The sequence below is a fragment of the Colwellia aquaemaris genome (genome assembly GCF_057548755.1).
Window position 1 is genome coordinate 1 of the sequence record NZ_BAAJLV010000002.1, and the last position, 57,671, is coordinate 57,671.

Consider the following 57,671-nt stretch of genomic DNA (forward strand, 5'->3'; position numbering starts at 1 on the left):
AAAGCCCGTTACAAAAGTGACGGGCTTTTTGCTATTTAAAATTCAAAATATTAGTAAAATTGACCCGCCTTCTTTTTCTATATTCTATTTTTGAATAAAAAAGCCATTTCTATTCTTTTTCATTAGACTACATTCAGTCTATTCTTGCCTCATTAATTAGTAATGGGCGTTTAGTCAACATGTTGCCGGAACAGAAAAATTTAAATCAAACAATGCTAGATACCAATCAATTGGCGTCTTTCAAGCAAAGCATTAACGACCTTTCACCACTTCAACTAGCTTGGGCTAGTGGTTATTTAGCTGCTAAAGCTGAAGGCAGTAGTACCGCAGTATTGCCTGCAGCTGTTCAAGGTGCAACTGCTTCAACTCTGACTATTTTATACGGCTCCCAAACAGGTAATGCAAAAGGTGTTGCGAAGAATTTAGCGGCTCAAGCTAAAGCAGAAGGTTTAAATGTTGAGCTTAAGAACATGAGCGAAATTAAGCCTAAGGCTATAAAGAATATCAGCCATTTATTGATAGTAGCAAGTACCAATGGTGAAGGTGAAGCGCCAGATGATGCCATTGCATTGCATGAGTTCTTAGCGTCAAAGAAAGCACCTAAACTTGAGCAATTACATTATAGTGTTTTATCGCTTGGCGATAGTAGCTATGAATTCTTCTGTCAAACAGGTAAAGACTTTGACCTTTATCTTGAAAAGCTAGGCGCTAAAAGAATTGCTGAACGTGTTGATTGTGACGTTGATTATGATGCGCAGGCAAATTCTTGGTCAACAAATGTTATTACTAAGGCTAAAACGCTACTCGATGTGGAGAAGCCAGCTAATAATGTTGTTTCACTCACTAGTGCTGGTCAAAGTGAAGAACAATACACTAAGCAAGAGCCCTACGCCGCTGAGCTTTTATTGAGTCAGAAAATCACTGGCCGAGATTCCGCAAAAGACGTTCGCCATATTGAAATCGATCTAGGTGAATCTGGCATTACCTATCAAGCAGGTGATGCCTTAGGCGTTTGGTTTGAAAACTCTTCAGAACTAGTTGAAGAGCTTATTAGTGTTGCTGGTTTTAAGCGTGAGAGTGAAGTTAATATTGGTGATAAAAGCCTTGTTCTTAAAGATGCATTAACGTCTAAGTTTGAGATCACCCAAACTTCTATTAATTTTGTCGAGTTTTGGGCGCATAAAAGCGCAAACAAGGAGCTGCTGGCATTGTTAGACGATAAAGCTGCATTAAGAGAATATGCCGCTAAGCATCAAGTGGTGGATGTGGTTAAATCAGCACCATTAGGCTCAGAAGCAACATTAACAGCACAAGAGTTTACTGATGCATTACGTAAAATTACTCCAAGACTATATTCGATAGCTTCATCGCAAAGTGAAGTTGAAGAAGAGGTGCACCTAACGGTTGGACTCGTTGAATATCAAAAAGACGGTATAACTCGTCAAGGCGGAGCGTCAGGATTTTTAGCTAATGGCCTTGAAGAAGGTGGTGAAGTTAAGGTTTTTATTGAACACAATGATAACTTTAGGTTGCCAAGCAATACTGATACGCCAGTTATTATGATAGGCCCAGGTACAGGTGTTGCACCTTTTAGAGCCTTTATGCAAGAGCGAGAGGCAACTGATGCTAGCGGCGAGAATTGGTTGTTTTTCGGTGATCAAACTTTTACACAAGATTTCTTATATCAAGTCGAATGGCAGAATTACTTAAAGTCTGGCTTGTTAACAAAAATTGATTTGGCTTTCTCTAGAGACCAAGCAGAAAAAATATATGTTCAAGACCGCTTACGTGAAAATGCACAAGAACTATATGCATGGTTAGAACGAGGCGCGCACCTATATATTTGCGGTGATATGAGTCGGATGGCTAAAGATGTGGAGCTCGCACTTGTTGACATTATTAGTGAGCAAGGTGGTAAGACAACCGAACAAGCACAGCAATATTTAAAAGATTTACGTAGCGCTAAGCGTTATCAGAAGGACGTATACTAATGACTGATTCAACTCAAAAAATGCAAGCAACAGGTCCGATAATTGTTGAAGGAAAGCATGCTGATAACGAAAGGCTAAAAGCGGAAAGTAACTACTTACGTGGCACCATAGTTGACGATTTAAAAGATAATGTAACAGGTGGCTTTACCGCGGACAATTTCCAGCTCATTAGAACACATGGTATGTATCAGCAAGACGACCGTGATATTCGTAATGAGCGTGCCAAACAAAAGCTAGAACCGCTTCACAATGTGATGTTGCGTGCACGTATGCCTGGCGGCATTATCACGCCAACACAGTGGTTAGCCATTGATAAGTTTTCTCGTGAAAAAACCAGTTATGGCAGTATTCGAATCACTACTCGTCAAACGTTTCAATTTCATGGTGTGCTAAAGCCTAATATTAAGTTAATGCACCAAACATTAAATGAGTATGGCATTGACTCTATTGCAACCGCTGGTGATGTAAATCGTAATGTACTTTGTACAACTAATCCGGTTGAGTCTGAATTGCACCAAGAATCCTATGAATGGGCTAAGAAAATAAGTGAACACTTATTACCCAAAACTAGAGCTTATGCAGAAATTTGGTTAGATGGTGAAAAAATTGAAGGTGGTACTGAAGTAGAAGAGGTTGAACCTATTTTAGGTCGTACTTACTTACCGCGTAAATTTAAAACAACGGTTGTCATTCCGCCGCAAAATGACGTTGACGTTCACGCTAATGACTTAAACTTTGTCGCTATTGCTGACAACGGCAAGCTTGTTGGCTTTAACGTACTTGTTGGCGGTGGTTTAGCCATGACTCATGGTGATAAGTCTACCTACCCGCGTAAAGCAGATGACTTTGGTTTTGTATCATTAGAAAAGACCTTAGATGTTGCAGCTGCAGTTGTTACTACCCAGCGTGATTGGGGTAACCGAGTTAATCGTAAAAATGCCAAAACAAAATATACGCTAGATCGTGTGGGTGTTGATACATTCAAAGCGGAAGTTGAAAAGCGCGCAGGTATTACCTTTGAAGAAAGTCGAGCTTATGAGTTTACAGGCCGAGGTGATCGTATTGGCTGGACTGAAGGTTTTGATGGTAAGCACCACTTAGCGCTATTTATTGAAAACGGACGTCTACTTGATAAACCAAACTTACCACTAAAAACAGGTGTTGCAGAAATAGCGAAAATCCACAAAGGTGATTTTCGAATGACAGCAAACCAAAACTTGATCATTGCTGGTATTGCAACTGAAGATAAAGCTGAAATTGAGCGTATTGCACGTGCACATGGATTAATTTCTGATGACGTTAGTGTACAACGTAAGAATTCAATGGCTTGTGTTGCATTTCCTACATGTCCTTTGGCAATGGCTGAAGCGGAAAGATACCTACCCGGCTTAGTGACTGATGTTGAGTCCATATTAGCAAAACATGGTGTTAGTGAAGAGAGCATTATTTTACGAGTAACCGGTTGTCCGAATGGTTGCGGTCGCGCCATGCTTGCTGAAATTGGCTTGGTCGGTAAAGGACCTGGCAAATACAATATGCATTTAGGTGGCAATATTTCGGGTACTCGAGTGCCAAAAATGTATAAAGAGAATCTTAATGAGCAAGATATATTACAAGAGATAGACAGCTTGGTTGCTCGATGGGTTAGTGAACGAAATAAGGCTGAAGCGTTTGGTGACTTTGTGATTCGTGCCGGCATTATTCGTGAAGTGATAATCAGTAAGCGAGACTTTCATGACTAACATTATAAAAGCGACAACTGCGCCAGTTATTAACAATAAATTTCCTGCTTCTTTACCTGAGCCTTGGCTCAAACAATGGAATGAATTGTTGGAAAAACAGTCGGCGACTAAACGAGTAGAATGGGCGATGGAAAACCTGCCATCGCAATTTGTTCTATCTTCAAGTTTTGGTATTCAGTCGGCGGTTATGTTGCATATGTTGACGAAAATAGACCCTAATATACCGGTATTGCTTACCGATACAGGGCATTTATTTCCAGAGACCTATCAGTTTATTGAGCAACTTACTGAGCGATTAAAGTTAAATTTGCAAGTTTTTAGTGCCAAGGAAAGTGCTGCATGGCAACAAGCAAAATACGGAGAAGAGTGGGCAGCAGATGAAGCGTCTTTAAAAGCATATAACAGGCGCAATAAGGTTGAACCACTTGAACGTGGTTTGACTGAACTACAAGCGGGTACTTGGTTTTCTGGCGTTAGACGTCAACAGTCAAGTCACAGAGAAGGGCTGTCTGTTGTTAGTATTTTAAGAGGGCGCTTTAAAGTTCATCCGATTATTGACTGGTCAAATAAGGATGTTCACCAATACTTAACCGAAAATAATTTACCATATCACCCTTTATGGGATGAAGGCTATGTGTCCGTTGGTGATGTTCATAGCACTAGGCCATTAACGGCAGGTATGGATGAAAGCGATACTCGCTTTTCAGGTATGCAGCGAGAATGTGGCTTACATACTGATGGGGATGGTATTTAACAAATGTTAATTGGAGCACATTAGTGTTCCAATTTATTATTGACCGTTATTGAAACCTTTATTCCTCAATTAAGAAATTTTCTGATAACTGCGCTTTAAGTGTCGTTAAATAACTAAGATCAGCGTTATCAGAAATTAACAGCGCAAGTTCAGTGCCTATCGGCGTAAACTTATAGAAAGTTAGAATACAGTCAGACTTTTTAGCAATAAAATTAATAACTTTAGAGTGGTAGCTAAATTGTATTTGGTCGCTTTTTCCAAGGATATGGCTTTCTGTCTCTTGCTCAAAGAGTAAATGATTTTCAGCTAAGGTTAATATGTCAGCATAGCTTAATCCTACCTGATTTAAGTCAACCCGTTGTTGGCGTTGCTTATTGAAGAAGTTAAACAACTTAGGAATTTGATAAGCACCACTGATAATACGAATATTTTTTTTACGAGCATCACTCATTGAGACACTACAAGCTTTCGCTAAAAGTTTAGCTTCTGCAATACTCATATTCCTAAACGCTTTTAGTGTTTTTAAAGAAAAAGATCCCGGTTGCGTCACTTCACCAGCTAAAATTTTTGCCCATAAGTCTTGCATGGTTTTATTGCTAATGCCTTCAGCAAGATAGATGAAACGGCTAAACCAATCTTGATCCGCACGGCTAGCCACTGTGCTATCAGAGCAATACTGTATAGCGCGTAAAATAATAGCTTCAATATTTTGTTGTTGACGTAGTTCTGCTAATTTAATGCGGCGAAATGACCTATCTTCAATGGGAGCTTGCTTATCTTCAGGTAATAATGCTCCATCTAAAGAGAACTTTTTTGCTAAACCGAGTAGTTGCTTTTGCGACGAAATATGAGGTGTTTTACTGGTGTTTGTTTGTTCGGAGCTAGTACGTTTATTGGTATCAACAACTACCGTGGTATTTTCGCTTATAGTGTCAGTATTGGGATTTATTTGTTTTTCGTTCTGCGAAGCCACGTTGTCTCCTTAAAATCCAATGTTGTCGAGTTATTAAAGATAGCATTGATAAGCTGATTATTATAGCTATTAATGATGCGCTTTAGTATTTGCATATATTTCTTATAAGGCTTTACAAAAAGCTATTTCTTACCTTTAATTTATAAGTATACCGAGGCAATGTTTTCTCATTTTAATTGTACATATAGATGAAATTTATTTTCATAATCTTGAATGGGAAAATATTATTACAACGAAATGTTGAATATTCCTTATCTGACTTTTATTATGTACTTATATCTGGTGGCTTTTTCTATAAAATTGTTCACCAAAAAAAACTGCTAGTTGCTGTTTACTAGTGCATTGAGGATGATATGCAAGTTTCCGAAAATACAAATGATGATTTTTTGTTTATCGATGATAGTGATGAAGATGAAATATTAGACTCCGCTGTTGGTGATACATGGAAAGTATTGATTGTTGATGATGATCCGGAAATTCATTCTGTTACCCAACTGGCCTTATCAGACTTAGTTGTTTTAGGGCGACATTTAGAATACCTTCACGCCTATTCAGGCCAAGATGCTTGTAAACTAATTGAAGAGCATGATGATATTGTTTTAGTGTTACTTGACGTTGTGATGGAAAGTGATGACGCAGGGTTAGCCGTAGTTAAGCATATTCGTGAACAATTAAAACGTGATGACATACGTATTGTGTTAAGAACTGGCCAACCAGGTTATGCACCCGAAGAGAGTGTTATCAAAGATTACGACATCAATGACTATAAAACTAAAACCGAGTTAACCCGTCGAAAATTAGTTACTACAGTTTACGCGGCTATTCGCTCTTATCAACAAATTGATTCCGTAACAAAAAACCGTGAGGGCTTAGAGCGCATTATTGGTGCTGCGGCTAATTTGCTTGAGCAGCATAGCGTTCACGATTATGCCAATGGCGTATTATCTGAATTTAAAAATATTGCCGATTCAAATACCAGTGTGTTTTGCGCTCGAGGGCAAGGCATTGTTGATGGTGCCGATGACTTAAGTTTATATATTTTAGGTCAGGAAGGTGTACCAAATAATAAAATTAATCAAAAATTGGCAAGCCTAGACAATCCTGATGCGGTGAGGCAAATCACTAGTTGCTTCCAGCAAAAACAACATTTCTTTACCAGCACGTCTACCTCACTATATTTTGGTAGCGGTGGATTTAGAGCGGTAGTGCATTTAGAGCTTGAGCAAGAGCTCAATAGTATTGAAAAGCAATTAATCGAAGTCTTTTTAACTAATATTGCCACCGGTTATGAAAATGTTCATCTGTTCCAAAAGTTGCGTAATGCTGCCTATAAAGATTGGTTAACGGAATTACCTAATCGATTAGACTTTGTTAACTTGTTAGATGACTTTTGCCAAAGCGATGACGAAGAGCTTGTTGCTGCATTAATTGATATTAACCACTTTAGCGATATTAACGATGGCTTAGGTCAAGATGTTGGTAATCAGTTATTAATGGCTGTTTCTTCTCGTATTCGCAGTGTCGGGGATAAATGTCACCTCGCCCGCATTGGCGCCGATGTTTTTGGTATTATCGGCTCAAAAAAAGTTGTTAACCCAGAAACGTTAATGGCTTTGTTTAGTCGACCATTCGCTGCTGGAGAACAAAACTTACCTATTAGCGCTTGTTTTGGTTTTTGTGCGAAAGCGTCTGCCGGTGCGCGTGGCGTTAAGGTATTAAATCAAATTAATATTGCCTTGAACCTAGCAAAAAAATCACAGCAAGATCCATTTGTTTATTATCAACAAGAAATGGAAGACAAAACCTTGTGGCGCTTAGGCATGATCCGTCAATTACGAACTGACTTTGCTGAGAATCGACTTGAACTTTGGTATCAGCCACAATTAAGTTTAGCTACAGGTAAAATTATTGGTGCTGAAGCATTACTGCGCTGGAAAACAGCGGAAGGAAAGTTTATTTCGCCTGCGGTATTTATTCCACTTGCAGAATATTCAGGCTTGATTATTGATATTGGTAATTGGGTGGTTGACCAAGCGTGTTCAACGCTAAACAAGCTGGCTGAGAGCCAGTTTGAAGATGTCAGTATTTCTGTCAATGTCTCAATTCCACAATTTAAGCGTGATAATTTCGTTGATACGATTATTGAAACAACGCAAGTAAATAAGGTCGATCCAAGTAAATTAGAACTAGAAATTACTGAAAATGTATTAATGGATGAACCTCAGGTTATCATTGATGCGCTAGTACAATTGAAAGCCCAAGGTATCAGTATCGCTTTAGACGACTTCGGAACGGGTTTTTCATCGCTAAGCTATTTACAAAAACTGCCTTTAGATCGCCTTAAAGTCGACCGTTCATTTGTTAACGATATTGCGGAACCTGGCGGTTCAGTTATTGCTGAAACCATCATTAATTTAGGCAAGCAAATGGGCTTAAAAGTGATTGCAGAAGGCATTGAAAATGTTGAGCAAGAAATGCAATTAAAAACACTTGCTTGTGATGAAGTGCAAGGGTTTTATTACGCAAAACCTATGCCGGTGGATGAATTCTTTTCCTGTCTAGAAAAAAGAAATCGATAACTAATCTCACAACATATATACCGATAGCAAAAATGCTATCGGTACTACTATTAAGTACTTTCTTTTACTTGTAACTTTTCTTTATAGCTAAATTCATTGTCTATTGCTGGAGCATGCGGCATAACAAAAGTGAGGGCTAGAGAACAGCAAGCAAAACCAGCCCCAACGTAAAATACCCATGAAGCATTTATGATCCATACCATGCCAAGTAGGGCAGGAATGACTACTGCGGCAATATGGTTTATTGAAAAGCTAACACCCGCGCTAGCTGCAATATCTTCAGGTAAAGCAATTTTTTGGAAATAGGTTTTAATTGCGATGGCTAAGGCAAAAAATAAGTGATCTATTACATAGAGTGCTGCCGCTATTGTGGCATTCTCAACTAGGCCATACAAAATAAATAATAGTACTAAACCAATGTACTCAAATCTTAAAACATAGCGTTCACTTACCTTACCTATGAACTTGCCAATTTTAGCGGCAAATAGCCAATTAAAAACATAGTTAATTAAAAATAAGGCACTAACGTCGGCAACACTATAATGGAATTTTTCGACCATTAAAAAGCCCGCAAAAACGACAAATATTTGCCGACGAGCACCACTAAAAAAGGTTAATGCATAAAATAGCCAATAGCGCTTGCGCAGCAATAACTTCTTCGATTGCTCTGCAGGTTGTGGAAAGTGTGGGTATGAAAAAGCTAAAAACAGTGTAAATAGCAGTGCAACCCCGCCAAATAATAAATAGGTTGCTTGGTAGCTCCAACTAAAATATTCCATCAGTAACCAGATACTGCTGAACGCAAGCAATGATGCAATAGACTTTACCGACAACGCGCGACCTAGAAAATGTGCTGTTTTGTCTTTATCAACCCATTGTAATGCTAAAGATTGGTTGACAGTTTCAAAATAATGAAAGCCTATCGACATAATGATGGTTGTTAAATATAGGCCTACAACGGAAGGGAATAGCCCTGTTATTGCCACGCCAATACTGGTTAATGCTAAAGAAATGTAGGCCAGCTTTTGTTCACGAATAAATAACAAGGCGTAAATAACGGTAAAAGCGAGAAAGCCTGGCACTTCTCGTAAACTCTGTAATATACCAATTTCCACACCGGTAAAGCTTGCCTTCTCAACAACAAAGTTGTTTAGCAGTGCCATCCAAACAGAGAAAACCAATGGCATAATAAAGGCCATAGCAAGTAAGAGGTTCTCTGGTGTTCGAAACTTTGTCAGGGAAGGCATTTTCAGTCCTGTTTAATGGTATAGAAGAGCAAGCTATTGTATGTTAATTGAGTGTAAAATACACGATGAACTCAGCAGCTTGGTTTGTGACAAATATAAATCTACATCAAACCTTGCACATTTTTGGCATTTTAAAATTAGACGATAAAAGCACTATGAATATAAATAAACTGGCAGAGCAAAACTATAATTGGGTTGAACGTATGGGTTGGCATAATAAAACAACCTTAGAGGCGCTAGCCTTGGTGGCCTCAGAAGTAGGTGAAGCCATTAATGAGTGTCGAGGTGAAAAGCCAACAGCTGAATTTCCTGAAGAGCTGGCTGATATCGTACTTAGAGTTTTAGACATCGCACACTGGCACAACATTGACATGGAAAAAGCCCTGAAAGCTAAAATGCACAAGAATGAGCAGCGTGGTAGTCGAGGCCGAATAAAGTAAACTATATTAGTTTTTAGTTGAGAAGTGTACCGTTGCTGTGCAGCCTGAATACTCATTGTTGGTAATTGAAAAACCGCAATGATATTGTTGGCAAATATCTCTTACCAGTAATAAACCAAGGCCATAACCCTGTGTTGTGCTGTCTTTTTTTAGTCCCATACCGGTATCAATTATTCGAATTTTATCTTGCTCTGCTTCAAGTGTAATATGACCATTTTCTGTGTAAGAAAAAGCATTTTTAATTAAATTGCCAAGCAATATATGAAACGCTGCACTGGGCATCTTAATTTCGGGCTCAGCTTTTATATCAATACACCAGTTAATTTCTTTTCCGATAATTTTTTGTTGGTGGTCTTCTACAATGCGAGTAATTTCTTCAAGAGTTACCCGTCGCTTATTACATTCTAATTCTTCAACAGGTTTGGTTAAATTCAGTAAGGTTTCGATGAATTCATTCATTTCGCTGTTTGCTTTCATCAGTCTTTTGCGCTGCTTTTCAACAAAAGCTTTTTCGTTGGACTCTCCCAGTAGGGTAATTGCACCACTCATGACGGTAAGCGGGGTTCTTAGCTCATGGCTAGCATACCTGTTAAAAGCTCTTTCTCGTTCAATTAAGTTTTGAATACGTGCTTGAAAAGCATTAAATGTTTCTACCATGGCAACTAATTCGCTTGTTTTAGTGCCAGAAGGTAATGGCAGTGGTGTTAAATCGCTGGTATTTTTATTGGCTAGTGCATGCGCGAATGTTGAAATTGGCTTGGTTAACTTTCCTGCTATTGTTAGTACCGCAGATAAACTGACAATTAACAGTAAAAGAGAGGTTAAAAATTGTTTTGATAAACTACTAAATAATTGCTCTTCACTTAGTTCATATAATGAGTTGTCTAATACTAACAATGTATCAACATATTCACCGTTTATCATAAGTTTCTTTTTCATAATGAAGTGTGCGTGAACATCTGCAGGCATGGGAATTTCAATGGCTTGATCATATTCAATAGACGTAGGATCAGGAAATGCTTTTGGCAGCGCACTAAAGTCAAAGTAAACTCTTGGGCTAGGATCAAAATCGGCTTTGCCTTGAGTAGTAACTTCTTTAAACACTAATGTTGTCACTTCACTGTTTTGTAATGATTTTTCTGAAAATTCCGCTAGATTTAGCAATTTATTTTCGGCATAAATATGTTCTAAATCTTCGGTAGTAAACTCAAACACAGAAGCATGAATAACAATAATGGCAATGGCAACAATTGAAAAATAAAGAAAGGTTAAGCGTTTTGCCGAATGAAATATTTTCATAGCTTTTTTTAAGTCGTTATTTTAAATCTTCTTCAAGCTGTAGTTGATAACCTACTTTTGGAATTGTGCGAATGTAGGCATGCTTAAATGGTTTGTCTATTTGGCTACGCAGTTGATAAATGTGATGGCGTAGTACGTCATCTTCAGGCATATCGTCTTGCCATACTTGGCTAAGTACTTCTTCTCGTGTTGCAATATCTGGTGCCCGTAACATTAGTGTTTTCATAATGGTAAATAAGGTCTGGTTTAATTGAAACTGGCATTCGTTTCGCGACAACACTCTATTGCCAAGATCTAAGGAAAGAGTTGAAAAATTTAATGTTTTCCTAGCTACGTTGCCAGAATTTCGTTGGTACAATGCGTTCACTCTTGCTGCCAGAATATTTAAATCAAAAGGTTTTACCAGATAATCGTCAGCGCCATGCTCAAAACCATCTAATATATCTTTATTACTATCACGTGCGGTTAGCATTAATATTGGCGTATCAATACCGTGTTTTCTAAGCTTTTCACAGACACTAAAACCGTCGAGAAAAGGCAGCATTACATCTAGAATAATTACGTCGTAATGATTTTTACTTGCTAATTCAAATCCTTGTTGCCCATCGCGAGCATAATCTAGTTGATAATTTTTAATTTCAAAAAAATCGAAAATCACACCAGCAATCTCTTGATGATCTTCTACTAATAATATTTTCATTATTAACCTTACGTCCAAATATCTTGCAACACTGACGTTTAGACATGTAAATGATAAATAGTTCGATGTAGAAAAAATGTTAGTGACCTTTTTACGACATAGGTTTTTATACACTCCTGCAAAATCTGGCTGATATAGCCGAGAAGACTTAACTCTGCAGAGGTGTGCATTGAATAAATTAGAAACTAAAAAGCTTCGACTCCCTTCCATCAGGGTTACCGCTAATCAACTCATTCTATTGGTAAGTTTATATTTTACACTGGTATTGAATCAGCCGTTCTTGTCAGGGTTTATGGGCGCGATTGTGGCGTTAGAAGAATATAAAATTTTATTTTTACTGTCGGTACCTTTGTTGCTATTTAGTTTATTAAACCTGCTGTTATCGTTATTCTCAGTACGTTACTTGCTAAAGCCAGCCTTTATTGTGCTGACATTAGTGTCTACATTGGTATTTTATGGCACCTTGAATTACGGAGTGGTTTTTGACTATGGCATGATAGAAAATTCTGTAGAAACCAATAGTGCCGAAGCGCTCTCTTACCTTAATATCGAACTTATAATATTTTTTCTTGCACTTGGAGTGATGCCCGCAATCGCAATATTTTTGGTTAATATTAACTATCAAACGCTAATTAAAGAAACGGCACAACGGTTTAAACTAGTGGTGTGCTCAGCCATTTCTGTTTGCATTATTGCTTATGCTTTTTATCCAAGTTACTCGGCAGTTGCTAGAAACAATAATTATCTGAAAAAATACCTTGTGCCTTCTCAGTACCTGAGCAGCGGCTATAAGTATGCGCGAGACTCGCTGTTTTATCGTGATGTGAAATTTACTATTCTAGATGCTGAGCCCAAATTAATACCGTCTTTACAAGAAAAAAAGCGTGTAACTGTAATGGTTATTGGAGAAACAGCACGAGCAAAAAACTTCTCTCATAACGGTTACAACAAAGCAACAAATCAGTTTACTCAGCCCTACAATTTAATTTCATTTCAGGACATGCAATCATGTGGTACAGCTACGGCGGTATCGGTACCTTGCATGTTTTCGGCATTGACCCGAGAAGAATTTGATCGCCGCACCGCTGATAATCAACAGAACTTACTCGATTTAGCTGCACTTGCTGGCGTTGATGTGCTTTGGGTTGATAATAATGGCTGTAAAGGTGTATGTGCGCGAGTTCCTACGATTAAAATAGATGTTAACCAGCAGCATGCTTTATGTGATGGTGAATATTGCCAAGACGGTATTTTGTTAGAGCCATTGCGCGAGAAGCTTAATAAGCTGAGTGCGCCATCAACACTGATAGTTTTACATATGATGGGCTCGCATGGCCCCACTTACTTTAAACGTTACCCGAAAGAAAATACCGTTTTTACACCGGAGTGCGCCCGTAGCGATATTCAAAATTGCAGCCATGAAGAATTGCAAAATACCTACGATAATACCATTGCCTATACCGACTTTGTGCTATCAAAAGTTATTGAAAATTTAACCCAATTGCCTGACAGCATAGAAACGGCCATGTTGTATGTTTCTGACCACGGAGAATCATTGGGTGAATCAGGTGCCTACTTGCATGGCTTTCCGTATGCCCTATCACCTAATGAACAACGAGAAATACCTATGCTAGTTTGGTTACCTGAGCTGGGTGCAACAAAAGTTTCACAGCAACAAAATAAGCAACAGTGTTTAGAGAATATTGCTGATAGTAAAGCACTTAATCACGATTATATTTTTCACAGTATGTTAGGTTTACTAGACGTAGAAAGTAGTAGTTATCAGCAAGAGCTCGATTTTTTCTCTCACTGCAGCTCACCTATATATGACGAGACACTACAATTAGCACAAACAGACGAGGCAGAATAATGTTTGCACCAGAAAATAAAAAACAAGGCCTAACTAGAATACTCTCAGCATTTAACAATACCTGTAAAGGCCTTAGTTGGATGATGAAAAATGAGGCAGCGTTTAAACAAGAGTTGCTGTTATGCTTAATATTAATTCCAGTAACTTTTGTGGTGGACATTTCTTTAGCTGAGCAAGCAGCATTAATTATTTCACTGTTATTCGTATTGTTCACCGAAACATTAAATACAGCTATTGAAGCTGTGGTTGACCGTATCGGCTATCAATACCATGAGCTTTCCGGTTTAGCGAAAGATTTAGCATCGGCCGCGGTTTTTATTAGCATGATTATCGCGCTTATAATTTGGGGCGCTGTTCTACTAGGCAGTTAGCAAATCAAAATAGCGGTATAAGTTACTCGTGGTAAGTTTCAAACCATAATTATAATAGCGATTAATTTCGCTATTTTTTTATTTAAAAATAATATTAATACACCTAATTAAAACACCTGTTTAAAAAAATTTGCTTTCCCAACTCTTTCAAGGCAAACTCATTGGCACTTTATTTCTTTTACTCGTTTATTATAAATAATGAGTAAGCTAAATATTCACACGCTTGGTAGTAGTCTATGATTACGTATTACCAGTCAATCGACCCATAAAAGTCAGGAGAGTAGGCATGTTATTTCAAGGCAAAAGCCTTTCTGCCCAGTTGTTAGATGACGGCATTGTTGAATTTAAATTCGACGCGCAAGGCTCAGTTAACAAATTTGATCAGGCAACGTTTAAAGAATATATCGCAGTTGTTGATGCCATCAATAACTGTAGTGAAGCAAAAGGGGTATTAGTTACTTCTGGTAAGTCTTCGTTCATCGTTGGTGCTGATATCACCGAATTTTTAGAAACCTTTAAAAAACCTGAAGAAGTTTTGATCCCATGGATCAAAGAAGGCTCTGACGTATTTGACTCATTTGAAGATATTAACTTACCAACGGTTGTTGCTATTAATGGTTTCGCATTAGGTGGCGGTTGTGAAATGACCTTAGCTTGTGACTATCGTATTGCTGACACCACGTGTTCAATTGGTTTACCCGAAGTGAAATTAGGCTTAATGCCAGGCTTTGGTGGTACAGTACGTTTACCTCGTGTTATCGGTGCTGATAATGCTATTGAGTGGATGTCGACAGGTAAAGCTCATAAAGCAGAACAAGCCATGGCTGTTGGTTTACTGGATGCGGTTGTTGCACCTGAACATTTACGTGAAGCGGCAATGAACATGCTGAAACAAGCCATTGCTGGCAAGTTAGATTGGCGCGCAAAACGTCAACCTAAGTTGGAAGCATTAAAGTTATCGCCAACTGAAACTATAATGACTTTTAATACCTGTAAGGGCATGATTGCGGCAAAAGCGGGTAAACACTACCCAGCACCTATGGCAACCGTAAATACGATTGAAGCAGCGGCAGGACTAGATCGCGCTGGCGCAATGGCTCTAGAAAATGCTGGTTTTGCAAAGCTTGCCAAAACTGATGCCGCGACCGCACAAATTGGCTTATTTATGGCGGACCAAGTGGTTAAAGGCAAAGCGAAAAAAGCCGGTAAGCAAGCGACTAAAACTGTTAACAAAGCAGCTGTCTTGGGTGCTGGTATTATGGGCGGTGGTATTGCATACCAGTCGGCTTATAAAGGTACGCCAATCATCATGAAAGACATCAACGATCAAGCCTTAGACTTAGGCTTAACAACAGCTGCAGGCATTTTGAGCAAGCAAGTTGAGCGTGGTCGCATGAACGCTAAGAAAATGGCGGGCGTGTTAAATAACATCACACCATCTTTAAGCTACGACAGTGTTAAAGGTGTTGATATTGTTGTTGAAGCGGTAGTTGAAAACCCGAAAGTTAAAGCTATGGTATTAGCTGAAGTTGAAAGCCATGTAGCTGACGATGCCATTGTTACTTCAAATACTTCAACCATTTCAATTGATCTACTGGCAGAAAGTGTAAAACGCAAAGACAAATTCTGTGGTATGCATTTCTTCAACCCAGTAAACAAAATGCCATTAGTAGAAGTTATTCGTGGTAAAGAAACCTCTGATGAAACCGTAGCAGCTGTTGTGGCATACGCGGCGAAAATGGGTAAATCACCTATCGTAGTTAACGATTGTCCAGGTTTCTATATTAACCGTGTTTTATTCCCTTACTTTGCCGGTTTTAGTCAATTAGTACTTGAAGGTGCTGACTTTACCGCTGTTGATAAAGTCATGGAAAAACAATTTGGCTGGCCAATGGGCCCTGCGTATCTACTTGACGTTGTCGGGATTGATACCGCCGATCATTGTACCGGTGTGATGTCATCCGGTTTCCCAACCCGCATGGCAAAAATTGATAACGACCCGGTAAGTGCTTTATATGCTAATGAGCGTTTTGGTCAGAAAAACGGCAAAGGTTTCTACGATTACGGTAAAGACAAGCGTGGTCGTCCAACAAAAGTTGCTGCACAAGCGGCATATGACTTATTTGCTGTAGACAGCAAAGAGTTCAGCCAAGATGAAACCATTGCTCGCTTGATGATCCCTATGGTCAATGAAGTTATTCGTTGTTTAGAAGAAGGTGTGGTTGATACTGCAGCTGAAGCCGATATGGGCTTAATTTACGGCTTAGGCTTTCCGCCATTTAGAGGTGGCCCAATTCGTTATTTAGAAACATTAGGTTTAGATAACTTTATTGCTATGGCAGATAAGTACGCTCACCTAGGCGAAATTTATCAAGTGACTGACGGACTTCGCGAAATGGCGAAATCTGGCAAATCTTATTTTACAACCGATGTTAAAACTAACAGCGCTAAAACAGCTTAGGCGAAGGAGAAAATCATGAAAGAAGTCGTAATTGTCGATTGCATCCGTACCCCAATGGGGCGCTCAAAAGCTGGTGTTTTTCGTAATGTTCGTGCTGAAACTTTATCAGCACATTTAATGCAACAATTGTTAGTTAGAAACCCGAATTTAGACCCAGCATTAATTGAAGATATTATTTGGGGTAATGTAAAGCAAACTAAAGAGCAAGGTTTCAACATTGCACGTAATGCGCAATTGCTAACTGATATTCCAAAGTCTACCGGTGCTGTTACGGTTAACCGTTTATGTGGTTCTTCAATGCAGGCACTACATGACGCTACAACCAATATTATGGCCGGGCAAGGCGATGTGTTTATGGTTGGTGGTGTTGAGCATATGGGTCATGTACCTATGATGTACGATGTTGATTTTGACCCAGCACTAAGTAAGCATATTTCTCGTGCTGCCGGTAACATGGGCTTAACGGCTGAATTATTAGGTATGCAACATGGTGTTACTCGTGCAGAACAAGACGCCTTTGGCGCTCGTTCTCACCAATTAGCACATAAAGCTACATTGGAAGGTCGTTGGGCTAATGAAATTGTGCCGACATTAGGTCATGATGCCATGGGCGCATTAACACTTATTGAGCATGATGAAGTTATTCGTCCAGAAACTACCGTTGAGAGCTTATCAGGTTTACGTCCAGTATTTGACCCAGTAAACGGCACAGTAACGGCTGGTACTTCTTCTGCACTTTCTGATGGCGCTTCTGCAATGTTAGTCATGTCGGCAGAAAAAGCGAAAGCAATGGGCTTAACACCACGCGTTAAAATTCGCGGTATGGGTGTTGCAGGTTGTGATCCATCAACCATGGGCTTTGGTCCAGTTCCTGCCACTAAGAAAGCATTAAAACGTGCTGGCTTAACCTTGGCAGATATTGAATTGGCTGAGTTTAACGAAGCATTTGCTGCACAAGCATTATCATGTGTACGTTCATTAGGTTTAGAAGATAAAATGGATGACATGATCAACCTTAATGGTGGCGCTATTGCTTTAGGTCATCCACTAGGCTGTTCGGGTAGCCGTATTTCTGGCACTTTAATTAACTTAATGGAAGCACAAGACGCTAACATAGGTTTAGCCACTATGTGTATCGGTTTAGGCCAAGGTATTGCAACAGTATTTGAGCGTGTTTAAACGCTGCTATAGCATTTCCTAAATAGATATCAAAAAGCCCAACACTGTTGGGCTTTTTTTATGTACAGGATGTACGGTATGTCGCGATCACATGGATGTGAAAGAGCGTGTATGTGCAGGATGTACGGTAAATCGTGTTTGTAAGAACTTAAATAAGTGACTAGAGCCTACCTCTTATTTTCCATTCGATAAAGCACCACGTCTAAATCGCCTAATTGTGAGTCTGAATGAATATAAGATTTAATATATTCCATACCCATTTTCTTCATCACACCAACGGAACCGTCATTGCCGTGCATAGCAACAGCACTAAAGAATTTATTTTCTGGTAATTGGGCTAGAGCTTGGTGAATTTGTATTGCGGCTTCAGATGCATAGCCTTTGCCCCAAGTAGACTGTAAGAAGCGCCAACCTAATTCAATATCATCCCAAATCGGGTTATCGGAAAAAAAGTCCATCGGCCGAACTAAAATCCAGCCAATGTCTTGTTGAGTTTCAGTAATGGTTACTTTCCAAAGCCCCCAACCTTTATCAGCATTTTTATAGGCATTGTGACGAGGAATGAATTTGTTCTTAATGTCTTCACGACTTGTCATGTTGCCGCCATTGATATAGCGCATTACTTCTGGGTTTTGATCGAGCTGAAAAAGAAATTCACTGTCACTTTCATCAATTAATTTATAGCTAAGGCGTGCTGAATTTGTAATTTCCATAAGTATTCACCCATAAGTAGAGTTCAAGTTTTTGATCATGCTATCATTTTTAAATTCATTCAACGAAGTGAAATATTAAATTTTTTGATAGTTTGCTGTAATAGCTAAAAAAGCCAAGAGCGAAATTTGTTCTTGGCTTTCAGAAGGGCGGAAATAGGTGGTTTTATGTGTACTAATAGCTACGATGTGGAAAACTAAAACTTGTTTCAGATACTAGCTTTCCTGAGCTGTCGCGTGGCGTGGTAAAGTATTCAACCCCAATTTTGTCGGTGTCATTGTTTATCGTGAGGTGAGCAAAGCCCCAAGTGAAGCTTTTTGACCAAAGCAATTCATATTGCGGATATTTTAGCGCTTGCTGCTCAGCAAACGGCGTGTGTTTACCACGCATTTTTGAGGCTGCCCCGCTAATAATTAATGGTAATGGTGCACGGCTATTACTTTCGGGGTAAGCTGAACAATCATCGGTTAATAGCTCTAAATCGTGTTCATGGCCAGCGATATATGCATCAGCATATTGGCATAATGTTGGCATTATCAGTTTTCTAAGCACATGGCCTTCACTATATTTAGTGCCGCCAATTGACCATAAAATATGATGACCATAAACGACTTTCCACTTAGCTGTTGAGTTTTCCATACTCTCTTTTAGCCACTGTAATTGCTTTTTATCTTCACCGTTTACTGGGCCTTCGTGCGCATCATGTTCTTCCAATTCGGCACTGCCATTTGCCAGAGCGGTACTGAGATCACCTTCGCTGCCATCTGGGTTTAATGGCACCTCGTAAAATGTTTGCCCTGACAACAGCATATTGGTGTCTAACACAAAAAATTCGACATCATTTCCTGGTGTGCCTTGCGTGTAACGATAGTAGCCTTGTGCGTCCATATGAAAATTTTTCTGTTTTGACATCCATTCTTGCTGTAATGCCACGCCTTTCCTAGAGGTTTTCCAGTCATGGTTGCCTAGCGCGGAATAAACGACTAGCTCTGGCTCTTCGGCGAATAAAGGTAAAAGCGGTTTTAGAATGAGCTCATTCATACGCTTTTGATCGTCTTTGCCGTCATTAGCGTCTGCGCCATCGGGATAAATGTTATCACCTAACTGAATGGCAAAGTCGCAAGCTCGTTGTTGGCACAGTGTTGCCATGGCTTGGCCTACTGGATCTGCTCCACCTTGCTCGGTTGCTATGTTCGTGCCGGGGTATATGTAAATAGGTGCATGGTCAAACTCAGACGTTGGGCGGTAGTCTTCTTGCCAATCTTGCTTTTCTTTTTCGATAAATTGTGCGCGATTACGTGGATTTTTAATGTGTTTGGCTTTTGGGTAATCGGTATGGTAACCGCCATCACCAAAAGCAAGGAAACTGATATTTTTGTTTAGTTCTTGAGTGTTTTTAATATCTGCCTGCGTATTTGCTTTTGCATTTGGTTGAGCATTATATTGGCATGCTGAGATGAATAGTAAGCCGCCTAATACAAGTGTGGCTTTGAATAAGGTTTGTTTATTTTTTGTCTTCATATCGCTGTTAACCGTATTTTTCATAATGTTACTTTTTGAAGTGGTGGTGTTATTTATTTCGCTTTGTGGCTGGATATTGCTTGCTATGAAGCAGCGTACTTGTTGACGTTACTTCATAGCTAAAGCAGGCTTTTAAAGAGAATTGATAGTAAAACCCAATTCAAATGATGAGCCGTATTCTTCGTATTGATAATTGTAATTTTCATTACCGTGATAGAGGTAATAAGGTTCGTCAGTTAAGTTAACGGCGTTGAAATAGATCTGCATGGTGTCGTCAATGTAGTATTTAGCTGAGAAATCAATTTGGGTGTGTGTATCTTCAAAAACATCGCTGCTGTTATCAATAAATTGGAAGCTTTCGCTTTTGTAAGTGCTGCTAAGGCGAGCGCTGAATTTATTATTTTCGAAACCGAACATAAGGTTAGCTACCGTATCTGCTTGATTTGGCAACTTGTCATCGGTATCAACGAAGGTGCCATTTGCACTAACAAATAACCCTGACTGGAAGTTCTTGGTCCATGAAAGCTCAAGCCCTGTCAGTGATGCCGAGCCGCCGTTAATAGGCTGAACAACTTCCTCAAAACCTGACCATTGGCCATTGTCTTGAACTTCTGCATGTACAATGTAGTTGTCGATATCTTTATAGAATAGCCCGGCAGAAAGAACGCCAATATGGCCCGGATAGTATTCAACAGATAAGTCAATATTGTCTGACTCATACGGCGCTAAGTCGGGGTTACCTACTTCCGCTTTTCGTTCTGTTTCAATGTTACCGTCGTCTTCGGTTATTTCACTTTCGATGATTTGAAAAGCCGCTGAATCACCAAATGTTGGCCGAGCTATGGTTTGAGTAAACGCGAAACGAGCAAGTAATTTATCAGAGGCTGAATACTTTACGTTTATGCTTGGCAGTATGTGGTCGTAATCTTTCTTAACTTGCCAAGGGGAAATAAGCACTTGTTCGTTATCGTTAATTTCATCAGCGACGAGTTCAACTTTACTGCCTTGGGTGTCAAAGCGAGTGCTTTCATAGCGAACACCAGTAATAATACGCCACTTATCAATATCAAGCGTTACCATGGCATAGGCAGCACTAACATCTTCGTTGCTTTCGAACGAACTACCTTTGCTGTCTATGGTTGACTTTAATTGGTCAACATCAAAATCAGCGCGGTTTGCTATTACATAGTTTTTAAGTGAGTTTTGCGAAATGCCAGGGCCAAAGTTTCCGATATTGTAATTTGGTGTTGCTGTTGCAAACTGTTGAGCAAATATATCGTCAAAGCCACCGTCGTAAATAGTTACATCAGCATCATTGAACTTTTCGCGTGACTGATGCTTAAAACCAAATTTGAATTGACCATTATTATTTTGCCAAACAAAGTCTTTACTAAAATCGACTTTAAAGCTCAATTCTTCATCTTCTGCTAGGTTGTTTTCGTAAGCAATTTCATCCATGGCAAAGTTATTTAAGTCATGAGCTGCGCTACTTTGTACTAGATGTGGAATACTGCCGGTACTGTTGTAACCTATTGCTAAATCTTCGCCAACAAAAGTGACATCCAAACGATTTGGCTCTTCTTCACTTGATTTTGAATAACCAACGTCGTACTCAACCAGCCAATCACCCACATGATTTTCTCCGCCAAGTACCAAGGATAGGATCTCTTGTTGTTCATATCTGTCTTTGGTGTCACGTTCCATTTCAGCGTCAGCAAATTGCGCTGAAGAGTCGTTATAATTCGTTAAATCAATGGCACCTTTGTCAAACTTGTATTGATTTCGCAGGCGATATTCGTCATCGGAAAACTTACTGTATAAGGTTCTAAAGTAAAACTTGTCGGTACTTGAGGTATGTAAATCAAAATTTAATGCCGCGCCAAAGCGTTCACGGGTAATTTGATAATGGCGCTGTTCAATTTCTTCTGCTGAAAATACTTCAACGTCGTCACCGGTCGCTGCATCTTCAAATTCAAAATCAGCCCAACCGCCATCAGTTTCAATATTATTCGAGCCAAATTTACGCTCGAACCAGGATACAGCCGTTGCTACACCTAATTGAGCGCCAGATGACAAATCAAAAATATCAGTATAACTGCCAGACAGTTTCGGGCTGGTGTCTTCCATTAACTCATTGTATGAGCCTTGAATGGTGGCACTATAGCTTCTACCTTGACGGTCAAAAGCACTTAAGCTTTTAACTTCAATAGAGCCACCAACCGCGTTAGCATCCATGTCGGGGGTGACAGTTTTACTCACCTCTAAACTTTGTACTAGCTCTGATGGAATAACATCTAGGGCAACACTGCGCACACCAGACTCAGGGGATGGCACGTTAACACCGTTAATTGTTACGTTGTTTAGATTTGGGTCAATGCCGCGAATGGCGACGAAGCGGCCTTCACCTTGATCGCGTTGAATCGACAAGCCCGGTAAACGTTGTAAAGCTTCAGCAGCGTTTTGGTCGGGAGACTGACCAATGGTATCGGCACTGACAATCGACATTAAATTATCAGCATTTTTTTGGCGATTAATAGCGCCTGCTTGGCCAGCACGTTGCCCGTAAACAATAATGTTGTCCATAGCTTCTTGGGCATTACCAATAATAAATTTTTGCGGGCTGTTAGTGGTATCGCTTACGGATATTTTCTTTTCAACGGTTGGAACCCCTATATAAGATATCTCTAAGGTGTAATCACCTGCGGGTAGCTGAGAAAAACGAAATGAGCCATCTCGTGCTGAGATAACCGTCATATTAAGTTCTTTAATGCGAACTTTTGCCCCTTCAAAATAAACGGTATTTGAAGCGTCAGTGATACGGCCGCCGAAGCCGGTATCGTTCGCCATAATGCTAGAGCTAAAAAGTGCAGCACTGCAAGCAACAGCAAGTGCAGAACGTTGAAAAACGTGCCAGGAATTTGTTTTAATCATGTGACATACTCATTATTTTTATTGGGTATTTGTACGAAAATGTACTTAACTTTGAACCAGAAATTATTGGCTTTAGAAGCTACAGCAGTTACATGACAGAATTATTTCAGTATTTTTACGCTATTTTGTTATTTTTAAGATTGCGGAGATATTGAAAATAGCAATTATGTAAGTCGTTTGCTCTTGTATAGACATGTCACCGAGACTGCCATATTATTGTTGGCAAAATAACAACAACCTTCCTATATGGTAAATTATGAATTCTAAAAAAATCACTTTAAGCTCGGCGGTATTGCTGGCGATATTTGGCCTTTCTGGCTGCGGCCAAGACACTACGCCAACAGCTTCAACGGCGAAAGCAGTTAGCACACCAGAACAAGTAACTGCTGTTACTTATCCAATAACAAAAAAAGTCGATGTTGTTGATGATTACTTTGGCACAAAAGTAACTGACTCATACCGTTGGTTAGAAGACGACATGAGTGCTGAAACCGCTGAGTGGGTTAAAGCGCAAAACAAAACCACTTATGGTTATTTAGAGCAAATTCCTTACCGCGATAAAATAAAATCGCGCCTTGCTGATTTATTAGATTATGAAAAAGTCGGTATGCCTTTTATTGAAGGTGACTATAGCTACTTTTATAAGAATGACGGCTTACAAAACCAGTATGTTTTATATCGTCAAAAAGGTGATGAAGCGGCTGAAGTATTTTTAGATCCTAATGCGTTTAGCGAAGACGGCACAGTGTCACTCGCAAGCATTGAATTTACTGAAGACGGCTCGCATGCAGTTTACCTAATTTCTGAAGGTGGTAGCGATTGGCGTAAAGCGCGTGTGATTGATACTAAGACTAAAGAAGTGATTGAAACGGAATTAGTTGATATTAAATTCAGTGGTTTGTCTTGGGTAGGTAACGAAGGTTTTTATTATTCAAGCTATGATAAACCTAAAGGTAGTGAGCTTTCTGCAAAAACTGACCAACATAAACTTTATTACCATAAGCTAGGTACAGCGCAAGCTGAAGATACTTTAGTATTTGGTGGCACAGACGCTGAGAAGCACCGTTATGTTAGTGGTGAAGTAACGAAAGACGGTAAGTATTTATTAGTTTCGGCGGCGGTTTCTACCTCAGGTAATAAATTATTTATTAAAGACTTAACTAAAGATAATGCCCCGTTAGTCGCTGTGGTTGATAATACCGACTCTGATACATACATGGTCAGTAGCAATGGTGACGATTTACTATTTGTTACTAATATGGATGCGCCAAATAAGCGTGTTGTAAAAGCCAATGCCAATAACCCAAGCCCTGAAAACTGGCAAGACATTATTGCTGAAACTGAAAATGTTTTATCAGTTTCAACAGGCGGCAAATACTTGTTTGCTAAATACATGAAAGATGCGACATCGTTAATTCAGCAATATGACTTAAATGGTAAAAAAATTCGCGATATCGCCTTACCTGAAGTGGGTACGGCTGGCGGGTTTAGTGGTAAAGAATCACAAACTAAACTTTATTACTCGTTTAGTAACCAAAAAACACCTTCAACAATTTTTAGCTTAGACCTTGCTAGTGGCGAGTCGTCAGTACATATGAAGTCTAAAGTTAAGTTTAACAGTGATAACTTTGAATCTAAGCAGGTGTTTTATACCTCAAAAGATGGCACCAAAGTGCCAATGATCATCACTCATAAAAAAGGCTTAAAGCTTGATGGCAGTAATCCGACTATTCTTTATGGTTACGGTGGCTTCAACGTTAGCTTGCAGCCTCGCTTTAGTTCAACACGTGCTGCTTGGTTAGAATTAGGCGGCGTATATGCGGTTGCTAATTTACGTGGCGGCGGTGAATACGGTAAGAAGTGGCATAACGCTGGTACACAAATGAAGAAGCAAAATGTTTTTGACGACTTCATTGCAGCTGCTGAATACCTTATTAGCGAAAAAGTAACATCGTCAGATAAATTAGCCGTTATGGGAGGCTCTAACGGTGGTTTATTGGTTGGTGCGGTAATGACGCAACGCCCTGAGCTATTTAAAGTTGCTTTACCGGCAGTAGGTGTACTTGATATGTTGCGCTACCACACCTTTACCTCTGGTGCAGGTTGGGCTTACGACTACGGTAAGTCTGATGATAATGCTGAAATGTTTAAATACTTGTTAGGCTATTCACCTGTACACAACGTAAAAGCGGGTACGCATTATCCTGCAACTATGGTGACAACGGGCGATCATGATGATCGCGTGGTTCCTGCCCATTCATTTAAATTTGCTGCTGAACTACAAGCGAAACAAACTGGTACTAACCCAACTTTGATTCGTATTGAAACAGATGCAGGCCATGGTGCGGGTACGCCAATTAGCAAAACGATCGACCAGTATGCTGACATTTACGGTTTCACATTATTTAATATGGGCGTGAAAGATATTTAATCGCAAAATTAGGCTGTCGTTATACGGCAGCTAACAAAAAGCCCAGCAATTGCTGGGCTTTTTTATGCTTTATAACTTGGTTAAGTATAAGCTGCGTTAAAACTTAACTCGTTTAAAACTAACTGGTTAAGTATAAGCTGCGTTAAAACTTAACTCGTTTAAAACTAACTGTTTAAGCGAAAGTGTCTTGCAATGGTGGTACTACTTGCTTCTTACGGCTCATAATGCCGTCAATCCATACTTTGCCGTCAACAAGTGTTGTGTTGTAAGCTTTTTCGACAATGCTAATATCGTCACTTACCACTAATAGTTCTGAGCCTTCTTTCATAATGTCAGTTAATAACAACATGACGGTATGACGGTTACCTTCTTCTTTAACGGCTTGAAGATCAGCTTGTAATTCCGCTTTCATTTCGTCAAATAATGCAAGGTCGATAACTTCTAATTGACCAATACCAACAATGTTATTGTTCATGTTGAAGTCTTTAAAGTCACGTAGTACTAAATCACGCACTGGCGTACCTTCAACTGAAGATTTTACCGTAAACATTTCCATGCCTAGTGCTTTGTAGTCTTCAATGCCAGCAATTTCAGCAAGGGCTTCAACACACTTAATGTCAGCTGTAGTACAAGTTGGCGACTTAAAAATTACTGTGTCAGATAAAATCGCACACATCATAGCACCTGCAATGTTCTTTGGAATTTCAACACCGTGGAAGTCATACATCATTTTGATAATGGTATTAGTACAACCCACCGGGCGCACCCAAATTTCTAATGGCGTAGACGTGGTAATATCACCTAATTTGTGATGATCAATAATGCCTAATACGGTTGAGTCATCAATGTCATCTGGGCCTTGAATACGGTCAGAATGATCAACTACATAAATACCGTCTGTATCGGCAAAAGTCATTTTAAGCTCAGGCTGTTCAAAGCCAAACTTGTCTAAAATGAACAAGGTTTCAGGTGAAAGCTCACCTAGGCGAGCTGGCTTTACATCTTCACCAATAGTGTTTTTTAGATAAGAAAGGGCAATGGCTGAACAGATTGAGTCTGAATCAGGTGTTTTGTGTCCTACTGCATAAGCTGGCATAAATCGTTATCTCCAAGTGCCATGTACCGATTAACAAATTGCGTTATTCGGGGTATCAATAATATGGCGCGTATTCTATCAAAGTATCGCACTATTCGCCTAGTCACTATTTGCAGTCTTTTTATACAACTTTGGTATGAATTATTGTGCACATTTGATATGTATTAACAGATGTATCGCTAATACTTTGTAGATTGTATTGAATACGCTACTATTGCCCGGCAATAATTATAATTTTTGTTCAAAATAGCGTATGCATATGGACAGCTTTTTCAAATGAGGAACTTATGTCGAAATTAAAATCATTAGTGGCATTGGTGTCATTGGCTAGTGTTAGCGCACTGGCGAGTGACGTGATCACTATCGAAGATATCCCAAAAATAAAATCAGTACGCAGCAGTGTGATCAGCCCAAGCGGTGATTATGTTGCTTTTACTCGCACGCTACCACGTGAATTATATGTAGATAAAAACGGCAGCAGCTATACCGGTCTTTATATTACGGATACTAAAGGCAATGCACGTCCATTTATTACCGGCAAAGTGAATGTTGGCGGCTTAGAATGGTCAGCTGATGGCAAGTTTGTTTATTTTCTTGCGAAATTTAAAGGTGATAAATTTACCCAGCTATACCGTATTCCCGTTGATGGTGGTGAACGCCAAAAAGTTATGGGCTTAAAAGATACCTCGATTAGCCGCTATGACATTAGCCCTGACGGTAAGCAAGTGGCTATTTTAGCAATGCCTGCGAAAGATAAGTCAGAGAAAAAACTGAAAGAACTTGGCTTTAAAGCTGAAGTTTATGAAATGGACTTAAAGAACAAGCAGTTATTTGTAACTGATTTAGCCGTACAAGATAAAGCGGTTAAATTAGATGCTGTTGATATTGCGGGTTATGTAAGTGATATGAATTGGGCAGCTGACAATGAGCAATTATTAGTTAAAACCCAACCGACGGCATTAATTGACGATTCTTACACGAAAGCCCAATGGCATGTAATGAATTTAGCCGACCAAAAAGTAACAATGTCGATCGCCACCGAAGGTAAGTTAGGTACGGCAGAATTTTCTCATAACGGTAAACATATTGCGGTGATTGGCGCAGAAGATAAGCATGATCCAGCAACTGGCCGCTTATATTTAGCGGATGTGAAAACCGGTGAAATCAAAGACTGGTTACCTAAGTTTGCGGGTCATGTAACGGATATTGAATGGTCGCATAAAAGTAATAAATTAAACTTTATTGCCAATGTTGGCACTGAAAGTATTGTTGCTAATATAAAACCAAACAGTAATAGCTATAAAACTCAGGTTAAAGCTGGGAAAATAATTGCTTCTTCGTTGTCAGTGTCTAACTCGGATAAAACCTTATCAGTAAAAGGCCACACCGCGAAACATCCGAATGAAAGTTACGTTATCCGTGGTAAAAAACTGACAAAAGTAACGGACTCTAACCCGTGGTTAAATGATAAACGCTTTGCGAAGCAAGAGTCTATTACCATGAAAGCGCGTGATGGCGTGGAAGTGGGTGGTATTTTAGTTTATCCATTAGATTACAAAGAAGGCCAACGTTACCCGTTAATTATGCAAGTGCATGGTGGTCCAGAAAGCCATGAGAAAAATGGTTGGGTGACAGCTTACTCTAAACCTGGTCAAATGGGTGCAGCACGTGGTTATGCTGTATTTTACCCTAACTACCGTGGTTCAACGGGTAAAGGTGTTGAGTACTCTAAGCTGGGTCAAAACGATTATGCTGGCGCAGAGTTTAACGACTTAGTTGATATGAAAAACTACCTTGTTGAAATGGGCTTAGTTGATACTAAGCGCGTTGGTATTACTGGTGGTTCATACGGCGGTTATGCTTCAGCATGGGCAGCAACTAAATTGACGGAACATTTTGCGGCTAGCGTAATGTTTGTTGGTATTTCAAACCAATTATCTAAGTTTGGTACTACCGATATTTCTAACGAAATGCATTTAGTACATGCGCGTTCTTACCCTTGGGACAAATGGCAGTATTACCTAGAGCGTAGCCCAATTTACTGGGCACATCAGTCAAAAACGCCTTTGTTAATTATGCATGGTAAAGATGATCCGCGTGTACATCCAGCTCAATCAATGGAAATGTACCGCTACATGAAAGTACAAGGTAAAGATGTACGTTTAGTTTATTACCCTGGTGAAGGTCACGGTAACCGTAAGGCAGCAGCACAATATGACTACAGCTTACGTTTAATGCGTTGGATGGATAACTACCTAATGCAAGGCAATAAAGAAATGCCTGACTATAAGCTAGACCATAAAGCAAAGTTAAAAGCGAAAAAAGCAAAATCCAAAGAAGAAGACGAAAGTAAATAAACATAGTCTTTCTTAGATGAAAAAGCCCAAGTTAGAAAGAAACTTGGGCTTTTATGTACAGGCCTTTCTCAGGCATCCTGTCTTTCAAGGCATTAGTGCATCCATGCACGTCGAAGTACGATCAGTTTCTTTGTTCCAGACAAAAACTAAGTACCTACATCCTTGTAGGCAATGTTGCGATCACTTGGTCGTTCTTTGCCATCCTTGGCATCACGACATTAATATATCCATATATGTCGATGTGAAAGAGCAACGATGTATCTGAGTTAGGAATTATTTAGTAGTTTAACTTAGTAGTTTTACCCCAAAATACTTTATAAGAAAATATTGTGTAACCGATGATCATAGGTAAAACAATTACTGCACCAACAAAAATAAACCATAACGATTCTCGAGCACTGGCCGCATCAAAAATAGTCATTTGAAATGGCACTATGTAAGGATAAAAGCTATACGCTAGACCGCAAAAACACATGATAAATAGAATAATTGCCGCTAAAAATGGAAACCAGCAACCGATATCATTCTCCATTGGCACTTTATTCAGATAAATGTGCACGGTGACAAAAATAAAGCCCAATAAAAGAGTGATTGGAATAACAATCAGTACTTGAATACCACCTAGCCATTTATCCATTATTTGTTGGTCAATAAGTAAGTTAGCTAAACATACCGCGACAATACCAACGGCCATTAAAATATTAGTTTTTTGTGCCCATTTTGCTGCTTGTTTTTGCAAGTCTCCTTCTGTTTTCATCACCAACCAAGCAGCACCAATAAAGCTGTAGCCTGCTGTTACACAAATGGCGGAGAGGCTAGAAAAGCCAATACTTAGCCATGAGTCTTCAAAAGAGGTGATATAGCGTCCTAACATGTAGCCTTGTGCAAGCGTTGCCAATAGCGAGCCAAATTTAAAAGCGTAGTCCCATTTTTGTTTATCAGTACTTGGTGCTTTGGTGCGAAAATCAAAAGAGACACCACGCAATATTAATCCCGCTAACATCACTGCTGTTGGTAAATAAAGTGCTTGAAAAATAATGGAATGGGCCTTTGGAAAGGCAATTAACAATAAACCTATCGCCATCACTAACCAAGTTTCGTTAGCATCCCAAAATGGGCCAATGGAGTAAATCATGCTATCGCGATGTTGTTGTTTGTCTAAAGGCAGAAGTACGCCAACACCGAGATCGTAGCCGTCTAAAATCGCATAGATTAAAAATGACAGCCCCATCAGGCCGATGAAAACAACGGGTAGCCAATCAGGCGAGGTTATATTCATAATTTAGCTCCTAATTGTTCATTAGCTATGAGGTTATTGTCAGGATTTTCAGTATTTACTGTCGGTGTTGCTTGCTCAAGGGCAACGGCGCGGTTAGCCATAACAAATAAGGTGCGTATGTAGGCAATCAGTAAAAAGCCATAAATAACTGCATATAAAGTTAGCGATAGCGCAATATCCTCAGGAGGCGTTGTAGTGACGGCATCTTTGGTGCGCAGAATACCGCTAACTAAATAGGGCTGACGGCCAATTTCGGTAACATACCAACCTGCTAAGGTTGCTAGCCAGCCTGAAAATGTCATGGCTATACCTGTTTTTAATAACCAGGTTGGATATTGTTTTTTGACAACAAATTGATAACTGGCAAACCATGAAAACAATAGCATTAATATCCCGATGCCTATCATGATACGGAAGCTAAAAAATACCGGCGCTACAGGCGGGTGTTCACCAATAAAGTCATTTAGCCCTTGTATTTCACCATCGGCATCATGCGTTAAAATTAAACTAGCGACATTCGGTACTTTTACTTCAAAGCTGTTTTCTCGCTTTTCTTCATCAGGTAAAGCGAATAGCAATAAAGGTACACCGGAATCTGTCTCCCAAACGCCTTCCATCGCCGCGACTTTCGCTGGCTGATATTTAAAGGTATTTAAACCATGTAAGTCACCTACGAATATTTGTAGAGGAATAAGCAAAGCAGCTAAAACTACGGCAAAGTTCAACGCTTGCTTTACTGACTTTTTGTTATCGCCCTTAAGCAGGCGATAAGCTGAAATTCCAGCAATTAAAAATGCTGAGGTTAACCCTGATGCTAGTAGCATATGCATTAATCGGTATGGCATAGATGGGTTAAAAATCACTTCTATCCAGCTGGTAACGTGGGCGACACCATTAATCATTTCAAAGCCTGCTGGCGTTTGCATCCATGAATCAAGCGACAGGATCCAAAATGCTGATAGCGTAGTGCCGAATGAAACCAACACTGTCGCTAGGGTATGTACGCGGTTTGAAACGCGGTCCATACCAAACAGCATAATAGATAGAAACGAGGCTTCTAAAAAGAAAGCGGTAAGTACTTCATAGCCTAATAAGGGACCCGCAATATTGCCGACGGTTTCCATATATCCTGGCCAATTGGTGCCGAATTGGAACGACATAGTGATACCGCTTACTACGCCAATTGCAAAGGTGAGGGCAAATATTCGCACCCAAAAACGGTATACACGTAACCAACTTTCGTCTTGGGTTTGGTTGTAGCGCACTTTGAAAAATAACAATATCCAGCATAAAGCGATATTGATGGTTGGAAATAAAATATGAAAACTAATATTGGCAGCAAATTGGATGCGTGAAAGCATGAAACTTGTGTCATTAGCAATAGCTGCTGCATCTAACACGTGATGTACTCCACTTATTTATGTATGGTTGTCAATTATATAAAGTTGACTGTTTAAGTTTTTCTGGGCTCTTTTCGTACTACTTTTGAAAGCTCTGTTTAAAACTTTCTTTACCGTTCTTGAAAGGGAAAATAAGCTAACGGCAAAAGCCACTAGCGTAATAATAATTTATCTTTTACATCTAATATCTTGCTAATGCCTTCACCTAATTTCAGCAGCGCAGACAGCTTTTCAGATGACATGCTTTGCATTTCAGTTGTCCACAAGGTCACCATTTCCATTAGGTCATGCATTTGCTGAACCCGCATTTGTGCATATTCGTCTGACTCATTGCTAGGTTGCTCCATTAAAGCATCGCGTAAGGTTGAAAGAGTTGGATCAAGTTCACGTTTTCTGCGCTCAACCACTAAGGTTCTAGCTATTTCCCAAATATCGCTTGGCGCTGAGAAATACTCTTTTCGGTCGCCTGGAATATGGTGTAGTTTGATCAGGTTCCACGACTTTAATTCTTTAAGCCCCATGCTGACATTTGAGCGTGAAATTTGTAGTGCTTCGCTAATTTGATCAGCATTTAGAGGCGCCTCAGTTAGCACGATAACGGCATACATTTGGCCTAGTGTGCGGTTTAGTCCCCAACGAGAGCCCATTTCACCAAAATGCAAAACCAGTGATTGCGTCATAGGTGTAATTTTCATATTTACTGTCCTTTCTGAATTTTCAGTAATTTGTGAAAATTGTAGGCCTTTTTTGATCTAAGTCAAGCATTTGAAGCCCAAAAACGATATTTTTTGTGATTTTTATCACAAGAATTGATGGCGGAATCTAGTGCCAATAAAGACAATGCGTATTAATGAGTAAAATAAATACAGAAAAGCCATGTTAAAACTTGAGCTTGAACATGGCTTTAGTAGCAGCGGTTATTTGTTAATTTTACTGTGTTTAGGACTTTAGATCGCTTTAATGATTTGATTAACTTTGCCAGCGCTAAAGGCTACCTAACTAAAATTGGTGCTAAGCTCACCTATTTCTTCAGCATTTTTATTAACGTCTATACTTTTTCCTGACACTTGCTCAGCTAGTTGGGTATTACGTTTAGAAATGGCATCGATATTGTGAATACCTTGGGTAATTTGCTCAGCAACGACACTTTGTTGCTCAGATGCGGTAGCTATTTGCGCTGTCATATCATTAACATTTTGAATATTATCAATAATGTTTTGCATTGCTTGTTTAATACTTTTTGACTCCGCTGAGCATTCGTCAGCATTATTTTTATTCTTCAACATGACTTGATTCCATGTTGTTAACGTTGCTTGCAATTCAGTAACCGATGTTTGAATTTGTTCTGTGGCACTTTGTGTTCGGCTAGCTAAGGTTCTGACTTCATCGGCAACTACCGCAAAGCCTCGTCCTTGCTCACCAGCTCTAGCTGCCTCAATTGCCGCATTTAAAGCCAATAAATTAGTTTGGTCGGCTATGCCTTGAATTTCACTCATCACGGTAGAAATTTTATCAACGTCACCCACTAGCTCAGAAGCGTTATTTGCGGCATTTTCGACATCTGTAGCGAGTTGATTAATCTTTTCCTCACTCACCTCAATGGTTGTAATATTTTGTAGGCAGTTATTTTGCACTTCTGATACTTTATCGTGTGCAACAGTCGTACTTTGGCTTACTTCGTTTATTGTTGCGCTCATTTGTGTAATAGCCGTAGCGAATTGCCCTATATGCTCATTTTCCTCTTGTATGCTTGCAAGCATGCCCCCAGAAGTTTGCGACAACTCATCAGCGAGTTTTATGAGTCTTTTCCCTGAGTCATTACTACGACCTAACACGGTTTTTATGCGTGCTTTATAAAGCTCAGTTGGATAGTTAAAAATACTGTTGATACCTTTTCCTGAGTAAATCAGACGAGAAGGGCTGTCATATTTGAGTCTAATATCAGCTAAGTGCTTTGGCAGAGAAATTAATTCTTCTGAGAAAATCAGCAGAAATAAAGCTAAACAAGTGAATAAAATAACTGATGAAATTACGTCGACGGTGAGCATCCAGTTCAATGTTATTGCGGTAATGGCGGTAATTATTGCAAAAACGCGTTTCAATCGTATGTTAGCGTGAAGATCGAAAACGGTTTTATTGCTATTTAGTTTGTCGTATAGGGCTTGTGCTTGAATTTTTTGCTCATTAGTTGGATGAGCTCGAACCGATTGATAGCCAACAATCTGGCCGTTTTCAAGTAGTGGTGTCACATAGGCGTCAACCCAATAATAATCACCATTTTTACAGCGATTTTTTACCATGCCACGCCAAGAGTCACCACGTTTTAATTTTTCCCAGAGATCTTTAAAAGCTGCTTTTGGCATGTTGGGATGTCGAACAATATTGTGATGCTGACCAACTAGTTCTTCTAAGCTATAGCCGGCTATTTCGCAAAACTCTGGGTTTGCATAGGTAATAATACCGTTTAAATCTGTGGTAGAAACTAACTGTTCTTGAGGACTGAACGTACGTTCAGTCATTGAGATATGAGTCATAATTTCATCATCCTTGATAAAGAATTCTATAGAGGTTTATTACTTCACTATATGTTACATATGTCACATTTTATAGGGCTTTCAGGGAATACTTTGTAACCAAATTGTAATCTGTCAAAGTGGTTGTTCAAGAAAGAACAACTTACGGCACTAGTAATGCCCTCCAACACAGTAATACTAAGTGTTAACACTTCTAAACATTATAACTATCTCCTTACCGATAAAATAATAAACCTTACATCACTTTACGATGCATTCTTTATACAATTTGAAAGCGATTTAATTATATATTTTCAGTGCTTCTTAATATCCATTATTTTGAGAGGGTATGATTTGTCAGAGAACAGTAAAGAAAAAATAATAAGTAAAATTATTCTATTTAACCGTGCCTGGAAGCTCGCTCAGCAACATTATGGGGTTGACTCGCCAATAAGTGGTGCTTTACGTGACCAAAAAAGTTGCTTGCAAGCGGAGTTTCTGCGTTATTACGGAAATTCCTACTTAGTATTAGATAGTAATGAAGAAGGAGAAAAATTATATAGCGTTAAAATAGGAGAAGAAATATTTATAGATTCATTAGGTACCAGAACTGACGCCGAGCACTTACCAGAGCGGATAGCAAAGCAACTATTTACAACAAAAGAACTAGCACAATTAATTAGAGAATAATCATGATAGAAACATTGAGCCATATGTATGATATGGCAAGTAAAAATGAGCTTACTCAAATGGTAACGTTTATTATTGGAGGCTTATTTTTCGCTGCAATAATCCTCGAAATTAAGTTTCTATTAAATAGATATTCAAAGCTTAGAGAGACAGTCACAACATTTAAAAACTTATCACAAAAGCTTGAGAATGGTGAGCAGCTTAATAAACAAGATGAAAACCTAAAAGCACGGTATTTTTCTAAACTTAAAAGTGACGGAAGTAAAACACTCTTATCTGCATATCCAAATATAATTAAACACAATATTGATAACTGTAAGTATCGTTTTGTAGTGAGTATTTTAACTAGTATCGGTGTCATAGGCACGTTTCTAGGGATAGTGCTAGGTCTTTCAGGTATTCAGGGTAAGTTAAATGGTGACTCAGCTGAAATGTTTGAAGGTGTGAAAACGCTTTTAGGCGGTATGGATATGGCCTTTATTACCTCATTGGTAGGCCTAGTATCATCGGTAGCCTTAATTTTCATATTGAAAGGAATCACTAAGGTAGCGAAGAACAAATTCGCAGTACTAATAGAAAAGTTCAATAATGACTTTCGTCTTGAATCAATAACTGATTATTTAGATAAACTTGCAGGAGGGGCTCAAGATGAAGCAATAAATAAACAAGTTGCTGCTGCAGAAAAAAGCGCAGAAGCTTCAGAGTCACTTCTTTCTATGGGGAGTTCACTTGAACGAGCTGCCGATAACTTTGATGCTGATAAAATTGGGGAGCATCTTTCCAATAGTTTAGACAAAATATTTACTTCTGAGATGGTACCAGTTTTTAGTGAAATAAGTGCTGAGCTAAAATCATTGAGAGAGATAAAGCAGGACAATGGCGAGAAGGTTATTCAAGCAATAATGACTCAGCTACGTACTGAAGTTATTGAACCTTTATCAAATCAAATATCAGAGACTTCAACCCTTGTAAAAGAATCAACCAAAGCGGTAACAAAGTTGCATGATGAATTAGGTGATATTTCCTCTAAATTGGCTGGTGCGGTAAGTACTATTCAATCTTTCCAAGAAGAAACAATGAAGCAACTATCTGGTTTTTCAAATGATTTACGAGGGATCTTAAGTGGTTTTCAAACGGATACTAAGGTTATTCTTGAGGGGGTTTCAGTGCAATTAAATAGTGCTGTGAAGTCGAGCATCACAGCAATGGATGCACAAAAAAATGCCTTCCAAGACAGTGCAAATCAAGCAGCATTGACGTTTAGTGGAATTAAGGAAAACCTTGAAGAATCTTTAACTAAGCAAGCGACAGTTCAAAAAGAAATGTTGGATAATACTGCTGAACGTGTCGGAACATTACTTGAAGAAAGTCAGAAATCTCATTTTGAACAAGTGAAAATTATTGAGCAAGTGGGGGAAACCGCCACGGGATTGATGAATAATGCGCGTGAAAACCTTAGTTCTACACTAAGCAGCGTTGATAATGTGCTTATTGAGACTAAAAATACGGTCACAGAACAGCTAAATAACTTTAGAATGACTTACCAAGAAAGCTTAACAACATTCTTTAACGAACAAAATAATCTACTTGAAAGCACGTTAGGTCAGCAAAGAGACGGGCTAGCAACAGTGGTTCAATCTTGTAACGACGTATTTATAGAAGAATACACCCGAAGAAAAGAGTTAGGTGAAGAGCTAAGTACAAATTTAATTAACATGCAAAAGTCTGTCGAAGTTGCGAATCAATTAGCACAGGCTGTACAGTTGATGGAAAGCTCTCATATCAACCAAGTTGAGCAAACTGCTAAATCTATCGGCTTGCAAGTCGGGAAGTTAGAAAAATCGTATTCAAGCTCTTCAGAGCTATTTGCAGAGTTACTTGAACAAATTCCGAATGAGCTCAATCGATACTTTGATCGTGCGAACGTATCGCATGAAGAGTTCTTCACAGAAATGGATAAAGCATCTTCACAAATACATACTCGTTTACTGCAATCTGCCGAATACTTGATTACTTCTGAAACTCAGCGAAGAATGATGCACGAGCAAGAAGAGGTTTCTTGATGAAAGTTAATCAACCTAGCTTAAGTGAGCAGGAGTATGAAGAGCAAGTTGAAGGCACTGAGTGGCTTTCTATAAGTGATTTAATGTCTGGTTTATTGATGATCTTTGCTTTATTGGTTGTCGTTACTTTATTTCAATTAAAAACAGCGCAAGAAGCAACTAAAAATAAACGTATAGTTGTTATTCAAGCGTTGCAGCAACAATTTAATGCTAATGGAATTAATGCGGAAATTAACCAAGAAACAGGTGATATTACATTATTGGATTCAGTGTTATTTGGCTTTAATGAGCAGGAACTTAAACCAGAAGGTAAGTTATTTCTTAGCCAGTTTATACCTATCTATAGCAATGTTATTTTTAGTAACCGAGATATAAGTGAAGAGATCACACGGGTAATTATTGAGGGGCATACAAGCTCAGATGGCGCTATGGCTTATAATATGCAGTTAAGTTTGGGAAGAGCTAATAGTGTCTACCAATACATCAATAGTTTTGCATTGGGTGCTCATAAAAAAGAGTTTTTGAAAAAAATTCAGGTGGCGGGGCGAGGGCCAATGGATGCGAATAGTAAAAAAGGTCAAAAGACAGACCGGAAAGTTATTTTCAAAATGCAGTTTAAATCTGAAGACGCATTCAATGAAGTACTCAGGCTAAATCGATAATATGGCGACGCTAATTAATCTTGCTCCACCTAAAATTGTTAGAGCAAGTAAAATGCTTAAAGTCGCTAAAGACTTCGCAGATGACATTGATGAGGAGCTATTCAAAGGACTCGTATTGCCAGAGGTTCCCCCCCGAAGTATTAGCTCTTTGTTATCTGCTTTAAGTGCAAATGAGTCCCATACTATTTCTCTGCTAGAGTGGTTCACTATTTTTGAAGCAGAAAACTTTTTTGGTCAACAAGCCATTAATCAAAACGTTAAATATAGAAATTTAATTTGGAAAGAAATTAGGCAACAGAAAAAGGTTAGACAAATAGCATTTTGGCGAATGTGTTTATATTTTGATGGACAAAAATATATGCTACCTCAAATGTTAATGGATAATTTACAAGTTAACTTAACAAATATAAAGAATATTGATAAAAAAAAGGTACAGGTGTTGCTCGCTGTTAGTGAATGTAAAGCAGACGAGCTAGCTTACTACGCTTTACAAAGCGCCATTTCATCGAAGGCATTACTATCCCAGTTAGGCTTACCGAGTAATATTAATTTTGCTGTGGAATCAGATAAAAATATTGAAAAGGCTTTAATCAAACAAGGCATTTCTAAGTTATCTGAAAATTACCTTCAAATAATCTCGTCATATCCAACGTTATCACGTGATAAAGCGATTAGTAGACTAATTCTTGCTTCTACACCGGAACAGTTATTAGAATGCTCACTTTTGTTTGAGTATATTAAAAAAAGATATGGTACCCATACTCTTAATTCGCGCTGGGGGGAACTCGAACCTAATATTCAAAGTCAGTTAAAAGAAGCTTTTGGAAAGGTTTACTTTTATGATTTTAAAAAATTTATTTTTCAAATTACAGCACCAGAACTAGCAGAGGCTTTAAGTTTAACAGCTAGTGAAATTAGGCAGCTTAAAAGTCGGGTAACGTTTTGGTCAAACTATCAAACACGCTTTAAAAGCTTCAAAATTTTCATGCCACTAAAAACGATAAAAATAATTGAAAATTTTGGTTTAAGCATCCCTGAACATTCAATTTTAAGTGGTTTCAAGCATGAGAGATATGAAACAGAATTGTGTATTTTAGAGTTTGAGAAACATATTGTTGTTGAATACCTAAGAGGAGGATCGAGTTCTCTTAAGGTTTATCTTAAATGTGAAAAAACTATTGATACGTTACTAAAGTCAAAGAAATTATATGTAGATGAACTAGAACACTTTAGCGCATTAAAGGAACATGACCACTTAGTGTACTGGCAAAACTCATGTGAGAAAATGTTGCGTACTCAATTCAGTATTTTTCCTGATAGTAAGTTGAAGAAATTTTTGATAAAAGATCCTGATGGTACTGCTCCCCTATTCTATCAAAACTACTCTGTCAGTAATGGGTTGCCTAACTTGTCAGCTATGAAGTCTAGAAAAAGAGAGGATGCGTTAAGTTATTTAAATAGCTCACGTTTAAATAATGTAAAAAATCGTGGTGGCATTGAAAGAATTAATAGAGGAAAAAATAACTTTTACGTAGGGCAAAGGTTAAAATTTTTAGGCCAGCACTTCGTTGAAGTGAAAGAAATAGATGAAAGTTTTCTTATTGTATTATTATCTGATGGGCGCCCAATAAAAATAGGTCGTAATTCGGATTTAAAAGTACTTTAAAATAATAGAGGATAAGGAAGTATTCCCCCTCCTTGTCCTCTATTATTAGTATAATACTATTTGTAATAACCTAAGCATGCATCGACTTCGTTGGCTGAACCCATAATAACTTCAACACGTTGATGAATGTCAGTTGGCTCGATATCCATAATACGTCCTTGACTGGTCATGGCTTTACCGCCGGCCTGTTCGATCAAGAAGCTCATAGGGTTGGCTTCATACATTAAGCGTAATTTGTACGGTTTTTCAGGGTTTTTGTTATCAGCAGGGTAAGTGAATAAACCGCCGCGTGTTAATACACGGTGAATATCGCCAACCATAGCCGCGATCCAACGCATGTTGAAATTTTTACCGCGCGGTCCAGTATCACCTGCAATTAAATCTCTAATGTAGTTTTGCATTGGCGCTTGCCAAAAACGTTGGTTTGACATGTTAATAGCAAATTCTTGCGTATCTTGTGGTACTTGTACGTTACGTTCAACCAATAAATAACCACCATGCGTTCGGTCAAGAACGTAAAAGTGTGTGCCGCTGCCGGTTGTCATCACTAACATGGTTGATGGGCCGTATAGTACGTAACCTGCACAAACTTGTTTGTTACCCGATTGTTTGAACATATCAGGGTCGTTAGCTTCCATATCGGCTGGCGCTTCATGAATTGAGAAAATCGTGCCGATTAATGAGTTGATATCAATATTTGAACTACCATCTAGTGGGTCAAATGAAACAATAAACTTGCCGTTTTTATCACCAGCAACTGAAGTATCTTCTTCTTCAGATGAAATGGCTTTAACAAAACCAGACTCTAATAAAATATCTTTGAAAAGTTCATTGGCAACCACATCAAGTTTCTTTTGCACTTCACCTTGAATGTTTTCATCCAAAGTAGAGCCCATTAAGCCGCCCAAGTGTGCTTGGCTGACACGAAATGAAATTTCTTTGGTGGCAGCTAAAATAGTTTTTATTAATGAAATTAAATCTAACGGTACATTATCTTCACGTAAAGCTGGAGCTAGTCGTTGCATCGGGTTACCTAATCACTTTAAAGTCATACTCATTTTATCAGAGTAAATTGTATATTGTATTTTGTTTTCGATGGTATGATGTAATATCAAGGCATCAAAAGTTGCTTTAATTATGGTATTAAGTAATCTTGAAAACTTTCAAGATTACTTTTACAGCGATTATAACAAGAATAAGAGTATTTTCAGTACTTCTAATTATTTTAATTTTATTGACAGCAAGGATATGAAATGAGGTTTTTCATTAGGGTAATGGTTTTATTTGTTTGTAGTGCTCTCGCTGCACAAGTATGGGCAAACGATAAAACAAGCTACGCTGATTTTATTGACGGTATGCAGCATCAACAAGGATTTTTTTCTTTTTATCTTGACGATAAAACAGGAAAAGTATTTTTAGAAATAGACAATTTTAATGAAGACTTTCTATTTCAAAGTAGTTTACCGCATGGTGTCGGCTCGAATGATATTGGCTTAGATCGTGGTCAGCTAGGGGATACGCGTTTAGTACGTTTTGAAAGAGTAGGTGACAAGGTGTTTTTGCGCCAACTTAATACTTATTATCGCGCCAATACCGAAAATACATTAGAAAAACAAGCGATTGATGAGGCGTTTGCCAGTTCTATTATTTGGGGATTTAAAGTTAGCAGTAGCTCAAAAAATAATAAAAAAACACTTATTGATTACACGCCTTTCTTGTTATCGGATATCCATAACTTATCGGCGAAATTAAAGCGCACTAAGCAGGGAAATTTTAGCATTGATGTATCACGTAGTGCTGTTTATGAAAAACGAAGTAAAGCGTTTCCAAATAATACTGAGCTAGAGGCCACAGTAACATATAAAGGTTCAAAAGCGGGTGCTTACTTACGTTCAGTGACGCCTGATGCAAGTGCTGTTACTGTAAACCTGCACCACTCACTTATTAAACTCCCTGATGATGGCTATCAAACTCGAAAATTTCATCCATATAGTGGTTTTTGGGAAAACTCATACGCGGACTATGCCAGTGCTATTGATGAGCCGTTAATTAAACGTGATATTCCACGTCATCGATTAAAAAAGAAAAATCCTGATGCTCAAGTTAGTGAGGCAATAGAGCCTATTGTTTACTATTTAGACGCAGGTGTGCCAGAGCCAGTAAAAAGTGCCTTACTTGAAGGGGCTCGTTGGTGGGATCAAGCTTTTGAGGCTATAGGTTATAAAAATGCCTTTCAAGTAAAAATGTTACCTAGTGATGCTGACCCGATGGATGTTCGCTATAACGTTATTCAGTGGGTGCATAGAGCAACGCGAGGTTGGTCTTACGGCTCTTCGGTTATTGACCCGCGTACCGGAGAAATTATCAAAGGCCATGTAACTTTAGGCTCTTTGCGAGTACGACAAGATTATCTGATTGCTCTTGGATTAACTTCACCTTTTGAAACTGTAGACACAGATACCAGTGCCATGAAAGAAATGGCGTTAGCGCGTATTCGCCAGTTATCAGCTCATGAAGTTGGTCATACGTTAGGCATAGCACATAATTTTGCTGCCAGTGTGAACGACCGTGCATCGGTGATGGATTATCCGCATCCGTTGATCACCATTAAAAACGATGAAATTAGTTTAGAAAATGCTTATGCCGAAGACATAGGTGACTGGGATAAATTTGTTATTGCTTACGGATATGCGGATGTAAAAAAAGAGCAGGAAGCGCAATACCTTGCAGAGTTAGTTAAGCATGCACAACAACAAGGTTTGCAATATGTTTCTGACCCTGATGCTCGACCGAAATCAGGAGCACATGGCACAGGACACTTGTGGGATAACGGCGAAAATGCCGCACAAGAATTAACACGCGTATTAAAGGTTAGGAAGCTGGCGTTAGAAAACTTTGGCTTAAAAAGTATTCCAATAGGTACACCAATGTCGGAGCTTGAAGAAGTTTTAGTGCCAATTTACAACTTTCATCGTTTCCAAGTTGAAGCTACGGCTAAGCTAATCGCTGGTGTTGACTATGGCTATCAATTACGTAGTGAACAATTTAATAACCAACAAAAAATGGTCGCCGGCAATTTACAAGATGAAGCGTTGACAGCACTTTTGAAAACCTTATCGCCAAACACCTTAGCTGTGCCAGCGAGTATTACTGCGCTAATTCCACCTAAGGCCTATGGTTATTATCGAACACGTGAAAGCTTTAATGGCCACACAGGTATAACTTTTGACCCGATCAGCGCTGCACAAGCAAGTGCCAAGCATACTTTATCGCTGTTGTTAAATGCAGAACGTTTGGCTCGATTACAACAGCAAGCTATGTTGGATGAAAGTGTTCCTTCTGTGCAGGAGCTACTAAATAAAGTCGTTGATGCAACGATACAGTCTGCACCGCAAACATCAACTTCGTTACTAGTACAGCAGCGGGTCAATCAGCAGCTTGTTGAGCATTTGTTAACATTATGGCACAGCCAAAATGTTGTACCGGAAGTTCGCGCCGAGGTGTATTTAACACTAACCGAATTATCTCAGTGGTTGACTGATAAACGCAGTACCCGAAAATACAAAGGCTCACGTGCACATTTTAGTTTGTTAGCTAAGCAAATTGATTACAGTTTAAGTCATGATAAATCATCATTGCCTGAGTCTAAAATTAAGTTGCCACCAGGCTCACCTATTGGTAACTAATCGTTTGATATATTCTCTATTTAATAGCTTTGGCGTTAAATAGAGAATAAAAAGGCAGATCATGAGTAATAACAGTTTTGATGTAGCATTACTTGGCGTCCCTTTTGATGAAAACTCATCATTTGAGCGAGGGCCTGCGTTAGCTCCTTCAGCAATTCGCAAAGTTTTACATGGCGGTTCACTAAATGGCTCAACTGAGCTAGGTATCAACCTTCGAGAGTCAAAGCGTTGGCTTGATGCGGGCGATGTTGACATTAAAACAGCGGATAGCTTTTTAGGCGATATTGAACAACATTGTGATAAATTACTTAAAAATAATACACGAATACTAACCCTTGGTGGGGACCACAGTATTAGTTACCCGTTGCTGAAAAGTTACCGTAAGTACTTTCCAAAATTAACTATCTTACATATTGATGCCCACTCAGACTTATATGATTCATTTAAGGGTAATCGTTACTCTAATGCTTGCCCATTTGCGCGCGTGATGGAAGATGGTTTATGTGACAGGCTAGTACAAGTAGGCATTAGAACTCTAAACTTGCATCAAGAGCAGCAAATAGCCAAGTTCCAAGTTGAATCACTTGAGATGCGACATTGGCCATTAGCCAAGCCTTTGATATTTGAGCACCCTGTTTATTTGTCGTTAGATATAGACGGTATAGATCCTGCTTTTGCGCCGGGTGTTTCACACCGAGAGCCCGGCGGCTTATCAACACGTGAAGTGATTAATTTAATACACCAAATTAATACACCACTGGTTGGTGCTGACATTGTGGAATTTAATCCAAATAAAGATATTGATGCTATGACCTCGCAACTTGTAGCAAAACTTGTCAAAGAAGTTGCAGGGAAAATGCTACTTAGGTTGTGAAAGTAACAAAAGAAAAAACGGTGCTGAAAAGGAAGGAATTCAGCACCGCCGTGCAATTGGCACTTAATATAAGTGTACTTAGCACAAAAAATTGACCATTTGGAAAGTCATAAGACCCTATTATATCGCTTCAGTATTCAAGTTTTTTTGATTTACATTAGCTTCTGTAGCGTCTTTTCCTCTAATTCCCATTTTATTTTTACTAGATGCTCCTTTTTTAGGCTTCATCAACACCACCAAGTTTCCAGCTAAAATACAGCTTAAACCCGCAACGGTGAATAGCGTCCAAGAAAAGTCCTCAACAAACGTAGAAATAACTACAGCTACAGCCGGAAACATAATGGAGGCATAGGAAGCTTTATGAGCCCCTATGCGATTAAGTAGCGTTAAGTAACTACCAAAAGCGATTACTGAGCCAAATATTGATAAATACAGCAACGATGTAATGTATGGTATTGAATAGTCAAAGCTGAATTCTTTGCCTTGAAATAGTGCCAACAGCGCCATAAATGTTGCACCATAGGCCATTCCCCATGCATTTGCCGGCATTAATGCTATCTGCATTTTCTGGTTTTTCATAGACAGCATATTACCGGTGGATGCGAATAACGTTCCGGTAATACATAGCGTTAGTCCCATTAACGTTTCTGTGCCTAGTTGGGTATTGTTTATTTGTGGCCAAAATAAAATAACTATGCCTGCCAAACCAAGCGTACCACCAATATAAACTTGCTTAGTGATTTTAGTGCCGTACCAAATACGAGCATTAAAGACGTTAAAAAACATGATCATTGAAAATGCAATGCAGGTTAATGCAGAATTTATATGTTGCTGTGCTGAGTATAAAAACAAATAGTTACAGCCGAATAATGTAATGCCGAACAGGAAAAACTGTAAGTGATGGCGAGCGGAAAATTTCAACGATACTTGCTTGTATTGGCAGTAGGTAAATAACACCAATGCCGCTAAGCCGAACCGATAAAAGAGTGATACTTCAGCGGCTACATCACCTAGCTGATAATTTATGGCGATCCAGGTTGAACCCCATATCAATACCGTAATGATATACAAAAACGTATTATTCATATTTCTTCCTTAATATGCGCTAGCAATGATGGCATTGCTAGCGTTAAACAGAGTTACTTGGGACAACAGCTTTGCTGGTTATTTGGCGCATCCTTACAAATAATATGCATTGGCATTTGTGTTTCTTGTCTAACGAGAGCAGTACTAAAACCTCTTTTTGATAAGGTATTAATCCATTTTGATAAAACTGTTTTTACGATATATACAAATGTCATGTGCCTCACCTCGTTACTTGTTTCCAAGAATGAAAACTAGCGAAACTGTGTTATTGAATAGACAGTCTACTGGTTATTTGTTTTAATAACATATACAAAAAAATGAAAATGCAACCTATACAGTTATGCGATTAGTTGATAAATCTGCACCGGAGTTTTTATACCAACAAGTTATCGATTTTGTTGAGCACCAAACCAAAAGCGGTGCTTTACGCCCTGGTGATAAATTACCTAGCCTGCGTAAACTCAGTCGCCAATTTGATATTAGCGTGCCAACGGTTAAGCAAGCCTATGTTGAACTTGAGCGGCAAGGGGCTATTTCAGCAAGGCCGCAGTCGGGTTATTACTTGAAGGCTAAACAAGCACGCACCTTGTTACCACGACGTGCCAAGTGGGCATGTTGTGAACCATCTGAAGTTTCATGCCGTAGCTTAATTGAACGAGTATATGATGCTGTGCATATGCCGGACTCTGTTGCCTTAGGGATTTCTAACCCGGTTCATGCACACCCGCCTGATAAGGCACTTGCTAGGTTAATGCGTTCGGTAATTAGCCGTGTTTCCGAAAAAGCAGTAAGTTATGGGCCGGTAAATGGCGATCCTAAGTTACGACTGAATTTAGCATTTCGTTATCAAGAACAAGGGGTACTGGTAAATCATGAAGATTTGATCATCACCAACGGTGCACAAGAAGCGTTATCAATAGCACTGCAATGTGTTGCAGAACGAGGCGATATTATTGCCGTTGAGTCGCCTTGCTACTTTGGCTTAATTGAATTAATTGAAAGCCTGGGGATGAAAGTTGTAGAAGTGTATACCTGCCCAGAAGATGGCGTTTGTATATCTGAACTTGCAGCAGTTATTCAGCAACATCCAGTGAAAGCATGTTTATTTTCTACGGCCATTAATAATCCGCTAGGCTCTATGATGACAGATAAACAGCGACAAGATATGGTGGCCTTATTAGAAGCCAATAATATTCCGCTGATTGAAGATGAAGTATACAGTGACCTGTACTTTACCGAAAAAAGGCCCGTTTCCGCACAGCTATATTCAGAAAAAGGCTTAGTACTGACTTGTTCGTCTTTTTCAAAAACAGCAGCGCCAGGTTACCGCGTTGGTTGGTTATTGCCGGGGAAATTTGAAGAGAAAGCTAAACGCATTAAGCGGGCGCAGTCATGCTCAACGCCTATGTTGCAGCAGTGGACATTAACTGATTATTTAATGAGTGGTGAGTACGACAGGCACCTACAAGTATTGCGCAAAACCTTACGTTACAACTGTGAACGTATGCGGGCGTTAGTCGCACAACATTTTCCAGAGCAAGTTTGTATTTCAAAGCCACAAGGTGGCAGTGTGCTATGGGTTCGATGTCGCTCCCATGTTGATACCAGTCAGTTTTTTAGTCAGGCCATTGCTCAGGGCGTTAGTTTCGCACCAGGTGAGATCTTTTCACCATCAGGAAAGTATAAAAATTATATGCGAATAAGTTTTGGTGTGCAGTGGTGTGAACGAATTGATGAAGCCATTCAAACATTAGGCAAGCTTGTGCATCAATATCCAGATCCACAAAAAACTAGGATCTAATCGAGTGTTAAATAACTCAATAAAAATATCATTAAAATACTTGTTGCCGCTACTGGCAGCCATTATTGCTGTGTCGCCGTTGGCGATAGATATGTATTTACCAGCTATGCCAACCTTAGCTGCTCATTTCTCTACGCAAATGCCATTAGTGCAGAATAGTTTAAGTATTTACCTCTTTGGTTATGCGTTAGGCATGTTGGTGTTTGGGCCTATGGCTGATAAACACGATAAGCGTAAGTTGGTTATGATTGGTTTAACTGGCTTTATGCTAACGACTTTATTGCTGACCATAGCTCAGAGTATAGAGCAGTTTATTGTCTTACGTTTTATGCAAGCATTTGTTGGTAGTGCTGCTACTGTCGTGGTGCCCGGAATTATTAATCAGCTATATGGTAAGGATACGGCAAAAGGCTTGTCGTATGTAAGTATGATTATGATGCTAGCTCCTATGATTGCCCCCAGTATTGGTAGTGCACTATTACTGCATAGCTGGCAGATGATATTTTATATTTTAGCTTTGTATGCTTTAGTTATCTTAGTATTAGGTACGTTTTTCTTGCCTGACGTTAATTCACAAAAAACAGCAATAAAGTACCGGACAATAGCGCGCTATAAAATAGTTTTTGGTAATAAAAAAGCGCGTTTAGATTTAATGAGTTCCATGATGGTCTCGCTTGCATTTTTTGCCTATATAACGGCAATTTCATTTGTTTATTTAACCGTATTTAAGGTTTCTGAATTCGAATTTAGTGTGCTGTTTGGCATAAATGTTTTAGCGCTTATGACAGCACACTTTGTTAATACGCGTGTGGTAACAAAAGTTGGCTCCAGAAAAATGCTTTATTACGGCATACTGCTAGCTGTGATTGCTGTAAGCAGCTTAGTATTGGCAAATATATTCTCTTTACCTTTGATGTATCACGTTGTCGTCATACTGCCACTAATGGGGAGTTTATCGATAATTTCTGTTAATGCTAATGCCCTAATATTACAAGAGTTTACTGAGCATGCAGGTACAGCGACAGCAGTTAACGGTACATTACGTTTCGGTATAGGTGCTTTAGCGGGTCCTATTTTAGCTGTATTTTATAATGGCACTGCTTTACCATTTGCTTTATTAATGGCTGGTGCTGTTTATATGGTTTTACTATGTCAACTTATGCGTAGAGTGTTAGAGAAGAGTGAGGGAGAAACGTGAAAAATATTGCAGTAATTTTATCTGGTTGTGGTGTTTATGATGGTAGTGAAATACATGAAGCCGTATTAACTTTGTTGGCTATTGAACAGGCAGGAGCAAAGTATCGCTGTTTTGCGCCGAATATCAATCAACATCACGTTATAAATCATGTAACAGGTGAGGTGATGGCAGATGAGCAGCGTAACGTGTTGGTAGAATCTGCCCGTATCGCGCGTGGCGATGTGGAAGACTTATCAGAGTTTTATATTGATGAGTTTGATGCCTTAATCGTTCCAGGTGGCTTTGGTGCTGCAAAGAATTTATCAGACTTTGCTATAAATGGTGAAAACCTATCAGTTAATGCGCAAGTATTAGCTACTTGTAAAGCATTTGCGAAAGCAGGAAAGCCTGCAGGTTATATGTGTATTGCACCAACCATGATCCCGCTAATTTATGGCGACGACGCGCAAGCAACTATCGGTAAAGATATCGCAATTGCAGAGTCATTAACAAATATTGGACTGGCGCATAAAGATTGTGAAGTAGATGATATTGTTACAGATGAAGCAAGAAAGCTAGTGTCAACGCCTGCATACATGCTAGCAACAACGATGACAGAAGCTGCAAGTGGTATTAATAAGTTAGTTACTAAAGTTATGCAATTGGCTCAATCAAAATAGCGTGTTATTAGCTAGATCTTAACTAAGGCATTGATAGCAAGAAAAATGCTACTTATCGGCATTTTCTTGCTCTTGTTTTGCTTTTAATTCCACTTGCTGTAAGCGCCATTTTTTACGTTCGGCATAGTAATGGTCCCATACACAAGGATTACAAGCACCGCCGCCGCAACAATCGTCATCGGCAGGTGGTAAAGGTTTTTCTAATAATTCAGTCATTAATTTTTACTTTTGCAGAATGTGCCTTTATTGAGATAAATAATACCATTTAATTTAAACATATCAGCTCTTTTACATCCATGTAATCGCTTAATACGGTCATCCATGAGATAACAGCTCTTTTACATCCATGTAATCGCTTAATACTGTCATCTTGACATAAAAAAAGCTCTGCATGCAGAGCTTTTTACTAGTGGATAACCTAGATGTTATTCAAATTCAGAAAGTTTCTTTTCTAAATAATGGATATTGGCACCACCGTTAACAAAGCCTTGATCATTTAAGATATCTTGGTGTAAGGCAATGTTGGTTTTAATACCGTCAATAACTAACTCATTTAAAGCATTGCGCATACGAGCGATAGCTACATCGCGGTTGTCACCATAAGTAATAAGTTTGCCGATCATAGAATCGTAATGTGGTGGTACCGAGTAATCGGCATAAATATGAGAATCCCAACGTACACCCATACCGCCTGGTGGGTGAAAACGTGTAATTTTACCCGGTGAAGGAATAAAAGTTCGTGGGTCTTCAGCATTAATACGACACTCTATTGAGTGGCCTGCAATTTTAATATCTTCTTGGGTATAAGATAAAGGTTGACCAGCAGCAACACGAAGTTGTTCTTTAATTAAGTCAACGCCAGTGATCATCTCGGTTACAGGGTGTTCAACTTGAATACGGGTATTCATTTCAATGAAGTAGAATTCGCCATTTTCATATAAGAACTCAAAAGTACCGGCGCCACGGTAACCAATCTCGATACATGCGTTACAACAGCGTTCACCAATTTTAGCACGCATTTCAGGCGTAATACCTGGTGCCGGAGCTTCTTCAACAACCTTTTGGTGGCGACGTTGCATTGAACAGTCACGCTCACCTAAGTGAATCGCTCCGCCTTGGCCGTCAGCCATAATTTGAATTTCAACATGGCGTGGGTTTTCAAGGAATTTTTCCATGTAAACCATGTCGTTATTGAAAGTTACACGTGCTTCATTTTTAGTTAATGCAATTGCTTCTATCAATTCTTCTTCACTGCGCACAACACGCATTCCGCGACCACCACCGCCACCAGAAGCTTTAATAATTACTGGGTAACCAATACGTTTACCATGAGCAATATTTGTTGCTTCGTCGTCGGTTAATGGACCATCTGAGCCAGGAACACAAGGAACGCCAGCAGATTTCATAGCTTTGATTGCTGAAACTTTGTCACCCATTAGGCGAATACTTTCCGCTTTTGGGCCAATAAAGGCAAAACCTGACTGTTCAACTTGCTCAGCAAAATCGGCATTCTCCGCAAGGAAACCGTATCCAGGGTGAATAGCAACAGCATTAGTTACTTCAGCAGCGGTGATAATTGTTGGAATATTTAAGTAACTCTTAAGCGCTGATGCTTCACCAATACAAATTGTTTCATCGGCTAATAATACGTGCTTTAAGTTTCTGTCGGCTGTTGAATGCACAGCGACCGTTTTAATACCAAGCTCTTTACATGCACGTAATATTCTTAGTGCAATTTCGCCTCGGTTGGCGATAACGACTTTTTCTAACATGGAATGACCCTTATGGTTGGGCTTATTCAATGATGAATAGCGGTTGGTCAAATTCAATAGCGTCTTCGTTATTCGCTAAAATTTCTTTTATAACACCAGATTTGTCGGCTTCAATTTGGTTCATCATTTTCATTGCTTCAAGAATACATAAGGTATCGCCTGCATTAACATGTTGACCTACTTCTACAAATGCCGGTGCATCTGGAGAAGCTGAAGAATAGAAAGTACCTACCATAGGTGAGCGAACAATGTGTCCAGTTAATGCTGGTGCAGCTGCTTCAACAGTCGGAGTAGCTGCAGGTACTGCTGCGGCAATAGGTGCTGCTACTGGTGCTGCTTGCATTATAGGTGCAGACTGAACAACAGAACCGCCACGACTAATACGTACAGATTCTTCGCCTTCAGATATTTCTAATTCGTTGATGCCTGACTCTTCTACTAATTCAATTAACTTCTTAATTTTGCGAATATCCATGTGAATACCTTTTGATAATTATTAAATTTATGTGTTAATTCACTAAAGTATATAATTTACTTTAATGGTTATTATTTTCTAAGTGTGAAATGGCCGCATTTAATGCATATTGGTAACCATTCGCACCTAGCCCACTGATAACGCCAATAGCGATGTCAGATAAAAACGAGTGATGTCTAAACGCTTCACGCGCGTGTACATTAGATAAGTGGACTTCAATAAAAGGTATATTAACCGATAATAGTGCATCTCGAAGCGCTACACTGGTGTGTGTAAGTGCCGCTGGATTAATGATTATGAAGTCAACTTTTTGAAAACTTTGATGAATTTTTTCAATTAAAATATGTTCAGCATTTGACTGATAGTGATCAAGCGCAATATTGGCATCATTGGCAAGAGCCTGTATATTTGTCATAATCTCAGTCAATGACAACGAACCATAAATTTCAGGTTCACGTTTACCTAACATGTTCAAGTTAGGGCCATTTAAAACTAAAATGTTAAACTTTGTAGTCATTTTCGGTAAAAACACCTATAACGTTAATTGATGTCGTCATCATGTCATATTTATATATGACTTTGTATTAATTTAAGCAATAATGTGCAAATTAATCTCATTTGCCGATTATTATAGTGTTTTCGCAGAATATAGCAGCAAAATACTGGTCTAATCACTTGAGTGGGAATTTTAAGGAGATAATGTATTGTAAGTTAGAATAAGTTTACTAAACTAAATAATGTAGGAATTTTAATTAATTCATTGATTTAGCCTTAGTGCATGGAACTTGTATCTTAGGTTAAATGTAGTCATGTCGTTCTCTGTTAAAAACAAGGATGAAATTATTAAAGCTATATTTACTCAAATTGCTTTTATTGTCTTGCTCACCTCCCCCCAAGTACAAGCGATAAATATTATTTCAAATATTACGGCCGAAACTGTTTCGTTGTCGACGACTCAGTTGCGCCGAATTTATTCAATGCGCCAAGTACATTGGCAAAACGGTACGCCTATTGTGGTTTATGTTTTGTCGAGTAAGAACACAATTCATCAGAAGTTTTGTAAAGAGCAGTTGCGACTGTTTCCTTATCAGTTGGATCGTATTTGGCATAAATTAACGTTCTCAGGTTATGGTGTTGCTCCCATAGAAGTTGCTAATGAAAATGAGCTAGTCGAAGCGGTAAAATCGACAAAAGGTGCTATTGGTTATGTGGAAAATATATCGGAGGTCGACGATGTTAACATCATTAAAATTGATGATTAGACCGACTAAAGTGTTGTCTTATTCAATAAGCGCAATATTAAGTGTAAGTGTGGCATTAGCTGCTACTGCAGCAGAGATTGATAATAAGTCTTTACAGGTGCATGGTTTTATTGCTCAAGGTGTTATCGATGCTGATGGTAGTAATTATATTAATGATGACGAGAGCGTATCTTTTGAATTAACGGAAGTTGGTTTAAATGCTTCGTATCAGATTAATGATGACTATAGGGTGGCGGGGCAAGTTGTTTACCTTAATGGCGGCAATCGTTATCACCCGGGACTTAGATTAGATTACCTTTTACTTGAATGGGATGCTTTTCATAATGACGCATGGCAGGCAAGTTTCTATTTTGGCCGAGTTAAAAATATTCATTGGTTATATTCAAGCGTTCGCGATGTTCCTTTCGCTCGCCCTTCAATTATTATCCCACAAGTAACTTATTTTGATGGTCTGCGAGATTTGGGTGTTGGAGGTGATGGCGCAGCTGCCAAATTCACTTACAACGATGATGAATTGGGAGAATTTGATTTTAATTTCAGTCGTGGCAAGAGCTCTTTTTCTGATGAACAAGCTGATGTAGTTGTTGGTGAATTTGCATTAGGTAAAGTAGAGCATGATTTAGATACTCAGCTTAGTGTTTATTGGCGTCCACCATATTCACAATGGCGATTTGGTATGTCAGTAAATGATGCGTCGTTTAGTTATCAGCAGGCAGAAATAGATAATTTTTTTGATAGTGATTTTACGCTTCAATTTTATACTGCTAGTGCTCTTTACGAAGGTGAGTTTTGGCAGTTTAGTGCTGAGCTAGTGCAAGAGCGTCTTGTGACCGATGGTTTCTATTTTCCAGGGTTTCATCGTGACACTATAGGGCAAGGCTATTATGCTCAAGCAAGTTATCAGTTGCAAAAAGAGCTTTCCGTCTTGTTTCGAACTGAGCGTTTTTACAGTAATAAAGATGATAAAAATGGTAGCCAATTAGCGCAAAATAGTGGTGGATTGATTCCCGCGTATTTTGGTTACCATAACGATACTATGATTGGTCTAACATATGACGTTGCCAATAACTTTAGAATTAATGCTGAATATCATTGGATGCAAGGTGGAGCAAGGCTTTCTCCTGTTGTACAGCCTGATCCAATCGCCAATGACAGTAAGAATTGGCAAGTTTGGGCTATTCAATTTATGTATTGGTTCTAACTATGAAATTTCGTTTTGTTAGTGTATCAATTAAGTTCTTCATTCTTGTTGTTAGCGCATTGATGTTGCTGAGCCTTGCAATTTCAATGTTATCTATTTCACGACTTGATCAGGAGTTTGAACAATACCAAGAGAATAAGTTACGACAAAGTCAGGCACAATTTGATTTGCAAAGTCGTATTGTTCGTGAGCAAGTTGGTAGTTGGCTTGAGTCTTTTACCGATATTATTGGTTTAAAAGAACAAATAGACTTTTACCAAGTAGCTAATGCCTTAGAGCAACAGTTTGATGCTTTGCAGATAAACCAAAATGTTGAATCTTTATGGCTGGTAACAGAGTCCTTACAACCGATATTTAAATCTTCATCGATGTCTGCCGATGTAGTGGCAAGTCTTAAGCGTGTTAGTGAAACTAGTGCTCCAGATTATCAACTCAGTTGTATTCAAGAATGTGTGCAATTAATTTCAACGCCAATTTTAAATGCTAAAGGTGAGATGGCTATAGTTACCATGGCGGTATCATTTGTTGATGTAATTTTTGCTATTAATCAAGCGCTAGAGAACCAAGTGGCAATTGTTGCGTTTAATAAGTCTGAGCAAACTAAGTTGGCTGATGCTCAATTAATTACATCGTCGGCGCCTAAGTTAATGAATGGTCTGTTTATGGGGGAGCAATCAAAAGCATCTTTAATTAGCGTTAAAAGTGAAGGGCTACAAATTGAATATCAAGATAAAAGTTATTTGATCAATTTACTATCTTTGGCAGCGTCTAAGACGCAAAATTTTTATATGGTACAAGTCGACGATGTCAGCTCATTTACGCAAAAATATCAAGCTTATCGCCTTCAGTTTGTTTTTTCAGCCATCGCTATTCTTGTTGTAATAGCCTTTTTAGTCCACTTTGTTGCTGGGCCATTTACTAAACGATTATTGGTGCTTTCTAACATTTTACCTTTGTTAGCTAAAAAAGAATTTGAACAATTTAGAAAAGTAAAAATAAGCCAGTCCAAAGTTTTTCCAGATGAAATTGATATTTTAGTGAATGCTACAACGGAATTAAGTTATGAACTTGAGCAGTTAAATATTGAGGTGACCCAAAAAACGCAAGAGCTTGAAAATATTGCTATGTACGACCTTTTAACTGGGCTTCCTAATCGCAATATGCTGAATTATCAACTACGAAAAGCGTTAAATAGTTCAAGTCGTCAAAGTGATGATATTGCAGTGTTGTTTCTAGACTTAGATGACTTCAAAAAGGTGAATGACACACATGGCCACGGCGAAGGGGATAAACTGCTTATTGAGGCGGCTAATCGCATTAATTTAAGTGTTGCTAGCGCTGATATTGTTTGCCGTTTCGGTGGTGATGAATTTCTTATTCTGCTTAATGAAAGTACATCGCTTGCATATGCTGAAAAGGTTGCTAATGCCATCTTAAAAAGTTTTCAGCGGCCAATTAAAATTGATAGTAGCTTATTTTATGTGACCTGCAGTATTGGTATTGCGATGACAGAAGGTGAGTTGGTTCAGGCGAGTGAGCTTATCAGTCATGCTGATATTGCCATGTATGAAGCAAAAGGTAATGGTGGCGACCAATATTTTATTTACCAAGGTGGTATGTTTCAGCGTGTTGCACAACGTGTGATGATGGAAAGTGAAGTTAAACAAGCACTTGCTAAAGGTCAATTTAGTTTGAGCTTACAACCTCAGTTAGCCGCCAAATCTAATCAATTACATGGTTTTGAAGCTTTATTGCGCTGGCAGCACCCCGAACGAGGTTTGGTGTCACCAGATGACTTTATTCCTATTTTAGAAAATTCTGAACATATGATTACACTTGGTTACTGGGTGATACGTAGATGTTTTGAAATCTCTAGTAGTATGAAAGACATTGGCTTGCCTGATGTGGTTATTGCAATTAATTTATCTGCTGCTCAGTTTGCCGATGTAAATTTAACAATGTATTTAGAAGAATTGTTAGAAGAGTTTGACTTGCCTGCCAAAAATTTTGAACTTGAACTAACAGAGCAAACATTAGTGAAAGACATTGATAAAGCCATTGAAACTATGGATGCAGTTCGCAAACTTGGGTTTAGTTTCGCGATTGATGATTTTGGTACCGGTTATTCTTCATTGGCTTATTTAAAACGTATGCCAGTTGATGTTATTAAAATCGATAAGAGTTTTGTCTTTGGTATGTTAGAAAATCATGCTGATTTCCAAATTATTATGTCGACAATTGCTATGGTAAAGAATTTAGGTTTAACAGTTATTGCTGAAGGGGTTGAAACCAAAGCACAGTTGCGCAGCCTAACAGATAACGATTGTGACTTAATTCAGGGTTATTACTTTTCTAAACCTATACCTGAAACTGAGCTTTTTAACTTTATCAGCCGGCAAATTATTGATGGAAAATGGAAGGTGTTTGCTAATTCGGAATTAACTATAAGTTAGTATGAACTCGTGAATGCGAAAAACACTGATTGAAATTACGTTAATAAAAAAAAGCGCCTTAGGGCGCTTTTTTTATTACCTTGTAATCCGTCCTAAACATTATTTAGTAAAGGTTGCATTTACATGCCTTGAAAACTCTTCAGCAGCCATAAAACCGGTAACTCGGCGTTGTGTTAACTCCTTGCCCGCTTTATCGAAGAATAATATAGATGGTAAGCCAAATACTTCAAAGTGCGACATTAGCTCAACACTGTCTTTAGAGCCTGTATCGGTTAAATCAATTTGCAGTAGTACTGAGCCAGATAATGCTTGTTGTACATTAGGTTCGAAAAAGGTGTATTCTTCAAACTCTTTACAAGCAACACACCAATCTGCGTAAAGGTCAACCATTACTGTTTTGCCTTGTGCGTTTGCTTTAGCAATGGCTTGATTCATTTCGCTTAAGTTTTTTACATGTTCAAAGCCATGTTGCTCACTTTGTTGCGATGTTGCAATTTGCTCTGTCGGATAAACTAATTGATAGGCTTTATTAGCGCCAATAAAGAAAATTAAGAAAATAATAATACTACGTAAACCAAAGCCAAATGTTTTCTCTGAATTTTGATTAACCGTATAGAAGTAACCTGCAGTTGCCAGAATAAGTGCAGCCCACATAACTTCAATTATTAATGCTGGTAAAAAGCGTTCGAGTAAAAATACCGGTACCGCCAGTAATAGCAAACCGAAGATATTCTTAATAACATTCATCCAGTTGCCAGCTTTTGGTAATAACTTCCCGCCAGAACTACCTAAAATAAGTAAAGGTAAACCCATACCTAAGCTTAAGGCGTATAATGCTGATGCACCTAGAGCAATATCTCCCGATTGAGAAATATATAATAATGCCCCAGTTAGTGGTGCGGTGGTACATGGTGAGGCGACTAAACCAGATATAGCGCCCATCACTAATACGCCAACATACGAGCCACCTTTTTGATTGCTGCTAAGTTGATTAAGCTTGTTTTGCCAACTGCTTGGTAAAGCTAAGTTAAATACGCCAAACATTGACAAGGCTAAGAAAATAAAAAGCACGCTTAGTGCAACTAATACCGCAGGATGTTGAAACATGGCTTGAAATTGCGCTCCTGCAATTGCCACGACAATGCCAAGTAAGGTGTATGTTATCGCCATACCTTGTACATAGAAAAAAGATAATGAAAATGCTCTTTTGGTAGATAATTTATCACCTTGACCGACAATAATTCCCGTTAAAATGGGGTACATTGGGAAAACACATGGTGTAAAAGAAAGTAGTAGCCCGCCAATAAAAAAGGCCGCCAATGTTAACCAAACATTATCGCCTTTTAACATGTCGGCAAGCTGGTGTTGCTCACTGCTTGTGGCTTTGTTTACTACGTCAGTGTTGATAGCTTGAGAGTCAGCTGATGTGGCAAGTGCTTGCAGTACATTTTGTGCATTGTTTTCAGTACTTGCTGAAAAAGCGACTTCACTTAAGTCTATGGTTTTCTTGGTAGGTGGGTAACATAAGCCTTTTTTAGCGCAGCCTTGGTAACGAATAGTAATGCTTGCATCATTAAGGGCTTCACTAATGTTGACTGTAAAGGCTAGCTGATCAGTAAATATTTGTTGAACACCAAAAAATTCATCTTCGTGATGTTCCCCTTCAGGCAAGTTGACCTCCACTATAGTGGCATTGTTAGTGGTAAACTTGAATTGATGGCGATAAAGGTAATAACCATCAGCAATATTAAAGCTAATTTTTAACTTATCTTTTTGCTGGTGAAAATCAAAAATAAACGCATCATCAACTTTTAAAAATTCATCATCATTACTGAATAATGAAGCAGGGGCGTTAAAAATTGAATCTTGCGCATATGTTATTGGCGCATTTGCAAACGTAAAGCAGGTTAATATTAACCAAAAAACAGCAACAACTTTTTTCATAACCGTTATTTCAAAGACTCATTTATCCAGTTTAAATATTGATGATCGCCTTGCTGGATGTTCAATGCGATAACTTCAGGAGTGTCGTACGGATGCAGTTGCTTTATTCTCTCATTAAGCAATTCAAAATATTCCAATTTAGTTTTTATGAATAACTGTACTTCCGTCTCACTGACTACGTTTTCTTGCCAACAATATACCGAAGTTATGTTCGGTAGTATATTGACACAAGCGGCAAGCTTTTCATTAACCAATTGCTTCGCGATATCTTGTGCAATAACACTAGTTGGACATGTACATAAAATTAATTGATACATTACCAAAAAGACCTTAA

Annotated in this window: 43 protein-coding genes; 23 read left to right on the forward strand and 20 right to left on the reverse strand. The window is 38.8% G+C overall.

Going from position 1 to position 57,671, the window contains the following annotated elements; genetic code table 11:
• Nucleotides 1-179 precede the first annotated feature (179 nt).
• The 3 genes from AC27HL_RS06395 to AC27HL_RS06405 are packed head-to-tail and all read left to right on the forward strand — an operon-like array spanning nt 180 to nt 4,487.
• Nucleotides 180-1,991, forward strand: a complete 1,812-nt coding sequence (locus AC27HL_RS06395) for an assimilatory sulfite reductase (NADPH) flavoprotein subunit (protein WP_487079930.1) — start codon at nt 180-182, stop codon at nt 1,989-1,991.
• A gap of 20 nt (nt 1,992-2,011) precedes the next feature.
• A complete protein-coding gene (gene cysI, locus AC27HL_RS06400) occupies nt 2,012-3,733 on the forward strand; it encodes an assimilatory sulfite reductase (NADPH) hemoprotein subunit (protein ID WP_487080742.1) in 1,722 nt (573 codons plus the stop codon).
• Nucleotides 3,726-4,487 (forward strand): phosphoadenylyl-sulfate reductase, encoded by a 762-nt coding sequence (locus tag AC27HL_RS06405; protein WP_487079932.1) that lies wholly within the window; start codon nt 3,726-3,728, stop codon nt 4,485-4,487. The genes cysI and AC27HL_RS06405 overlap by 8 nt, the downstream gene beginning before the upstream one ends.
• 58 nt (nt 4,488-4,545) lie before the next feature.
• Here the strand turns inward: AC27HL_RS06405 and AC27HL_RS06410 are convergent, their stop codons facing one another.
• Nucleotides 4,546-5,460: a TIGR03899 family protein gene (locus tag AC27HL_RS06410; RefSeq protein WP_487079934.1), complete on the reverse strand. Its 915-nt coding sequence runs from the start codon at nt 5,458-5,460 to the stop codon at nt 4,546-4,548.
• A 353-nt stretch (nt 5,461-5,813) separates the two neighbouring features.
• Here AC27HL_RS06410 and AC27HL_RS06415 point away from each other — a divergent pair, with 353 nt between their 5' ends.
• Nucleotides 5,814-8,039, forward strand: coding sequence for a bifunctional diguanylate cyclase/phosphodiesterase (locus tag AC27HL_RS06415; RefSeq protein WP_487079936.1), 2,226 nt, complete (start codon nt 5,814-5,816; stop codon nt 8,037-8,039).
• A gap of 50 nt (nt 8,040-8,089) precedes the next feature.
• Here AC27HL_RS06415 and AC27HL_RS06420 read toward each other — a convergent pair whose 3' ends face one another.
• The gene (locus tag AC27HL_RS06420) at nt 8,090-9,286 is read right to left on the reverse strand and encodes an MFS transporter (RefSeq protein ID WP_487079937.1); all 1,197 of its coding nucleotides are present in this window, start codon (nt 9,284-9,286) and stop codon (nt 8,090-8,092) included.
• An 86-nt stretch (nt 9,287-9,372) separates the two neighbouring features.
• Here AC27HL_RS06420 and AC27HL_RS06425 point away from each other — a divergent pair, with 86 nt between their 5' ends.
• Entirely contained in the window at nt 9,373-9,726 is a 354-nt protein-coding gene (locus AC27HL_RS06425) for a MazG nucleotide pyrophosphohydrolase domain-containing protein (protein ID WP_487079939.1), read from the forward strand.
• A 6-nt stretch (nt 9,727-9,732) separates the two neighbouring features.
• Here the strand turns inward: AC27HL_RS06425 and AC27HL_RS06430 are convergent, their stop codons facing one another.
• Nucleotides 9,733-11,025, reverse strand: a complete 1,293-nt coding sequence (locus AC27HL_RS06430) for a sensor histidine kinase (RefSeq protein ID WP_487079941.1) — start codon at nt 11,023-11,025, stop codon at nt 9,733-9,735.
• Nucleotides 11,026-11,041: 16 nt separating this feature from the next.
• Nucleotides 11,042-11,725, reverse strand: a complete 684-nt coding sequence (locus AC27HL_RS06435) for a response regulator transcription factor (protein ID WP_487079943.1) — start codon at nt 11,723-11,725, stop codon at nt 11,042-11,044.
• Between the two features lie 169 nt (nt 11,726-11,894).
• On the opposite strand from AC27HL_RS06435, the gene AC27HL_RS06440 reads away from it, so the two are divergent.
• The 4 genes from AC27HL_RS06440 (at nt 11,895) to fadA (ending at nt 17,606) form a co-directional block, all read left to right on the forward strand.
• Nucleotides 11,895-13,595 carry a phosphoethanolamine transferase gene (locus AC27HL_RS06440; protein WP_487079945.1) on the forward strand — a complete coding sequence of 567 codons (1,701 nt, stop codon included), beginning with the start codon at nt 11,895-11,897 and terminating at the stop codon, nt 13,593-13,595.
• Entirely contained in the window at nt 13,595-13,966 is a 372-nt protein-coding gene (locus AC27HL_RS06445; RefSeq protein WP_487079946.1) for a diacylglycerol kinase, read from the forward strand. Before AC27HL_RS06440 ends, AC27HL_RS06445 begins: the two co-directional genes overlap by 1 nt.
• Nucleotides 13,967-14,252: 286 nt before the next feature.
• A complete protein-coding gene (fadB, locus tag AC27HL_RS06450; RefSeq protein ID WP_487079948.1) occupies nt 14,253-16,427 on the forward strand; it encodes a fatty acid oxidation complex subunit alpha FadB in 2,175 nt (724 codons plus the stop codon).
• 15 nt (nt 16,428-16,442) lie between these two features.
• The gene (fadA, locus tag AC27HL_RS06455; protein ID WP_487079949.1) at nt 16,443-17,606 is read left to right on the forward strand and encodes an acetyl-CoA C-acyltransferase FadA; all 1,164 of its coding nucleotides are present in this window, start codon (nt 16,443-16,445) and stop codon (nt 17,604-17,606) included.
• A 167-nt stretch (nt 17,607-17,773) separates the two neighbouring features.
• Here the strand turns inward: fadA and AC27HL_RS06460 are convergent, their stop codons facing one another.
• The 3 genes from AC27HL_RS06460 to AC27HL_RS06470 all read right to left on the reverse strand — a co-directional run bounded on the left by AC27HL_RS06460 (nt 17,774) and on the right by AC27HL_RS06470 (nt 22,769).
• On the reverse strand, nt 17,774-18,319 hold the full coding sequence (locus AC27HL_RS06460; protein ID WP_487079951.1) for a GNAT family N-acetyltransferase: 546 nt from the start codon (nt 18,317-18,319) through the stop codon (nt 17,774-17,776).
• Between the two features lie 172 nt (nt 18,320-18,491).
• Complete coding sequence (locus tag AC27HL_RS06465) at nt 18,492-19,862, reverse strand: metallophosphoesterase (protein WP_487079952.1); 1,371 nt, start codon at nt 19,860-19,862, stop codon at nt 18,492-18,494.
• Nucleotides 19,863-19,970: 108 nt separating this feature from the next.
• A complete protein-coding gene (locus AC27HL_RS06470; protein ID WP_487079954.1) occupies nt 19,971-22,769 on the reverse strand; it encodes a TonB-dependent receptor in 2,799 nt (932 codons plus the stop codon).
• Nucleotides 22,770-23,025: 256 nt separating this feature from the next.
• On the opposite strand from AC27HL_RS06470, the gene AC27HL_RS06475 reads away from it, so the two are divergent.
• Nucleotides 23,026-25,200, forward strand: coding sequence for a prolyl oligopeptidase family serine peptidase (locus AC27HL_RS06475; protein WP_487079955.1), 2,175 nt, complete (start codon nt 23,026-23,028; stop codon nt 25,198-25,200).
• A 172-nt stretch (nt 25,201-25,372) separates the two neighbouring features.
• On the opposite strand, the gene AC27HL_RS06480 is transcribed toward AC27HL_RS06475, so the two are convergent.
• Nucleotides 25,373-26,296 (reverse strand): manganese-dependent inorganic pyrophosphatase, encoded by a 924-nt coding sequence (locus AC27HL_RS06480; protein ID WP_487079957.1) that lies wholly within the window; start codon nt 26,294-26,296, stop codon nt 25,373-25,375.
• Nucleotides 26,297-26,583: 287 nt separating this feature from the next.
• On the opposite strand from AC27HL_RS06480, the gene AC27HL_RS06485 reads away from it, so the two are divergent.
• Nucleotides 26,584-28,653 (forward strand): S9 family peptidase, encoded by a 2,070-nt coding sequence (locus tag AC27HL_RS06485; protein ID WP_487079959.1) that lies wholly within the window; start codon nt 26,584-26,586, stop codon nt 28,651-28,653.
• Nucleotides 28,654-28,930: 277 nt separating this feature from the next.
• Here AC27HL_RS06485 and AC27HL_RS06490 read toward each other — a convergent pair whose 3' ends face one another.
• The 4 genes from AC27HL_RS06490 to AC27HL_RS06505 form a co-directional block, all read right to left on the reverse strand.
• Nucleotides 28,931-29,932: a cytochrome d ubiquinol oxidase subunit II gene (locus tag AC27HL_RS06490; protein ID WP_487079961.1), complete on the reverse strand. Its 1,002-nt coding sequence runs from the start codon at nt 29,930-29,932 to the stop codon at nt 28,931-28,933.
• Complete coding sequence (locus tag AC27HL_RS06495) at nt 29,929-31,293, reverse strand: cytochrome ubiquinol oxidase subunit I (RefSeq protein WP_487080743.1); 1,365 nt, start codon at nt 31,291-31,293, stop codon at nt 29,929-29,931. Before AC27HL_RS06495 ends, AC27HL_RS06490 begins: the two co-directional genes overlap by 4 nt.
• 191 nt (nt 31,294-31,484) lie before the next feature.
• Nucleotides 31,485-32,027, reverse strand: coding sequence for a GbsR/MarR family transcriptional regulator (locus AC27HL_RS06500; RefSeq protein WP_487079962.1), 543 nt, complete (start codon nt 32,025-32,027; stop codon nt 31,485-31,487).
• Nucleotides 32,028-32,327: 300 nt separating this feature from the next.
• The gene (locus tag AC27HL_RS06505; protein WP_487079963.1) at nt 32,328-33,866 is read right to left on the reverse strand and encodes a methyl-accepting chemotaxis protein; all 1,539 of its coding nucleotides are present in this window, start codon (nt 33,864-33,866) and stop codon (nt 32,328-32,330) included.
• Nucleotides 33,867-34,199: 333 nt separating this feature from the next.
• Here AC27HL_RS06505 and AC27HL_RS06510 point away from each other — a divergent pair, with 333 nt between their 5' ends.
• From AC27HL_RS06510 to AC27HL_RS06525, 4 genes are read left to right on the forward strand one after another with little or no spacing between them, the layout of a single operon-like run.
• A complete protein-coding gene (locus AC27HL_RS06510; RefSeq protein WP_487079965.1) occupies nt 34,200-34,535 on the forward strand; it encodes a hypothetical protein in 336 nt (111 codons plus the stop codon).
• A 2-nt stretch (nt 34,536-34,537) separates the two neighbouring features.
• Nucleotides 34,538-36,598, forward strand: coding sequence for a hypothetical protein (locus tag AC27HL_RS06515; RefSeq protein ID WP_487079967.1), 2,061 nt, complete (start codon nt 34,538-34,540; stop codon nt 36,596-36,598).
• Nucleotides 36,598-37,260 (forward strand): OmpA family protein, encoded by a 663-nt coding sequence (locus AC27HL_RS06520; RefSeq protein WP_487079969.1) that lies wholly within the window; start codon nt 36,598-36,600, stop codon nt 37,258-37,260. Before AC27HL_RS06515 ends, AC27HL_RS06520 begins: the two co-directional genes overlap by 1 nt.
• Before the next feature lies 1 nt (nt 37,261).
• Entirely contained in the window at nt 37,262-38,926 is a 1,665-nt protein-coding gene (locus AC27HL_RS06525) for an EH signature domain-containing protein (RefSeq protein ID WP_487079971.1), read from the forward strand.
• Between the two features lie 56 nt (nt 38,927-38,982).
• Here AC27HL_RS06525 and AC27HL_RS06530 read toward each other — a convergent pair whose 3' ends face one another.
• Nucleotides 38,983-39,951, reverse strand: a complete 969-nt coding sequence (locus AC27HL_RS06530; RefSeq protein ID WP_487079973.1) for a class 1 fructose-bisphosphatase — start codon at nt 39,949-39,951, stop codon at nt 38,983-38,985.
• Between the two features lie 228 nt (nt 39,952-40,179).
• Here AC27HL_RS06530 and AC27HL_RS06535 point away from each other — a divergent pair, with 228 nt between their 5' ends.
• Nucleotides 40,180-42,612, forward strand: a complete 2,433-nt coding sequence (locus tag AC27HL_RS06535) for a zinc-dependent metalloprotease (protein ID WP_487079975.1) — start codon at nt 40,180-40,182, stop codon at nt 42,610-42,612.
• A gap of 61 nt (nt 42,613-42,673) precedes the next feature.
• Nucleotides 42,674-43,486, forward strand: coding sequence for an agmatinase (speB, locus tag AC27HL_RS06540; protein WP_487079977.1), 813 nt, complete (start codon nt 42,674-42,676; stop codon nt 43,484-43,486).
• Between the two features lie 120 nt (nt 43,487-43,606).
• Here the strand turns inward: speB and AC27HL_RS06545 are convergent, their stop codons facing one another.
• Nucleotides 43,607-44,572 carry a DMT family transporter gene (locus AC27HL_RS06545; protein WP_487079979.1) on the reverse strand — a complete coding sequence of 322 codons (966 nt, stop codon included), beginning with the start codon at nt 44,570-44,572 and terminating at the stop codon, nt 43,607-43,609.
• A gap of 340 nt (nt 44,573-44,912) precedes the next feature.
• Between AC27HL_RS06545 and AC27HL_RS06550 the strand changes: the two genes are divergently transcribed.
• The 3 genes from AC27HL_RS06550 to elbB are packed head-to-tail and all read left to right on the forward strand — an operon-like array spanning nt 44,913 to nt 48,230.
• Nucleotides 44,913-46,373 carry an aminotransferase-like domain-containing protein gene (locus tag AC27HL_RS06550; RefSeq protein WP_487079980.1) on the forward strand — a complete coding sequence of 487 codons (1,461 nt, stop codon included), beginning with the start codon at nt 44,913-44,915 and terminating at the stop codon, nt 46,371-46,373.
• A 4-nt stretch (nt 46,374-46,377) separates the two neighbouring features.
• Nucleotides 46,378-47,571 carry a Bcr/CflA family efflux MFS transporter gene (locus tag AC27HL_RS06555; protein ID WP_487079982.1) on the forward strand — a complete coding sequence of 398 codons (1,194 nt, stop codon included), beginning with the start codon at nt 46,378-46,380 and terminating at the stop codon, nt 47,569-47,571.
• Entirely contained in the window at nt 47,568-48,230 is a 663-nt protein-coding gene (gene elbB / locus AC27HL_RS06560; protein WP_487079983.1) for an isoprenoid biosynthesis glyoxalase ElbB, read from the forward strand. The genes AC27HL_RS06555 and elbB overlap by 4 nt, the downstream gene beginning before the upstream one ends.
• 48 nt (nt 48,231-48,278) lie before the next feature.
• Here the strand turns inward: elbB and AC27HL_RS06565 are convergent, their stop codons facing one another.
• The 4 genes from AC27HL_RS06565 to aroQ all read right to left on the reverse strand — a co-directional run bounded on the left by AC27HL_RS06565 (nt 48,279) and on the right by aroQ (nt 50,994).
• Nucleotides 48,279-48,446, reverse strand: coding sequence for an oxidoreductase-like domain-containing protein (locus tag AC27HL_RS06565; RefSeq protein WP_487079985.1), 168 nt, complete (start codon nt 48,444-48,446; stop codon nt 48,279-48,281).
• A gap of 209 nt (nt 48,447-48,655) precedes the next feature.
• Nucleotides 48,656-50,002 (reverse strand): acetyl-CoA carboxylase biotin carboxylase subunit, encoded by a 1,347-nt coding sequence (accC, locus tag AC27HL_RS06570; RefSeq protein ID WP_487079987.1) that lies wholly within the window; start codon nt 50,000-50,002, stop codon nt 48,656-48,658.
• Nucleotides 50,003-50,024: 22 nt separating this feature from the next.
• Nucleotides 50,025-50,477 carry an acetyl-CoA carboxylase biotin carboxyl carrier protein gene (gene accB, locus AC27HL_RS06575; RefSeq protein WP_487079989.1) on the reverse strand — a complete coding sequence of 151 codons (453 nt, stop codon included), beginning with the start codon at nt 50,475-50,477 and terminating at the stop codon, nt 50,025-50,027.
• A gap of 61 nt (nt 50,478-50,538) precedes the next feature.
• Nucleotides 50,539-50,994, reverse strand: a complete 456-nt coding sequence (gene aroQ / locus AC27HL_RS06580; RefSeq protein ID WP_487079991.1) for a type II 3-dehydroquinate dehydratase — start codon at nt 50,992-50,994, stop codon at nt 50,539-50,541.
• 292 nt (nt 50,995-51,286) lie between these two features.
• Between aroQ and AC27HL_RS06585 the strand changes: the two genes are divergently transcribed.
• Genes AC27HL_RS06585 through AC27HL_RS06595 form a run of 3 tightly spaced genes read left to right on the forward strand, consistent with a single transcriptional unit; the run spans nt 51,287 to nt 55,393 of the window.
• Nucleotides 51,287-51,739, forward strand: coding sequence for a hypothetical protein (locus tag AC27HL_RS06585; RefSeq protein WP_487079992.1), 453 nt, complete (start codon nt 51,287-51,289; stop codon nt 51,737-51,739).
• Nucleotides 51,711-52,940 carry a hypothetical protein gene (locus tag AC27HL_RS06590; protein ID WP_487079994.1) on the forward strand — a complete coding sequence of 410 codons (1,230 nt, stop codon included), beginning with the start codon at nt 51,711-51,713 and terminating at the stop codon, nt 52,938-52,940. Before AC27HL_RS06585 ends, AC27HL_RS06590 begins: the two co-directional genes overlap by 29 nt.
• Nucleotides 52,941-52,942: 2 nt before the next feature.
• A complete protein-coding gene (locus AC27HL_RS06595; RefSeq protein WP_487079996.1) occupies nt 52,943-55,393 on the forward strand; it encodes a bifunctional diguanylate cyclase/phosphodiesterase in 2,451 nt (816 codons plus the stop codon).
• Between the two features lie 99 nt (nt 55,394-55,492).
• Here the strand turns inward: AC27HL_RS06595 and AC27HL_RS06600 are convergent, their stop codons facing one another.
• Together AC27HL_RS06600 and cutA are read right to left on the reverse strand one after the other, a co-directional pair.
• Nucleotides 55,493-57,337 carry a protein-disulfide reductase DsbD gene (locus tag AC27HL_RS06600; RefSeq protein WP_487079998.1) on the reverse strand — a complete coding sequence of 615 codons (1,845 nt, stop codon included), beginning with the start codon at nt 57,335-57,337 and terminating at the stop codon, nt 55,493-55,495.
• A 5-nt stretch (nt 57,338-57,342) separates the two neighbouring features.
• Entirely contained in the window at nt 57,343-57,654 is a 312-nt protein-coding gene (cutA, locus tag AC27HL_RS06605; protein ID WP_487080000.1) for a divalent-cation tolerance protein CutA, read from the reverse strand.
• Between the last annotated feature and the right edge of the window lie 17 nt (nt 57,655-57,671).

Excerpts from the sequence above, each read along its gene's own strand:
- AC27HL_RS06395 (WP_487079930.1), top strand. The coding sequence starts at position 180 with ATGTTGCCGGAACAGAAAAATTTAAATCAAACAATGCTAGATACCAAT.
- cysI (WP_487080742.1), top strand. The coding sequence starts at position 2,012 with ATGCAAGCAACAGGTCCGATAATTGTTGAAGGAAAGCATGCTGATAAC.
- AC27HL_RS06405 (WP_487079932.1), top strand. The coding sequence starts at position 3,726 with ATGACTAACATTATAAAAGCGACAACTGCGCCAGTTATTAACAATAAA.
- AC27HL_RS06415 (WP_487079936.1), top strand. The coding sequence starts at position 5,814 with ATGCAAGTTTCCGAAAATACAAATGATGATTTTTTGTTTATCGATGAT.
- AC27HL_RS06420 (WP_487079937.1), bottom strand. The coding sequence starts at position 9,286 with ATGCCTTCCCTGACAAAGTTTCGAACACCAGAGAACCTCTTACTTGCT.
- AC27HL_RS06430 (WP_487079941.1), bottom strand. The coding sequence starts at position 11,025 with ATGAAAATATTTCATTCGGCAAAACGCTTAACCTTTCTTTATTTTTCA.
- AC27HL_RS06435 (WP_487079943.1), bottom strand. The coding sequence starts at position 11,725 with ATGAAAATATTATTAGTAGAAGATCATCAAGAGATTGCTGGTGTGATT.
- AC27HL_RS06445 (WP_487079946.1), top strand. The coding sequence starts at position 13,595 with ATGTTTGCACCAGAAAATAAAAAACAAGGCCTAACTAGAATACTCTCA.
- fadB (WP_487079948.1), top strand. The coding sequence starts at position 14,253 with ATGTTATTTCAAGGCAAAAGCCTTTCTGCCCAGTTGTTAGATGACGGC.
- fadA (WP_487079949.1), top strand. The coding sequence starts at position 16,443 with ATGAAAGAAGTCGTAATTGTCGATTGCATCCGTACCCCAATGGGGCGC.
- AC27HL_RS06460 (WP_487079951.1), bottom strand. The coding sequence starts at position 18,319 with ATGGAAATTACAAATTCAGCACGCCTTAGCTATAAATTAATTGATGAA.
- AC27HL_RS06465 (WP_487079952.1), bottom strand. The coding sequence starts at position 19,862 with ATGAAAAATACGGTTAACAGCGATATGAAGACAAAAAATAAACAAACC.
- AC27HL_RS06470 (WP_487079954.1), bottom strand. The coding sequence starts at position 22,769 with ATGATTAAAACAAATTCCTGGCACGTTTTTCAACGTTCTGCACTTGCT.
- AC27HL_RS06475 (WP_487079955.1), top strand. The coding sequence starts at position 23,026 with ATGAATTCTAAAAAAATCACTTTAAGCTCGGCGGTATTGCTGGCGATA.
- AC27HL_RS06480 (WP_487079957.1), bottom strand. The coding sequence starts at position 26,296 with ATGCCAGCTTATGCAGTAGGACACAAAACACCTGATTCAGACTCAATC.
- AC27HL_RS06485 (WP_487079959.1), top strand. The coding sequence starts at position 26,584 with ATGTCGAAATTAAAATCATTAGTGGCATTGGTGTCATTGGCTAGTGTT.
- AC27HL_RS06490 (WP_487079961.1), bottom strand. The coding sequence starts at position 29,932 with ATGAATATAACCTCGCCTGATTGGCTACCCGTTGTTTTCATCGGCCTG.
- AC27HL_RS06495 (WP_487080743.1), bottom strand. The coding sequence starts at position 31,293 with ATGCTTTCACGCATCCAATTTGCTGCCAATATTAGTTTTCATATTTTA.
- AC27HL_RS06500 (WP_487079962.1), bottom strand. The coding sequence starts at position 32,027 with ATGAAAATTACACCTATGACGCAATCACTGGTTTTGCATTTTGGTGAA.
- AC27HL_RS06505 (WP_487079963.1), bottom strand. The coding sequence starts at position 33,866 with ATGACTCATATCTCAATGACTGAACGTACGTTCAGTCCTCAAGAACAG.
- AC27HL_RS06515 (WP_487079967.1), top strand. The coding sequence starts at position 34,538 with ATGATAGAAACATTGAGCCATATGTATGATATGGCAAGTAAAAATGAG.
- AC27HL_RS06520 (WP_487079969.1), top strand. The coding sequence starts at position 36,598 with ATGAAAGTTAATCAACCTAGCTTAAGTGAGCAGGAGTATGAAGAGCAA.
- AC27HL_RS06525 (WP_487079971.1), top strand. The coding sequence starts at position 37,262 with ATGGCGACGCTAATTAATCTTGCTCCACCTAAAATTGTTAGAGCAAGT.
- AC27HL_RS06530 (WP_487079973.1), bottom strand. The coding sequence starts at position 39,951 with ATGCAACGACTAGCTCCAGCTTTACGTGAAGATAATGTACCGTTAGAT.
- AC27HL_RS06535 (WP_487079975.1), top strand. The coding sequence starts at position 40,180 with ATGAGGTTTTTCATTAGGGTAATGGTTTTATTTGTTTGTAGTGCTCTC.
- speB (WP_487079977.1), top strand. The coding sequence starts at position 42,674 with ATGAGTAATAACAGTTTTGATGTAGCATTACTTGGCGTCCCTTTTGAT.
- AC27HL_RS06545 (WP_487079979.1), bottom strand. The coding sequence starts at position 44,572 with ATGAATAATACGTTTTTGTATATCATTACGGTATTGATATGGGGTTCA.
- AC27HL_RS06550 (WP_487079980.1), top strand. The coding sequence starts at position 44,913 with ATGCGATTAGTTGATAAATCTGCACCGGAGTTTTTATACCAACAAGTT.
- AC27HL_RS06565 (WP_487079985.1), bottom strand. The coding sequence starts at position 48,446 with ATGACTGAATTATTAGAAAAACCTTTACCACCTGCCGATGACGATTGT.
- accC (WP_487079987.1), bottom strand. The coding sequence starts at position 50,002 with ATGTTAGAAAAAGTCGTTATCGCCAACCGAGGCGAAATTGCACTAAGA.
- accB (WP_487079989.1), bottom strand. The coding sequence starts at position 50,477 with ATGGATATTCGCAAAATTAAGAAGTTAATTGAATTAGTAGAAGAGTCA.
- aroQ (WP_487079991.1), bottom strand. The coding sequence starts at position 50,994 with ATGACTACAAAGTTTAACATTTTAGTTTTAAATGGCCCTAACTTGAAC.
- AC27HL_RS06585 (WP_487079992.1), top strand. The coding sequence starts at position 51,287 with ATGTCGTTCTCTGTTAAAAACAAGGATGAAATTATTAAAGCTATATTT.
- AC27HL_RS06590 (WP_487079994.1), top strand. The coding sequence starts at position 51,711 with ATGTTAACATCATTAAAATTGATGATTAGACCGACTAAAGTGTTGTCT.
- AC27HL_RS06595 (WP_487079996.1), top strand. The coding sequence starts at position 52,943 with ATGAAATTTCGTTTTGTTAGTGTATCAATTAAGTTCTTCATTCTTGTT.
- AC27HL_RS06600 (WP_487079998.1), bottom strand. The coding sequence starts at position 57,337 with ATGAAAAAAGTTGTTGCTGTTTTTTGGTTAATATTAACCTGCTTTACG.
- cutA (WP_487080000.1), bottom strand. The coding sequence starts at position 57,654 with ATGTATCAATTAATTTTATGTACATGTCCAACTAGTGTTATTGCACAA.